This is a genomic window from Henriciella sp. (assembly GCF_029936995.1).
GTDB lineage: Bacteria > Pseudomonadota > Alphaproteobacteria > Caulobacterales > Hyphomonadaceae > Henriciella.
Window position 1 is genome coordinate 168,246 of the sequence record NZ_JAPYRE010000007.1, and the last position, 42,161, is coordinate 210,406.

Annotated in this window: 41 protein-coding genes (1 of these 41 only partly in view); 34 read left to right on the forward strand and 7 right to left on the reverse strand. The window is 57.3% G+C overall.

The window, feature by feature from the left end:
* A protein-coding gene (locus Q1K31_RS14915; protein WP_300381229.1) for a Fic family protein crosses the window boundary here: on the forward strand, positions 1–1,205 show its 3' portion. 340 nt of this gene lie to the left of the window's left edge; only the last 1,205 of its 1,545 coding nucleotides appear in the window; the start codon falls outside the window, past its left edge; the stop codon is at positions 1,203–1,205.
* A gap of 362 nt (positions 1,206–1,567) precedes the next feature.
* Here the strand turns inward: Q1K31_RS14915 and Q1K31_RS14920 are convergent, their stop codons facing one another.
* Entirely contained in the window at positions 1,568–1,876 is a 309-nt protein-coding gene (locus tag Q1K31_RS14920; RefSeq protein ID WP_300381232.1) for a helix-turn-helix domain-containing protein, read from the reverse strand.
* 146 nt (positions 1,877–2,022) lie between these two features.
* Here Q1K31_RS14920 and Q1K31_RS14925 point away from each other — a divergent pair, with 146 nt between their 5' ends.
* From Q1K31_RS14925 to Q1K31_RS15005, 17 genes are all read left to right on the forward strand, one after another.
* The gene (locus Q1K31_RS14925) at positions 2,023–2,886 is read left to right on the forward strand and encodes a pirin family protein (RefSeq protein ID WP_300381234.1); all 864 of its coding nucleotides are present in this window, start codon (positions 2,023–2,025) and stop codon (positions 2,884–2,886) included.
* 69 nt (positions 2,887–2,955) lie between these two features.
* On the forward strand, positions 2,956–3,828 hold the full coding sequence (locus Q1K31_RS14930; protein WP_300381237.1) for a pirin family protein: 873 nt from the start codon (positions 2,956–2,958) through the stop codon (positions 3,826–3,828).
* Between the two features lie 12 nt (positions 3,829–3,840).
* Entirely contained in the window at positions 3,841–4,164 is a 324-nt protein-coding gene (locus tag Q1K31_RS14935) for a GNAT family N-acetyltransferase (RefSeq protein ID WP_300381239.1), read from the forward strand.
* A gap of 9 nt (positions 4,165–4,173) precedes the next feature.
* Entirely contained in the window at positions 4,174–4,818 is a 645-nt protein-coding gene (locus Q1K31_RS14940; protein WP_300381242.1) for an isochorismatase family protein, read from the forward strand.
* Between the two features lie 40 nt (positions 4,819–4,858).
* Positions 4,859–6,061 carry a low temperature requirement protein A gene (locus Q1K31_RS14945; RefSeq protein ID WP_300381244.1) on the forward strand — a complete coding sequence of 401 codons (1,203 nt, stop codon included), beginning with the start codon at positions 4,859–4,861 and terminating at the stop codon, positions 6,059–6,061.
* Between the two features lie 16 nt (positions 6,062–6,077).
* Positions 6,078–7,040: an ion transporter gene (locus Q1K31_RS14950; RefSeq protein WP_300381246.1), complete on the forward strand. Its 963-nt coding sequence runs from the start codon at positions 6,078–6,080 to the stop codon at positions 7,038–7,040.
* An 11-nt stretch (positions 7,041–7,051) separates the two neighbouring features.
* Positions 7,052–7,609 carry an NADPH-dependent FMN reductase gene (locus Q1K31_RS14955; protein WP_367187593.1) on the forward strand — a complete coding sequence of 186 codons (558 nt, stop codon included), beginning with the start codon at positions 7,052–7,054 and terminating at the stop codon, positions 7,607–7,609.
* A gap of 18 nt (positions 7,610–7,627) precedes the next feature.
* Positions 7,628–8,584, forward strand: a complete 957-nt coding sequence (locus tag Q1K31_RS14960) for a DUF5996 family protein (protein ID WP_300381249.1) — start codon at positions 7,628–7,630, stop codon at positions 8,582–8,584.
* A gap of 266 nt (positions 8,585–8,850) precedes the next feature.
* Entirely contained in the window at positions 8,851–9,411 is a 561-nt protein-coding gene (locus Q1K31_RS14965; RefSeq protein ID WP_300381253.1) for a DUF305 domain-containing protein, read from the forward strand.
* A gap of 5 nt (positions 9,412–9,416) precedes the next feature.
* Positions 9,417–10,175, forward strand: coding sequence for a glutaredoxin (locus Q1K31_RS14970; protein ID WP_300381334.1), 759 nt, complete (start codon positions 9,417–9,419; stop codon positions 10,173–10,175).
* A 121-nt stretch (positions 10,176–10,296) separates the two neighbouring features.
* Positions 10,297–10,680 (forward strand): hypothetical protein, encoded by a 384-nt coding sequence (locus tag Q1K31_RS14975; RefSeq protein ID WP_300381256.1) that lies wholly within the window; start codon positions 10,297–10,299, stop codon positions 10,678–10,680.
* A gap of 59 nt (positions 10,681–10,739) precedes the next feature.
* Positions 10,740–12,587 (forward strand): copper resistance system multicopper oxidase, encoded by a 1,848-nt coding sequence (locus Q1K31_RS14980; RefSeq protein WP_300381259.1) that lies wholly within the window; start codon positions 10,740–10,742, stop codon positions 12,585–12,587.
* Entirely contained in the window at positions 12,584–13,387 is an 804-nt protein-coding gene (locus tag Q1K31_RS14985; RefSeq protein WP_290749255.1) for a copper resistance protein B, read from the forward strand. Before Q1K31_RS14980 ends, Q1K31_RS14985 begins: the two co-directional genes overlap by 4 nt.
* 9 nt (positions 13,388–13,396) lie before the next feature.
* Complete coding sequence (locus Q1K31_RS14990; protein WP_300381265.1) at positions 13,397–14,542, forward strand: DUF2231 domain-containing protein; 1,146 nt, start codon at positions 13,397–13,399, stop codon at positions 14,540–14,542.
* A gap of 3 nt (positions 14,543–14,545) precedes the next feature.
* Positions 14,546–15,613: an acyltransferase gene (locus Q1K31_RS14995; protein WP_290749251.1), complete on the forward strand. Its 1,068-nt coding sequence runs from the start codon at positions 14,546–14,548 to the stop codon at positions 15,611–15,613.
* Positions 15,614–15,797: 184 nt separating this feature from the next.
* On the forward strand, positions 15,798–18,020 hold the full coding sequence (locus Q1K31_RS15000) for a copper-translocating P-type ATPase (protein WP_300381268.1): 2,223 nt from the start codon (positions 15,798–15,800) through the stop codon (positions 18,018–18,020).
* Between the two features lie 163 nt (positions 18,021–18,183).
* On the forward strand, positions 18,184–18,534 hold the full coding sequence (locus tag Q1K31_RS15005; protein WP_300381270.1) for a DUF411 domain-containing protein: 351 nt from the start codon (positions 18,184–18,186) through the stop codon (positions 18,532–18,534).
* A gap of 143 nt (positions 18,535–18,677) precedes the next feature.
* Here the strand turns inward: Q1K31_RS15005 and Q1K31_RS15010 are convergent, their stop codons facing one another.
* The 5 genes from Q1K31_RS15010 to Q1K31_RS15030 form a co-directional block, all read right to left on the reverse strand.
* On the reverse strand, positions 18,678–18,902 hold the full coding sequence (locus tag Q1K31_RS15010; RefSeq protein WP_300381273.1) for a hypothetical protein: 225 nt from the start codon (positions 18,900–18,902) through the stop codon (positions 18,678–18,680).
* A 295-nt stretch (positions 18,903–19,197) separates the two neighbouring features.
* On the reverse strand, positions 19,198–20,556 hold the full coding sequence (locus Q1K31_RS15015) for a hypothetical protein (protein ID WP_300381275.1): 1,359 nt from the start codon (positions 20,554–20,556) through the stop codon (positions 19,198–19,200).
* Positions 20,553–22,067 (reverse strand): AMP-binding protein, encoded by a 1,515-nt coding sequence (locus tag Q1K31_RS15020; protein ID WP_300381278.1) that lies wholly within the window; start codon positions 22,065–22,067, stop codon positions 20,553–20,555. The genes Q1K31_RS15015 and Q1K31_RS15020 overlap by 4 nt, the downstream gene beginning before the upstream one ends.
* Complete coding sequence (locus Q1K31_RS15025) at positions 22,064–22,363, reverse strand: acyl carrier protein (protein WP_300381281.1); 300 nt, start codon at positions 22,361–22,363, stop codon at positions 22,064–22,066. Before Q1K31_RS15025 ends, Q1K31_RS15020 begins: the two co-directional genes overlap by 4 nt.
* 10 nt (positions 22,364–22,373) lie before the next feature.
* Positions 22,374–23,219, reverse strand: coding sequence for a hypothetical protein (locus tag Q1K31_RS15030; RefSeq protein ID WP_300381283.1), 846 nt, complete (start codon positions 23,217–23,219; stop codon positions 22,374–22,376).
* Between the two features lie 560 nt (positions 23,220–23,779).
* On the opposite strand from Q1K31_RS15030, the gene Q1K31_RS15035 reads away from it, so the two are divergent.
* From Q1K31_RS15035 to Q1K31_RS15110, 16 genes are all read left to right on the forward strand, one after another.
* A complete protein-coding gene (locus Q1K31_RS15035) occupies positions 23,780–24,310 on the forward strand; it encodes a hypothetical protein (RefSeq protein WP_300381285.1) in 531 nt (176 codons plus the stop codon).
* A gap of 64 nt (positions 24,311–24,374) precedes the next feature.
* The gene (locus tag Q1K31_RS15040) at positions 24,375–25,067 is read left to right on the forward strand and encodes a DUF4396 domain-containing protein (protein ID WP_300381288.1); all 693 of its coding nucleotides are present in this window, start codon (positions 24,375–24,377) and stop codon (positions 25,065–25,067) included.
* A 76-nt stretch (positions 25,068–25,143) separates the two neighbouring features.
* Positions 25,144–25,830: a MerR family DNA-binding protein gene (locus tag Q1K31_RS15045; RefSeq protein ID WP_300381291.1), complete on the forward strand. Its 687-nt coding sequence runs from the start codon at positions 25,144–25,146 to the stop codon at positions 25,828–25,830.
* The gene (locus Q1K31_RS15050) at positions 25,827–26,510 is read left to right on the forward strand and encodes a cytochrome c biogenesis protein CcdA (RefSeq protein WP_300381294.1); all 684 of its coding nucleotides are present in this window, start codon (positions 25,827–25,829) and stop codon (positions 26,508–26,510) included. Before Q1K31_RS15045 ends, Q1K31_RS15050 begins: the two co-directional genes overlap by 4 nt.
* Positions 26,511–26,523: 13 nt before the next feature.
* Complete coding sequence (locus Q1K31_RS15055; RefSeq protein WP_300381297.1) at positions 26,524–28,971, forward strand: cation-translocating P-type ATPase; 2,448 nt, start codon at positions 26,524–26,526, stop codon at positions 28,969–28,971.
* A gap of 165 nt (positions 28,972–29,136) precedes the next feature.
* Entirely contained in the window at positions 29,137–29,697 is a 561-nt protein-coding gene (locus Q1K31_RS15060) for a DUF305 domain-containing protein (protein ID WP_300381299.1), read from the forward strand.
* 55 nt (positions 29,698–29,752) lie between these two features.
* Positions 29,753–31,111 (forward strand): MBL fold metallo-hydrolase, encoded by a 1,359-nt coding sequence (locus Q1K31_RS15065; RefSeq protein WP_300381302.1) that lies wholly within the window; start codon positions 29,753–29,755, stop codon positions 31,109–31,111.
* 148 nt (positions 31,112–31,259) lie between these two features.
* Positions 31,260–31,535: a metal-sensitive transcriptional regulator gene (locus tag Q1K31_RS15070; RefSeq protein ID WP_300381305.1), complete on the forward strand. Its 276-nt coding sequence runs from the start codon at positions 31,260–31,262 to the stop codon at positions 31,533–31,535.
* A 58-nt stretch (positions 31,536–31,593) separates the two neighbouring features.
* On the forward strand, positions 31,594–32,007 hold the full coding sequence (locus tag Q1K31_RS15075) for a hypothetical protein (protein ID WP_300381308.1): 414 nt from the start codon (positions 31,594–31,596) through the stop codon (positions 32,005–32,007).
* A gap of 73 nt (positions 32,008–32,080) precedes the next feature.
* A complete protein-coding gene (locus Q1K31_RS15080) occupies positions 32,081–33,298 on the forward strand; it encodes a TolC family protein (RefSeq protein WP_290749238.1) in 1,218 nt (405 codons plus the stop codon).
* The gene (locus Q1K31_RS15085; RefSeq protein ID WP_300381311.1) at positions 33,295–35,139 is read left to right on the forward strand and encodes an efflux RND transporter periplasmic adaptor subunit; all 1,845 of its coding nucleotides are present in this window, start codon (positions 33,295–33,297) and stop codon (positions 35,137–35,139) included. Before Q1K31_RS15080 ends, Q1K31_RS15085 begins: the two co-directional genes overlap by 4 nt.
* A 9-nt stretch (positions 35,140–35,148) precedes the next feature.
* Positions 35,149–38,364: a CusA/CzcA family heavy metal efflux RND transporter gene (locus tag Q1K31_RS15090; protein ID WP_300381314.1), complete on the forward strand. Its 3,216-nt coding sequence runs from the start codon at positions 35,149–35,151 to the stop codon at positions 38,362–38,364.
* Positions 38,361–38,576, forward strand: a complete 216-nt coding sequence (locus Q1K31_RS15095) for a hypothetical protein (protein WP_290749230.1) — start codon at positions 38,361–38,363, stop codon at positions 38,574–38,576. The genes Q1K31_RS15090 and Q1K31_RS15095 overlap by 4 nt, the downstream gene beginning before the upstream one ends.
* Before the next feature lie 94 nt (positions 38,577–38,670).
* Positions 38,671–39,159, forward strand: a complete 489-nt coding sequence (locus tag Q1K31_RS15100; RefSeq protein WP_300381316.1) for a copper-binding protein — start codon at positions 38,671–38,673, stop codon at positions 39,157–39,159.
* A gap of 115 nt (positions 39,160–39,274) precedes the next feature.
* Positions 39,275–39,718, forward strand: coding sequence for a copper-binding protein (locus Q1K31_RS15105; protein WP_300381318.1), 444 nt, complete (start codon positions 39,275–39,277; stop codon positions 39,716–39,718).
* Between the two features lie 49 nt (positions 39,719–39,767).
* Positions 39,768–40,523, forward strand: a complete 756-nt coding sequence (locus Q1K31_RS15110) for a class I SAM-dependent methyltransferase (RefSeq protein WP_290749222.1) — start codon at positions 39,768–39,770, stop codon at positions 40,521–40,523.
* Positions 40,524–40,659: 136 nt separating this feature from the next.
* Here the strand turns inward: Q1K31_RS15110 and merA are convergent, their stop codons facing one another.
* Entirely contained in the window at positions 40,660–42,111 is a 1,452-nt protein-coding gene (gene merA / locus Q1K31_RS15115) for a mercury(II) reductase (RefSeq protein ID WP_300381322.1), read from the reverse strand.
* Positions 42,112–42,161 lie beyond the last annotated feature (50 nt).

Genomic DNA, 42,161 nt, shown 5'->3' on the forward strand with positions numbered 1-42,161 from the left:
ACATGCGCCGGATCTGGTTTCTCTTCGAGTGGTTGACCGGAGAATTGCTCGATCTCGAGGATGCGCGATCCGTGGGCGCCTATGCGAACATTGTCGATACCAATCAGCAATATGCAGCCGAGCCCAGGATGTCGACCCGGCAACGGGTTCGCAACAACCTGCCGGGTGATCGCGATTTTTGCCCTCTGGTGAAACGAACACGCGCGATCGATGCGTTCATGTCCATGAAGCTGGACGAAAAGGCCAACGAGATAACAGGAACTATCTCAAACAGTGTTCTGGCCCGTGCCGCAGCCTTTCTGCTCCTGAAGGATTCCAGATCGAGCTACGCCATTGAAGGCGAAGCCCCGTCGCACGACCGGATCCAGCGATGGGGCAAGGCCATAGGCCAGGCTGGCCAGAACCCACTTGATCCCGAAGAACTGCTACGCCTGCAACGGATCGTTATGGGCGAGGCACGCTTTATCCAGCTGGGCTTTCGAAACGAAGGCGGATTTGTTGGCGACCATGAACCCCAGACAAGGATGCCGTTGCCAGTTCATATCAGCGCGCGTCACCAGGATCTGGACAGTCTCATTCGCGGGTTGGTAAATTTCAATACACGCCATGCCGAGGGTATCGACCCCGTCCTGGTAGCGGCAGTCCTCGCGTTTGGCTTCGTCTATATCCACCCCTTCGCGGACGGAAACGGCCGTATCCACCGCTATCTTATCCATCATGTGCTCGCCGCCCGCGGGTTCAGTCCGCCGGGAATGGGGTTTCCCATTTCCAGCGTCATCTACGACCGGATTGATGACTATAGACGTGTACTGGAGAGCTATTCGGAGCGGCTTCTACCGGTCATCAAATGGCGTCCGACCGAGAAACAGAATGTCGAAGTCCTGAACGATACGACAGATTTCTATCGCTATTTCGACGCAACGCCGCATGTCGAATTCCTGTTCGAGTGTGTCGAGCGCACCATTAAGCAGGATCTTCCTGAAGAAGTTGCTTTCCTTGAGCGCTACGACCGCTTCAAAGCAGGCGTCCAGGCCGAAATCGAGATGCCGGATTCGACGGTCGATCTTCTTTTCAACTTCCTGCGCCAGAATGGCGGCCAGCTCTCGAAGCGCGCGAGAGAGGGGGAGTTTTCAGCACTCCGGCCACAGGAATGTAAGCATGTGGAAATGCTCTATGAAGAGGCGTTTTCGGCGGGTCAAAAGTAATCAGTCTCAGATGCGTCTGCCATTCAACTGGAGCCCCAACAACCAGGGCGAAAGCGGACACTCTCAAAGCATCACTGGATTTCTTTACCCCACATTGCAGTAATTTGGAATCCTCTGCGAAAGTTCACTGCAATGCCTTTACCACAAGGCTAATTCTTACCGATCAGGAAGAATCACAGCGCTTCCAAGATAATTCGTCCATTCTCTTCCCGTTCGGTAAGAGAACCCTAAACGAGCCATACGACCCTTGGTGCATGATCGAAGTATGTAAAACCTTGGACGTCCTGTTTTCGGCGCGAACTGTCAATACGCAGAGAACCGTTCACGTTATCGGTCTTACATCGCGAAGCTAGAACGCGGGCTCAGTCGTAGACCTCGGCCCAGACTTCCATGGCATCGAACACCGGTTTGAGCGCGATACCTTTCGGCGTCAGACTGTAATCGACGCGCGGAGGAATCTCACCATAGTCCTTACGCACGAGCAGGCCCTCGGCTTCCATGTCCCGGAGCGTCTTTGCCAGCGTCCTGTGTGTAATCTTGCCCAGCTTGCGCTGAAGCTGATTGAACCGGTGCGTATCCTGCAACAGCCAGTAGATGATCATTGGCCGCCATTTCCCGGTCATAAAATCGAGCGTGACTTCGGCAGGACAATGCTCTGGACCGTCGGCCATTCCAGTTCTCCTTCAGGCAGGACGTCCGCCATGAACGTATGGTATCCTCGCGGATCGTACTTGCGGAATATGCCATATAGGCGCCACCTGTCAGCCAACGCAACCAACCGGCTGAACAATCAGGCGGCGTAATCAAGGAGCAGACCATGACAAAAGAACTTGTCGATATCATTCGGGCAGATCAAAGCCACTGGGTCGGCGATGGTTTCCGCGTTCGATCGCTCTTCAATTACGATGGCGATACGGACGCTATCAGTCCATTTCTCCTCTTTGACTATGGCGATCCAAACTATTTCGCTCCGAATGAAGGCTCGCCCCGCGGTGTCGGACAGCATCCCCACCGTGGATTCGAGACGGTCACAATTGTTTATGACGGAGAAGTCAGCCACCGCGATTCTCATGGTGGTGGCGGAACGATCGGGCCGGGCGATGTCCAGTGGATGACAGCCGGGCGTGGCATCATCCATGAAGAATATCATTCGAAAGCCTATTCCGGGTCCGGCGGACCCTTCCGGATGCTCCAACTCTGGGTGAACCTGCCCGCAAAGCACAAGATGGACCCGCCAAACTATCAGGCAATCCTGAATGCGGATATTCCCGTCATCGAATTTGAAGGTGGCAGGGCACGCATCATCGCCGGCGAATTCCAGAATACGGCTGGTGCGGCCTCGACATACACACCGATAAACATCTGGGACGTTCGTGCCAGCAAGGGAAGTGACATATCGCTGGACCTGCCTGAGGGGCACAACTCGATGATTACCGTGCTTTCGGGGCAGGTCGAAATTGACGGCCAGCGCATCGAGCCCGCCGAAATTGCCCGTCTCTCTGTTGCCGGGACGGGAGTGACAGTTTCTGCGCGTTCCGACGCCATGCTTCTCGTCCTGACGGGAGAGCCGATAGATGAACCGGTCGTCGGACATGGCCCGTTCGTGATGAACTCGGTGGACGAAATTCAACAGGCCTTTGAGGACTTCCGTTCAGGCCGGTTCGGAATGATTACCGCTTGAAGTCATGCCTACCCTGAGCGACGCTCCGGGTGGGTAATCTCTGGCGGCTGCAAACATGTGGAGCACATTATGACGATAGAGCTTGTCATAGATAAACGTAGCCGGGACCTGGGGGGCGGATTCGAAGTCGGCCGCGTTCTGCCCTTTGCGAAACGCAGGATGGTTGGCCCTTTCATCTTTTTCGACCAGATGGGGCCACTTTTCCTGAAGGCGGGCGTGCCACGTGAGCTTGACGTGCGCCCGCATCCCCACATCGGTCTGTCAACTGTGACCTATCTCTACGAAGGGGCAATGACTCACAGGGACAGTATGGGTGTGCATCAGGAAATTCGCCCTGGAGAAGTCAACTGGATGGTCGCCGGACGGGGGGTCACGCATAGCGAACGTTTCGAGTATGCGCGTAAACATGGCGCCGACATGTTTGGGATACAGGCCTGGGTCGCCCTGCCGGAAGACAAGGAGGAGGTCGAGCCGGCCTTTTACCACCATTCCGGGGAGGATCTGCCCATCTTCTCGGAAGACGGTGTAGAGGGCCGTCTGATTGCCGGGTCGCTCGAAGGCGTGACGGCTGGTGTCCAGACACATTCTCCCATGTTCTACGCGCATTGGACCATGGCTGCCGGGGGGCGTCGAAGTCTGCCGGCTGAGCATAAAGAACGGGCTATATATGTCTCTTCAGGGGCAGTAGAGATTGACGGCGAAACACTTGCAGCCGGCGCCATGGCGGTTCTGGCTGCTGGAAACCCGGTGACCATTTCGGCTCGTGAGCCCTCTGTTGTCATGGTGCTCGGCGGCGAGCCGATCGGGGAACGTCACCTGTTCTGGAATTTCGTCTCGTCTTCAAAGGAGCGGCTGGAGCAGGCCAAGGAAGACTGGCGACAGCAGCGGATGAAGCTTCCTGATGGCGACGATCAGGAGTTTGCCCCGCTTCCAGATGGCTAAAGGAGCCTGAACATGTCAAAAATTACGGTCAGCCTTGAAGAACAAGGTGCCCAGCACGGACGGTATGTTGCGCGCATTGACGGTATCGATGCCGAAGCGGAGCTCACCTTCACCCATCGCGGTGACAATCTGATAAGTGCCGATCATACTGAGGCCCCGGAAGCCTTGAAGGGGACGGGCGCGGCCGCCGCGCTCGTCGACTTCATGATTGCCGATGCCAGGGAGAATGGCTTCAAGATCATTCCTCTCTGTCCCTATGTTCGCGCGCGCTACGAAAAGCATAGTGAATGGCGCGATGTGATGACGGTCGAGCCGGGCGCAAAGCCCAGGATATAGGAGGTGACCATGCCAAAAACTGAACCGGAGCCGATCCGCGCGCCGAAAACGGATCATCTGCTTGCGCCTGAGAACTGTGCACTGGTCCTGATCGATTATCAGCCGGAACAGTATCGCACGGTCATGTCATCCTCTCATGAGGAAATCGATCTGAACGTCATAGCCCTCTGCAAGCTTGCTACAGCCTATGATGTTCCGCTCATCGTCTCGACAGTCGGCGTCGACATGGGGGTCAATGAGGGGACCGCCAAACAGATCATGGCGGAACTCGAGGGCGTTCAGGAGATCGACCGCACGGGTGTGAATGCCTGGGAGGACAAGGATTTCCGCGAAGCCGTTGAGGCGACCGGCCGCAAGAAAATCGTGATGGCGGGATTGTGGACAGAAGTATGTCTCACCTTTCCAACGCTCGACATGCTTGCTGAAGGTTATGAGGTTTATCCTGTGGCCGACGCGGTTGGCGGAATTTCTGCTGTTTCCCACGACCGGGCATTCGATCGGATGATCCAGGCTGGCGCGCAACCGGTGACAGCGATTTCCTTTGGATCAGAACTCATGCGCAACTGGGCCAGACCCGCATCGGACCAGTTCAGAAGCGTCCTGCAATGGTATTTTCCGAAGCGCTTCGAACTGATGAAGGACGGCAAAATATAGAGCAGCCGCATTCACGCGTTTGCACGAGGGGGAACGCCATATGTCGCACGAAGGCGCAAAATCACTCTGGACGAAGCCAAAGCATCACTTCGAGGCAGGTGAACGTAGCGACCATGTGCACTGGGTCGAGCTGTTCTACGATCTGATCCACGTCGCCACGATCTTCATTCTTGGAAACTATCTTTCCCATCACCTTGATATTCAGGGTGTGCTCACATTTGCTGGTGTCTTCATAGCGCTGTGGTTCGCATGGGCCGATCTGAGCGCCTATAATTCCCTCTACATCAGTACCGATGCGTGGCATCGCGTCGTAATGGCTGTCCTCATTTGTACAGTCATGATCATGGGCGCGGCGATCCCCGCCATTACGGGCAATGGCTGGCCTTATTTTGCGTTGGCCTTCGCAGTAAACCGTGCCTTGCTGGCTCTGCTTTATTACCGTGTCCAGCATATTGGAGAAGACGCGTCGGCCCTGCCGCGGGAAATGGGAAGAAACTTCCTGGTGCTGGCGGCGGTGTTCACGCTTTCCGCCTTCCTGCCAAAGCCGGCTGCGTTCTGGGTCTTCGCGATCGGCGTGATTTCAATCCAGTTGCTATATGCTCTCCCTCTTGTCGGTCTGTTGAGATTTGAGCGTTTCGTGCCGCGACTTGGTCATCTCGCAGAACGTTTTGCGCTGCTCACACTGATCGTCCTTGGCGAGGGCTTTTTCAAACTCGTTGTCACCCTGTCGGAAAAGGGCGTCTACAAGGTAACGCCGGATATCCTGATCAATTTCATAATCGGCGGACTATCGATTTTTGCAGCCTGCTGGGTCTATTTCGAAACCGTCGGCAACAGCCACCCAAGGAATGAGCGAACCCCAACCCTGGTTATCTGGTGGCTGGCGCACCTTCTCCTTATGCTGTGCGGGGTCATGATCGGGGTCGCCGTCGCGGGCGAGGTGAAGATCGGCTTCATGGACCCGTTTCCGGTGGATTACGGGGCCGTCGGCTGTATCGGTCTGGCTGGTTATATAGGTGCCGTCTGGATCATTCAGTCTGTCACAGAGCCATCCGACATCCACCAGTACGCCACGCCACTGCTCCATGCTTTCGGTATCGCGCTCAGCATCGCCACATTCTTCATTGTGCCATACGTTCCCTCGATTGTCGGCAATATGCTTTGGGGGACAGCGCTGTTCAGTCAGATTCTGATCCCGCTGCTTCGCGCAAGACTGGCGCACAAACCCGTGCAAGCGCTGTAGGCGCAGGGAGGCTGACATGAGCCTGCGAGCGAACGCCTACCGATTGCTGGAAAGTACCGAGCAGAGTGGGCCTCTGTCGCGCTATCTTGACATCGCACTGATCGTTCTGATTGCCCTGAATGTTGTCGTCGTCGCAATCGAGACCGTTCCCGGGATCTATGAAGCCAACAAGGTCGCTTTCATAATCTTCGACACCTTCTCGGTTGGTGTCTTCACTGTTGAGTATGTCGGGCGTGTGTGGGTCAGTCGCGAAGACCTGCGCTACCAGGGCAGATGGGGACGGCTACGCTACATGCTGACCCCGATGGCTGTTGTCGATTTTCTCGCGATCGCGCCCTTCTACCTGGCTCACTTTATCGGCGTAGATCTTCGCTTCCTGCGCGCCGTGCGGATGTTGCGAGTATTCAAACTGACGCGCTACTCCAGCGCGATGAACCTCCTTCTGATTGTCTTGAAGGAAGAGGCAAGCACGCTGCTTGCTGGGTTCTTCATCCTGTTCATCATGCTCATCCTGGCCGCCAGCGGTGCCTATATTGTCGAGCACAATGTGCAGCCGGAAGCTTTCGGATCGATACCGGAATCCATGTGGTGGGCATTGGTGACCCTGACGACCGTTGGCTATGGTGATGTAACGCCAATTACCCCGCTGGGCCGTATGTTTGGCGGCCTTGTCACAGTTATCGGGATAGGCGTGGCGGCGCTTCCGGCCGGTATCATCGCCTCGGGCCTGGCAGATCATGTTCGCCGCCGGCGAGACGACATGAAATCCTTTTACCGGCGCGCATTCGCCGATGGCGAACTGGACGAGTATGAGAGACTGGAGATAGAACTTCAGAGAAAACGGCTTGGCGTGTCCCGGGAGGTTGCTGAACAGATCCGCGAGGAAATTGAACGTGAAGCTCCTCAGACACGGGCATGCACATGCCCGCGGTGCGGACATGAGTTCCTTCCAGAACAAGAGGCGTCGAGCACAATTTAAAGGAAAGCCAGATGATCCGGATAATGGGACTCTCAGGGAGCCTCAGGGAAGGTTCTCTCAACAGTGCTCTACTGCGGTCCGCGCAGGAGTTGATGCCTGCCGAAGCTGTTCTGGAAAAAGGCTCCATATCGGGCATCCCGCTGTATAATGGGGATGACGAGGCAACGGACGGGATACCGCCAGCCGTTCAGGACCTGAAGCAAAAGATAAGCGCTGCGGATGGACTCATACTTTTCACACCGGAGTACAACAATTCCATCCCCGGTGTCTTCAAGAATGCAATCGACTGGGCGAGCCGGCCATCAGCAGATATCCTAGGCGTATTCGGCGGCAAACCGGTTGCTCTTGCGGGAGCGTCCCCGGGTGGGTTTGGAACAATGCTTGCGCAGGATGCCTGGCTGAGCGTTCTGCGGACGCTGGGCACCCGGCCCTGGTTCGAAGGTCGATTGATGGTTTCGCGGGCTGCCGATGTCTTCGGCGAGACCGGCGAACTAACAGATGAAAAAACACTGGAGCGCCTGCGGCGATTTCTTCTGGGCTTCACCAGGTTTGTACAATCGCAACGCTGACGGAAAAGGAAAGCTGAAATGGCGGGAAAAATCTCCGAGGCGAATGACTGGCCAGTCCTGCCTTATGCCGAGTGGGCAGACACTTGTGCAGCGCTTCATCTGTGGACGCAGATTGTTGGCAAGTACCGGCTCGCCCATACGCCGTGGATCAACCACGCCTGGCACGCAACCTATTATGTCACGCCACGGGGCATCACGACCGGTCCGGTACCGGACGGTAATAACTCGATCACGCTGACTTTCGACCTGAAGGAACATCGCCTTGTCGGTGAGAGTGCGGACCGTACCGAACATTTCGATCTTGAGGATATGAGTGTTGCGGATTTCCTGACCAGGACGACCAGCCTGGTTGAAACATTGGGAGGCCACATGGACATACATGGCGCGCCCAACGAAATCCCGGACGCCAGACCCTTTAGCCAGGATGATGTTGTGCGCCCTTACAACAGAGGCGCTGTCGGGCGATACCACCGGGCGTTGCTGTTGATCAGCCAGGTGTTCGAGAAGTTCCGGACCGGCTTTCTTGGCAAGGTCTCGCCTGTGCATCTGTTCTGGGGATCATTCGATCTTGCGGTCACGCGCTTTTCTGGCCAAGAGGCTCCATTACACCCAGGTGGCGTTCCAGCATTGCCCGACGAAATCACACAAGAGGCTTACAGCCATGAAGTGTCTTCTGCTGGGTTCTGGCCAGGCGGAGGTGATGTCGATGAACCTATGTTCTATTCCTACGCCTATCCGGTCCCGCCTGACTTTTCAGATCATGCGGTCACGCCAGCGTCCGCCTACTTTGAACCATCGCTTGGAGAATTTGTGCTGCCATATGAGGCAATAAGGAAAAGCGCATCTCCCGAGAGTGATCTCCTGTCCTTTCTTCAGTCAACCTATGCCGTGACGGCCGATTTGCTGAACTGGGACAGGGAAACCCTGGAATGCGATTTCGGCATGCCGCGAATTCCTCGCAAAGTAAACGTCTGAACGCGTGACGGAATGAGCGTTCTCGCAACCGTGCAATACCGCGTCCCCCATCGATGACGGTCTGCGACGAACGTGAATGGCTGTCCGTTTTTGTCAGACCGAGAGCTCGCAGCTCTGATCCGATAGACAATTCCTGAACGCGGACGCGTGGTTACGAAAAGGCCATGCAAACTACGTTGCCTTTCTTCATATCACATCCCGGAACCAGTCCGGGTTTCCTCCGTTGGTGATCTTATACCCCCCATAGGTATCGAGGAAATAACACGATGAAGATGAAAACCAGCTATTGGCGGTTTGCCGCGATGATTGCGACCTCAGCGGCCATAATGCTCGGGCTGATGTATCTGAACACCTATGCCTGGGAGCATGTCCGCTGGAGTGAGACGCGCTTCTACATGGCCTTCATCATGGGTGCGGCCATGGCCGTCGTGATGCTGAGCTTCATGCTGAACATGTATAGGAACCGGCGGGTCAATCTTGGCATCTATGCCGGCGCGGCGGTCGTTTTCGTGCTGGCCCTCTGGCTCGTTCGCAGCCAGGCCACAGTGGAGGACCGCTCCTACATGGAGGCCATGATCCCGCACCATTCGATCGCCATCATGACCAGTGAACGCGCCAATATTGACGATGTTCGCGTGAGAGAACTCGCTGATGAAATCATCACCGCGCAGCGCCGTGAGATCAAGGAAATGGAATGGCTGATCTCCGACATCGCCGCGAACGGTCCGGCAGCAACCGAAAGCGAGGCAGCCACCCGCCCCGTGCCTGATTTCGAGGGCCAGCTGGATCCCGTACAGCCCGCCGGAAGCAATGTTGGAGAGGAGTAAGCATGATGTCCCAGGCAAGCAGCGAGAAGGCCATTCTCTATCGCATGGTCATGGACGAGCACCTTTGCCCTTTCGGGCTCAAATCCAAATGGCTTCTGAAGCGCAAGGGTTTCGAGGTTGAAGACCACCACCTTGAAACCCGTCAGGAAACAGACGCCTTTCAGCGCGAACACAATGTCAACACGACACCACAAACCTTCATCAATGGCGAGCGCGTGGGCGGCTATGAGGAACTTCGGGAACGCTTTACCGACTACCGGAAGAATGCGGACGAAACGACTTACACGCCTGTTCTCGTCATATTCGGGGTCAGTGCGTTGATGGCGCTAATGGTTGCATGGGGCACGCTGGGTACTCTTATCACCATCCGGACCATCGAGTGGTTTGCCGCATTCGCCATGACTTTACTGGCGGTCCAGAAGCTTCAGGATATCGAAAGCTTCTCGACCATGTTCCTGAACTACGATCTCCTGGCCCAGAAACAGGTTTCATATGGATACGTCTATCCAGTTGGCGAAGCGACTGCCGGCGTATTGATGATCGCAGGCGGGATATTGGGCCTGATCGGTGCCCCCATCGCCCTCTTGATCGGCACTGTGGGCGCCATTTCGGTTTTCAAGGCCGTCTATATCGACAAGCGGGAGCTCAAATGCGCCTGTGTCGGTGGCAATTCGAACGTCCCGCTAGGTTTCATCTCACTTTCGGAAAACCTTGTCATGATGGCCATGGGACTCTGGATGCCAATCAAGGCGCTGATCGGCTAGCGCGTTCCTGAACCGGTCCATAAGCCTGATGTGACACCGGCTCCAGGAATGTCGGGCACTCCATTTTCTGCCGACAAAAGTGTTGCTTGAAAAACACCCCCATGGGGTATATGGTTCGCGTATGAACGTGTTTGCCGCAACGCTCGTAACGATACTCTTCACCTTATCGCAGGTGATCTGCGGCTGCCCTCATCTCAGTTCGACATTTTCCGATCCGGCGGAAGGCGTTTCCCCTTATTCTCACCAGGTCCATACGAACGACCGTGAAGCGCCATGCGAGAAAGATCGCCGTCACTGCAATCAGCACGCCGCCGCTGTCGCGCAACCTGAAGCAGCCGCCAAGACGATATCGCCTGGCGAGAGCAAACCGGTTTTCCTGCCCTTAACGTCACGCCTCATGCCGGCATTCTGGTCTCGCAGCATTGCAATCGCCATACGATATGGTGGCAGACCGGTGCTGAAGTTTCAAACTCCTGTTACGCTAAAAACCCGTCTTCTGAACTGAGTTCGCGCCGCGCCGCGCAAGCGGCCCGACGCATTCCAACTCAAATCACGGAGATCGACGTGCTCAACAGACGACATGTATTACAGGCGGGGCTTGGTGCTGGCGCTGCCTACGGGGCTACCAGCCTCCTGCCCGCTTGGGCGAGATCAGCGAGCCGCGGAAATCTCGGAATTCCCTCGCTCGCCGGCACCGAATTCGACCTGGATATATCGAGATTCCCGGTGCGCGTAGGCGGAAAGGCGGGCCTGGCGACCGGCATAAACGGCACGCTGCCGGCTCCCCTGCTCCGGTTCCGGGAGGGTGACGATATCACGCTGAACGTCACCAACAGGCTGGATGAAGACACTTCGATTCATTGGCATGGACTGTTGGTGCCATTTCACATGGACGGTGTTCCAGGAGTCAGTTTTCCGGGAATCAAGCCCGGCGAGACGTTCAGTTACAAATTCAGGATTCCGCAGAATGGCACCTACTGGTACCATTCTCACTCCGGTCTACAGGAACAGCTCGGACATTATGGTCCGATCGTGATTGATCCAAAAGATGCCGATCCTGTCGCGTATGACAGGGAGTATGTTCTCGTTCTGAGCGATTGGAGTTTTACCAGCCCTCACAGGCTGTACGGCAAGCTGAAGAAAAATGCCGAAAGCCTGAACTTCAATCAACCGACCCTCACCGAACCGACAGGTCTTGGTGGTATGTGGGGACAGATGCGCATGAGCCCGCGTGATCTCGCTGACGTCACAGGGGCAACCTATACCTATCTGATCAATGGCCAGTCGACAGAAGACAATTTCAACATGGTCTTCCGACCAGGCGAGAAAGTTCGCCTCAGGATTGTCAATGCCGCGGCCATGACCCTGTTCAATGTCAGGATACCGGGACTGCCCATGACCGTGGTTCAGTCTGATGGGCTGAACATACAGCCTGTCGAGACCGATGAGTTTCAGATGGGCGTGGCTGAAACCTACGATATCATCGTGGAGCCCACCGAAGAACGCGCCTATGCATTTGTGGCAGAGTCCATCGATCGTTCAGGCCAGGCTGTTGCTACGCTGGGCCCGCGTCCGGGAATGCGGGCAGAAGAACCCGAGATGCGGGCGGTTCCAATGCTCACAATGCGGGACATGGGTATGGATCACAGCATGATGGGCGGCATGTCCGGTATGGACGATGGCAATGTGTCAGGCATGGATCATGATGCCAGTGAGGACATGACGTCCGGCACCAAAGACCATAGCGGCATGAGCGGTCACGAGATGGGCAACATGGCCATGAAGCCGGACCCGCACGGACCATCCGTCCAGCCCGCCAGAAAGCTTGAGGCCGACATTCAGCGCGGCCCAGGGGTGGCCAATGTCGCGGCCATGCCAATGAGCCGGCTGGACGAACCGGGGATTGGTCTTGATGACGTTCCTCACCGCACGCTCACATACAGCCAGTTGCGTGCACTTGAGATGAACGAGGACCACAGACCGCCCGGGCGGGAGATCGTCGTTCATCTGACCTCGAACATGGAACGTTATATGTGGTCCTTCGATGGCGTGAAGTTTTCCGAGGTAACCGAATCCATCAAATTCTATGAAGGTGAACGGGTTCGCCTGACCCTGATCAATGACACCATGATGCCGCACCCGATCCACCTGCACGGCATGTTCTTCGATCTCGTCAATGGCGGCGGCCATCATCTTCCCCGCAAGCATACGGTGATCGTGAAACCGGCAGACAAGGTCAGTGTCGACATCTCCGCGGAGCATGTCGGCGACTGGGCATTTCACTGCCACCTTCTATACCACATGCACGCTGGCATGATGCAGGTCGTGAGCGTGATCCCGGAAGCTCCGGCTGACACCGGGACCGCGTCCATGGATCATGAGAACATGAATCACGGGGAGGTACACTCATGACTTTCCGTTCGACAGGCCTGACCCTGCTCACCGCGTTTTCCTTTATTGGCTCTGGAACAGCCCTCGCACAAGACGCACCACAAACGGCGCCCTGGAATCAGGCTGAAGCCATCTATGGCGAAGAAGCCATGACCGAGGCTCGCAAGGACATTCAGGCGGAAGGCGGTGCTCAACCGGCTTTCATGATCATGGCCGACAGGCTCGAAGTCCAGTTTGCAGACGATGAGGACACGCTGCTCTGGGATGGTCAGGGCTGGTATGGCGGCGACATCAACAAGTTCTGGGTTAAAACAGAAGGCGATGTATCCCTTGATGCCGGCAAGATAGAGGACGCGGAGGTTCAGGCGCTCTGGTCGCGTGCAATTACCCGTTACTTCGACCTTCAGGCGGGTCTGCGTCAGGACCTTGAACCGGAAGGGCGAACCCATGCGGTCCTTGGCCTTCAGGGGCTCGCGCCCTACTGGTTCGAAGTCGATGGTGCCGCCTTCCTCAGTACGGACGGTGACCTGACGGCCAGGGGCGAAGCGGAGTATGACCTGCACCTGACGCAACGCCTCGTGCTGCAGCCTCGGGCGGAGATAGAATTCTCCGCACAGGACATCCCTGAACGCGAACTTGGGACGGGTCTGACCGGCCTCAATGCCGGTGTGCGGCTCCGTTACGATATTCGCCGCGAATTCGGTCCCTATATCGGCGTCGAATGGCAAAGTGCTTTTGGCGGGACCCGCGACATGATTGAAGCCGCAGGCGGCGAGGCAAACCAGGCGGTTTTCCTTATCGGCCTCCGGACCTGGTACTAGGAGGCCATTATGGAAAACCTGATCGAACCGAACATCCACCCTATCCTGGTACATTTTACCTATGCCCTGGGTGTCTCGGCAGCCCTTGCCTATATCGGCACACTTTTCCTGCCTGCAGGGCGTATGCGTGACAATCTCCGCCCGGCAGCAGATTGGATGCTGGCACTGGCGTCCGTCGCGGTCATTGCAACCATCGCTGCAGGCTTTCAGGCTTACTATAGCGTCGCGCATGACGGCCCCTCGCATGAAGCGATGACAACCCACCGGAACTGGGCTGTCCCAAGCGGTCTTGCCCTGCTCGCACTCGCAGCCTGGCGCTGGGTCCGCAGGGCCTCGGCTCCGGGCACCCTCTTCACGTTTGCGGCGGTGATCGTTGCCGGACTCCTCACGGTCACCGCCTGGTGGGGCGGAACCATTGTCTACAAATATGGTCTTGGTGTGCAGAGCCTGCCGGAAGCGAGCGGCCCGGGTCACGATCACGATCATGGTGGCGGATCTGAATCTGGCCAGGGCCACGATAATGCTGACGGACATCATGGCAGCGCGACTTCGTCGCCTGAAGAACCAGAGCCTGCTGAAGCCGGCACGCCTGATTCAAAGCCTGCCGGGCATGACAATTCGGACGGGCATCATGGTTCTGCTGGCAATTCCAGTTCGGCGGACGATCAGGACACCCATGCCGGTCCCGACACACCAACAGGTGTTCCTGCCGGACATGACAACTCTGATGGCCACCATGATCCCTTGCCCGCCTCTGCTGACGAGCGAGCAATTCTCGACATAATCAATGCCGTCGAGACAGGCTGGGAAAACGGAAACGGCGAACCTTTCCGCACTCATTTCCAGGACTGGGACGGAGCAAGGTATTTCGAATCCGGTGGCGGGAATACCGGCCTCGATGATCTCGTTGAAAATCATGTCGAACCGGAAAAGGACGCGATACCGGATCTCGACCTGGGCTTCTCAAATATTCATATCCACTTCGAGGGCGACAATTTCGCTTGGGCTGTGGCAGATACGACCGTCACGGGCACCCTTGCATCCAGCGGAGAAAGGCTCGACCGGACGGGCAAGCAGACCATGCTTTTCCGTAAGATCGGCACTGCCTGGAATGTCGTTCACACGCATTCATCCTCAAGAGCGTCGCGGCGGTAGACCGTGGCCCCGGAAAACGATGCCGGAGCGGGTCCTCAACAGGATCCGCTTTTCGGTACGAACCATTTCACACTGTTGCGATGGTTCCTGGCAGGCGCTGTGCTTGTTGGCCATGCATGGATGATTCCGACAGGGTATGAACCCACACGCATACATGACTGGACCTTCAGCTATCTGGCGGTGAACGGCTTCTTCATCCTCTCCGGATTGCTGATTGCCAAGAGTCTGGCGACCCGGAACGAACTCGCCAGCTACGCCCGATCACGGTTATTGAGAATATATCCTGCCTTCATCCTGCTGATAATCGCGCTTCTGTTGGTTTTTGGACCGCTCTTCGGGAGGCCTCGCGGGATCGCGTATCTCGGCCAGGCAGAGCCCTGGGCCTATGTCACACGCACCCTTCTTATGGGCGATCCACTGACAAGCCCCGGCGGGGTTTTCCATGCTTCACCCGAGCCGGTCTTCAATGGGGCGCTCTGGACCATACGCTATGAAGTCCTGGCCTATCTGCTCGCCGCAATCGGATTCATGCTGGGGGCACTGAAAAGACCTGGGACAACAGTGGCGCTGCTTGTCGCTTCGCAGCTTGCCTATCTTGCCATCCAGCATCCACCGTTGGCCGACCTGTTACCGTCGGGTGTCATTTCCCTGTTCCGGTTCACGACCGCTTTCCTGATCGGCATGGTGCTCTGGCACTTTCCAAAGCTGCGGCAACCGGGTCCTGTTGGCATGTTTCTGGCGCTGGCTGCGTTTCTCCTGTTCGGCTGGAGCGCGGTTGGCGAATTGCTCGCCAATCTTCTTCTTGCTGCGTGTCTCATGCAATTTGGGCTGGTTGCACGTCCTTCATACCGCTTCGCAAGGATGCCCGATTATTCTTATGGCATCTATATCTGGCACTATCCGGTCCTGCAAAGCGTCCTGATGTCCAACCGGGATATGCCTCCAGCACTCCTCCTCGCGATCTCGACACCACTTGTGCTGTTATGCGCTGGCACCTCCTGGCACCTGGTGGAGAAACCAGCCCTGAAACTCAAACGCTGGCGGCGCAGATCGGGCAGGCTGTCAGACTAGCATGCGAAGACGGCGGCCCACCGCTCCATAGTTCGAACAGGGGCGAAAATTCTGTTCGGAGTTGCATTGCACATACCCCGTAGGGGTATTATATCCAGCGTTTCGGATTGATCATATCGGCTGATCAATAAACGGTCTGAAGATCAAAACCGTCTGTCTCCATCCCTGCCGAAAGGTCAGAGCCATGAGCAACAACGAGCAACCTCATCATGACCATGCCTGTCATCATCATGACAATGCGGTAGCTGAGAAACCTGACGACGCCTATGACAATGTCCCTGCCGATTATGCTGGCAAGATCTGGACCTGCCCGATGCATCCGCAGGTTCGCGAAATGTCGAACACAGGATGTCCGATCTGCGGCATGGCACTCGAACCGGAAACAGTAACCGCCGAACAGGATACGAGCGAACTCGATGACATGACACGGCGCTTCTGGGTTGCCCTGACGCTATCGGTGCCGCTGCTTGCCTTTGTCATGGGGGAGATGATTCCCGGTAGTCCACTCAGAAGCTGGGTCGACCCATCCTGGGGTGTCTGGCTTCAGGCCGGTCTGGCGACACCGGTCGTTCTCTGGTCCGGCGCGCCCTTCTTTGCCCGTGGATGGGACTCGGTGAAACGCCGTAGCCTCAATATGTTCACCCTGATCGCCATGGGGGTCGGGGTCGCCTACCTGTACTCGCTGGTCGCGAGCGTCGCACCTGGTATTTTCCCTGATTCCTTCAGAGGGCATGGCGGTACGGTCGCGGTCTACTACGAGGCCGCCGCGGTGATCGTCACACTCATCCTTCTCGGACAGGTGCTCGAACTACGCGCCCGCCATGCCACTTCTGGCGCAATCCGGGCGCTCCTCGAACTCACTCCACCGACCGCCCGCCGGATCGCCGGGGACGGCAGTGACGAGGAAGTCGACCTTGCCGAAGTCAGGGCTGGCGATCACCTGCGCGTTCGCCCAGGCGAAAAAATCCCGGTCGACGGTGAAGTGATCGAGGGACGATCCCCGGTCGACGAATCCATGGTCACCGGGGAGCCGGTCCCCGTGGAGAAAACTGAAGGCGAGCGAGTCACTGGCGGGACGGTCAATGGTACCGGATCACTGGTCATGAAGGCCACACATGTCGGCGCGGAAACGCTCCTGTCGCAGATCGTCCAGATGGTCGCGGCCGCCCAGCGTTCGCGCGCGCCAATTCAGCGCCTCGTCGATATTGTGTCCTCGGTTTTCGTGCCAACCGTGATCGCCATATCGATCATCACCTTCATCATCTGGGCCATATTTGGACCGGATCCGGCCATGGCCTTCGCCATCGTGAACGCCGTCGCAGTCCTGATCATCGCTTGCCCCTGTGCGCTCGGTCTCGCGACACCCATGTCGATCATGGTCGGAACCGGCAAGGGTGCCTCGAACGGCATCCTGATCAAGAACGCCGAAGCACTGGAGACGTTCGAAAAGGTCGATACCATCATCGTTGACAAGACAGGGACGCTGACCCTGGGACATCCTGAACTTGTGCGCATCCAGCCCGCAGATGGGTTGGAGGAGACAGCGCTGCTCGGGCTGGTTGCCGCTGTTGAACGCTCGAGCGAGCATCCGCTGGCCGAAGCCATCGTCCGCGGGGCGGAGACGCACAGCGCACCAGACCAGACGGCCCGGAACTTTCAGTCCGTCACCGGTGAAGGCGCACAGGCCGAAGTCGACGGCAAGCGTGTGGCCATCGGTAACCGCAAGATGATGGAGCGTATCGGGGCCTGGTCCGGTGATCTCGGCGCGGACGCGGACAAGTACCGGTCGGAAGGACAGACGGTGATGTTCGTCGCCGTCGATGGCAAACCTGCCGGACTCGTCGCCGTGGCCGACCCGGTCAAGGAAACCACGCCTGAAGCCATCAAGCGTCTTCACGCCGAGGGCCTTAAGATCGTCATGCTCACCGGCGACAGCGAAAATACGGCCCGCGCCGTGGCCGCAAAGGTCGGCATTGACGAAGTCCATGCCGACGTCTCGCCGGAAGACAAGCACCGCATCGTGTCAGATCTCCAGAAGGGTGGCGCGCGTGTCGCCATGTGCGGGGACGGCATCAATGATGCCCCCGCCCTCGCCCAGGCCGATGTCGGCATTGCCATGGGCACCGGCACCGACGTTGCCATGGAGAGCGCAGGTGTGACCCTGGTCAAAGGCGACCTGATTGGCGTCGCGAGAGCACGTGAACTCAGCCATGCGACAATGCGCAATATCCGCCAGAACCTCTTCTTTGCCTTCATCTACAATTCACTCGGTGTGCCGGTTGCGGCGGGTATCCTCTACCCCTTCTCCGGTCTGTTGCTCAGCCCCATGATCGCAGCGGCCGCAATGAGCCTCAGCTCGGTTTCCGTGATTGCGAATGCGCTGCGGCTTCGAGGCCTGAAACTCTGAGTGAAAGGAAAGGTGTTGTGAGACAAATCTTTTTCGCAAGTGCCAGCGAAGTCCTGCTCATCATGGCTTTTATGGCGAGTTGGGTGTTCTTCTTGGCCCCATCACAGGCCAATGCTCAGACTGATACTGTTTACCCCCCTGGTGCGGCGGCTGCACGGCATGGGTGAATTATCTTCGGGACAATGGTTTCCACATCGTCGTGAGGAAACATGAAGAGCTAACACCAACCCGTACCCATCTCAGCGTCCCCGACGAACTGATGAGTTGCCATACCGGCGAAGTCTGCGGCTATATTGTCGAGGGCCATGTCCCCGCAAAGGAAATTAACCGCCTGCTGAGCGAGCGACCGAACGCTAGCGGGCTTTCGATTCCCGGCACGCCGTTGGGCTCCCCAGGCATGGAAACTTCTTATCCGCCCGATCTCTATAACGTGTTGCTGTTCTCCGACAAAGGCACACGGTCATACGCCATTTATGTCGGCACCAGCCCTGTGACTGAGCCGGACGGCTCATGAATTCCTCAGCCAGAACAGCAAAGGCTCACTGACAGGCGCCGGCGCAGTCGCATGCGCACAGGTGTCATAACCGGCACCGAAGCCCTATTGAAGGCCTTTTCAATGATCATCAATGAAAGCCTGGTGGCCCGCACATTGACCACTTACACCTTGCAGCTGTTTGACATCGAGGTGGGCTTCTTGTGCCTCTGCTCGCCAGAGGGCTCATCATCGCTGCCTTTGCCATAAATATCGCTGGCCACAGTATGATCGGAAGCATGTCCATGGTTCCCGCCATCCTGAAGATAGGCGGGATACTCGTCTTTGTGCTTGTGGCTTTGTGGGCGGTCGGTTTCAGCTTCCAGCCCGCTGAAAGCGGGTTCGCCCATTCCGGCTCCTCTGGCGGAGATTCTGGCCGGTGTTGCGCTTGCCATCCTTGCCTATAGAGGTTTCACGACCATAATGAATAGCGGCAAAGAAGTGCAAAATCCGAAGCGAAACGTCGGGCGCTCGATCGTGGCCTTACTGACTGTCAGCACGTTCATCGATTTTCGCCTGTCCAACCGTTCTCCCGGATCATCCCAACGATCTGTTCTTCGGACAATCGTTGTTTACGTATATGTCATCCTCTATGTGTCGAGGAGTCTGAAGATTCATGGCCGGAATTTCAGGGGATGGATCAAGTTATGGTAACGGCGAAATCGGCTGTTCGAAAGTCCCTCTCGGGCGAATCAGACGAACGTCTGTGCCATCGACCAAAACCTCTGCCGGCATTGGGTGGCTCAAAAATCCTACTGGACTTGAGCTTAACCCATATGCCCCTGACTGCAGAATTGCGATCATATCTCCCACTTGCGGGCTGGGAAGCACCGTTTTGCGACCGTAAGTATCCAGTGGAGTACACAAAGGTCCGACAATTTTTTGCTCCGTATCGCAAACTTCATTCAGTCGATTTGCGACAATGACGGGATAGTCTCTTTTGATGACTTGACCGAGGTTTCCTGACGCAGCGAGATGATGATGCATACCACCATCCGTAACCGTAAAATTCTCGCCCCGCGAGGCCTTCACTGTAGTCACACGAGTAGCAAAAAGACCTGACGGTCCCGCCAGAAAGCGCCCCGGCTCAATGACAAGCTTTAGCGATTTTAAGTAGGGATCTTCACGCATCCTCTCGAGCAGAACACGTGCTCCTGATGCGAGCGATCGCAGATCCAACGGCTGATCGTTTCGAAAGTACGGAATACCAAGACCGCCACCTAAGTCCAGGGTCTCGATCGGCACGCCCCCCTCGAGCAGGCGTCGAGCCAATGAAACTCCATAGTTCCACTGATCGAGAAGTGTTTCAACTTTTAGAATCTGCGTTCCTGAGAATATATGGAGGCCTTTGAGAGAAAGAAATCTGGCGCTGCCAAATTGGCTAATCGCTTCATCCAGTATCGATTCATCAAAGCCAAACGGCGTAGCACCGCCGCCCATACGCATCGCACCGCCCTGAACGCTAATGTCAGGGTTAACGCGGGCAGAAACCGCCACCTCCTTTTTCAATCTGCGAGATATTCTGTCTAATCGCGCAATCTCGTCAAATGACTCAACATGAATTTCACCGACGCCACGCTCGATGACATAGCAAAGCTCTTCGTCCGTTTTTCCGGGCCCTGCGAACAATATTCTATCCGTAGATACTCCCGCTCGCACGGCACGAATGTATTCGCCAGCAGACGCTATCTCCAGTCCCGAACCTTCGTCACAGAAAACTTCGAGCACAGCTGGATTTGGATTGGCTTTAACCGAAAAATACACGTCAAACTCATGCCCGATATGGTCCCGCAAAAGCTTTAGCTGCTGTCGCATCGTTTTGGCGCTGTAGACATATAACGGACTTCCAAATTGCGTCATCAAATCCGGCAGAGGGCATCCCTCAATACATAGAACACCACCTTCAACGCCCCAGTGCTCTGCGATCAAGCGCCGCTCAAGGGATGAATCTGGATGCGAACCTCTTGAAGTCTGAGCCTGAATTTTTGAGGACCTCCGGCTCATTTCCGCTCCTCGACGAGTTGTTTTATATTGACTTTCCCGTTCGGTGTTTGTGGTAACTTGTCGATCACCTCGATCTGCCTCGGGATCATATAAGGTGGCAAAACGTTGGAGAGCTGGCTCAATATTGCCCGAGTCTCGACCGGCTCGTCTGAAGTTGCAGTCGCTACGGCGTGCACCCTTTGCCCAAGAACACTGTCAGGTAGTCCAAAAACGCAAACGCTAGAAAACGCGCCCGTCATCATCAGAGCGTCTTCAACCTCAGTCGGGCTAAGGCGGTATCCTGATGTCTTGATCATGGAGTCGTTACGCCCCACAAAATATAGGTAGCCCTCCTCGTCGATACGCACGCGGTCGCCTGAGTAGCAAACCATATCGACCCCTGTATTAGGGGACTTCAACGGATTAGGCTTAATTACTTTTGCCGTAGCTTCGGGGCAGCGCCAGTAGCCCATCGACACAGTCGGTCCGCGATGGATCAGGATACCCGTTTCTCCTGGCTGAGCCAGTTCACCATCGTCGCGTAGCACCATCACCTCACACTCTGGAATAGCTTTCCCGATGGATCCCGGCTTTGAATCAATTTCGTTCGGTGACAAAAACGTCGATCTGAAGGCTTCTGTAAGCCCGTACATCAAAAAAATCTCAGTTTCCGGCAACCTCTCCCGCAGTCTGTCCAAGGTCAATTGCGGCACCGCCCCCCCACTATTAGTGAGAAATCTCAAACCCGGCAGTGGTTCCCGTTTCAATGAAGGTGCACTAGCGATTAGTAACGACCAAACAGTCGGCACTCCGGCCAAGCCAGTGATGTCAAACTCCCGGATCGCTCGCACAATATCCTCTCCAACGCGAAACGGGACTAAAACAATGCTAGCATTATTCGCAACGCTGGTTAGAAGCTGATTAAGGCCGTAGTCGAAGCTAAAGGACAAGACTGAGGCGAGACGGTCAGTGGGACCTATTCTCAGATAGCTGGACACAATTCGCGTACCCGCCAAAAGGTTTCGATGTGAGAGCATTACCCCCTTCGGAAGGCCTGTCGAGCCAGAGGTGTACAGGATTGCAGCCAAGTCTTCGCCGATCCGAACATCCACAGGCGCGGTGCTCCCTGCATCCAAATCCAGCTCGTCGACAAAAATAACTTCGCAGGTTTCAGCATCTACGACACTTGGTGAGAATGAATGAAATTTGTCTCTGGTGGTCAACAGAAAGCGCGCTTCACAATCCGTGAGAATATGAGCAACTTGCGGCCCTTTAAGCAGCGAATTCACCGGAACCACGACACCTTGAGCCACGCTTACGCCGAATATTGACCAGCACTCAGCTAGCACTTTTGGCAGGAAAACAACGCACCTATCGCCCGGCTTCAGCCCGCGTTTGAAAAGCTCAGCTGCAAGCGCGTTCGATCGCTTCCTAAATAGTCCATAGGATACCACTTCATTCTTTGCCAGGAGAGCGGCCTTATTTACGTCTTGCTCCTGCAGAAGAAGGTGGTGCAATAGATAGGTTTTCATCTCGATTGCTTCGATATGACGAGCTTGGAAAGTGAACGGAGTGTTTCCAAATTCTCTGGCAGGAAGTCTTCGTCCTCCATCTCAATATCAAATGTCTCTTCCAGAAAGCTCACGAGTTCGATCATGCCAAGGGAATCGATAAGACCCTCGTCCAGAAGCGGCGTCGCCTCATCAAAGGAAGTCTCGGCAAATGCCGGAAATCGCTCTAGAATAAAGAGCCCGATCTTCTCGCTTGCCTGCCTAGCTGCTACATCTGCACCGCTTTCTACTGTAGCTTTTACCTGCTTCTCGATCATTGTTCCCTCGCTAGATACCCAATACAGGGATTTCTGAATATAATTGGTTAATTTGACATGCCTGCCATTGACCTTTCACAAAAGCAGAAGCCTCTCCCCAATCAAAAAAAGAAGCGGGGGACTCCATGGAAACCGGAACAGTTGTTTCCAGAACCAAAATACCTCGCCTTAAGAGCTGTCGGGATATTCCGGGCAAATTGGCCGCAATCAGAGCTACGTCGGGACAGTAAATTATCTCTGCAGATTTCACAGCGCGTTTGCGTGTTTTGGGCCGCAGGACGATTGGGGAGACGGCAGACCGCGTTTGAATGCCTAAAACAATACAACCGAGCTTGGAGTGATCGTCTAACGCACGCATGAGCCTTGGGTCACTTGAAACGTGAGGCATCGTTTCTGCCTTTTGAAGTGCCGGAGCACCTTTTTTAAGCGCTTGAACAGGTGTCCAATAACCGAGCTGGCGGAGGCAATATTCAGTGTAGCCGAGCCCCCTCAACATCTGTTGCACTGGCTTGTTCGGGGTAAAGTCGGTGAAGGTTTTGGTTTCATCATTGCTAAGTCGTTTGAGAATAATGGGGGCAAATGCGCGGTATTTCTTCCTCACGTACCAGGATGAAAAGTTGATCTGTTGGTGGGAGCTCCACATTTCGGGTGCTCTGAAAGTAAGGAGGACGCCCTGCGCCTTACCGTCCTCGTCACAGGTGAGAATTCCCACTGGACCTGCGAAAGGGTCTCCAACAACTTTAGACCACCTCTGTAGTCCGGCATTCCAGAAGTCAGCATTGCGCTCGGGGAAACCTTCGCACAACAGGGAAACGGCTTCTTCCCAATTTCTCTTTGAAACTTCATGATACTGCATCGGCGAAGCATACCTCCAGTCATTGCCAGAAGAACCCAGATTGATCCATAATAGCTGGACACTTTATCCTTTTGGGCACAAATATATCGCCATTACGTTAATTTATAAAAACGCCGCGATTTCCGCCGAACAGTGATGTGTTGCTAAGTGGTTTCAGGGAGCAGAGCAGACGGCGGGCGTATTGAAAACGAGTTCATCGATATCAAAGCCTTAGCCCTGCAAACACATCGCTGGGAATTCCGGACCAAAGCAACGACACCAGCGTCGCACGCCAGCCCCTGCAATAGTCAGTTAACAACACGACTTCCGGGTTATCTCTGGCCAGAACATTCAGTAGAACTTACCGGAAAACCCTTTCATTGCATGTCGTCCTTACAGCGGCGCTTATGCCACTTGACTCCGTACCGTGGTACGGAGCTTAGGGTGCATCCTGAAATCAGAAAGACAGGCCGTGCGAAGGCCTCATCGCGACAAGGACGCAACAATTTTCAATACCGCGTCAACGGTAAGCGAAACTTCACCGGGCCGGCCGGGTCAGCAAGCTTCAGGAGAGGCAAGACATGAAAATGAGATTATCGAGCTCGAAATTAATGAAAAGCATGGTGGTTCCGCTGTGTGGATTTCTACTCTCACAGACCGCAACTGCCGAACCCAATAATGATACGGGGCAAGAATCCGTTGCCGATATCCTGGCGGCTGCCCCCGAAAGCGTCGCACGCCAGGCGACCGTCATATCGCGGGATGGAAAGGTACTCAGAAAGGGTGAGGGCGAATGGGTCTGCAGAATAGCGGGGCCGAGCGGCAATGACCCTGTTTGCACCGACTCGGAATTCCGGGCCTACCTGGACGCACGCACCAAAGGGAAACTACCAACAATCGAGCGTATCGGCCTTGCCTACATGCTTCAGGGAATGAGCTGGGATGGCATGTATATCCCCCCGCACGGCATGCTTATCGTTCCGGACAACGCCTACTTTCAGGGTTTTCCCACTGTCCCGTCCGGTGGGACACCCTGGGTCATGATGGCGGAAACCCCATACGCCCATCTGGTCGTACCGATGGGCGAGGGACTACCACATAAAACCCAGTGACGCCCTCAGGCCAATCGAGATCCTCATCTCCTCCACCGGGAGTCAGGACTGAAAGGATAAACTGATGACCATTCCCCTATGGCTAACGATAACTGCCTGGTCTGTCACAGGCATAGGTCTGTTCTGCGCGGCTATTATTCTCATTGACACCTATCTTGGCGGACACCGTCAGCCCATGAAAAGCTGGGAAGCGATATGGCCCATTACCGCTGTTTATGCGGGTCCGCTCGCACTGTTTGCCTACTACAAATGGGGGCGACCCGTCACAAAACACTGGCAGCAACGCAACGGTTCACCCCGTGAGCTAACCCTTGATGAAACAGCAGCCAGGGAAACTATTCCCGGGGGTGCTGCCTCATTTATTGGTCACCTCATCGCCGTCCCCATCGTTGTGGTCACAGGCATTACAATTGCCGGAAAAGGGGTATGGCCAATGATATTGCTGATCGCGGCTGTCGCGTTGCCAATACTCATAATCTTCGAGTACCGGGCGCTGACTCTGGCCGGGCAAATTCGTTCCACAGGCCGACGCTGGTGGGTTGCTACAAGACTTTCGACATTAGCCATCATCGCTTTCGATACCGGTATGGGTGCGACCATGTTGCTTGTCGCATTCGTACTTGGCTATCCACCGACCACGATCGCATTCTGGTTTGTGATGTGGGGCGGGCTCCTGCTGGGGTTTGCAACTGCCTTCCCCATGGTTCGCTGGCTCCTCGGGGCCGGTATAACGGCACCTGCAGAGACATCCACGTGAACCGAGCAGGAGTATGCCTGACAACTGGCGAGAGGCTAGCGACGGCGAACGACAGCAGGCGCGGTTCGGGGGATATATGATGAAACCTTTCACTATCGGCCAGGCAGCGAAAGCAGCAGATGTCAATGTGGAGACTGTGCGGTTCTACGAACGAAAGGGTCTGATCACCCAGCCTCTCAAACCCGAGAACGGCGCAATGCGCGAATATGACGACGAGACGGTCAGCCAGATCCGATTCATCAGGCAGGCACAGGAGATCGGCTTTTCATTGCGCGAAATCTCTGAGCTTCTTTCACTCCGCGCCGATCCAGGCGCCGACTGCTCCGATGTGCGTAGCCGTGCCATTGAAAAAAGAGCCGACGTGGAAGCGAAGCTCGGAAAGCTCATGCGTATGCGAACCGCGCTCGATGGAATGATCGCCAGCTGTCCCGGTGCTGGCAATGTAGAATGCTGTACGATCCTCGACGCGATGCAAGAGGAGCCGCCCCCCAGCGGCTCTGAGCAAATGACATCAGAGACACCATCAGAGAAGGCTCCGGATGAGATGAAGACGACCCTGTTCACAATCAACGGCATGCATTGCGATGGCTGTGCTCACACGATCGAGGCCCTGCTGTCTCGCGTAGATGGTGTACGCAAGGTCGAGATCTCCTTTGAAAACCGGCGCGCACGTGTTCTTCATGACCAGACATCAGCCACGACAGACGAATTGATCACAGTCATCTCCAAAGGGGGCTTTACCGCAAAGCCAGATGAGAAATGATCGAATCCAGCCTTACAGGCCTCGTCGTCATTCCAGCCGGCCTCGGCCTGATCGGATTTGTCGAACCGTGCTCCATCGGTTCAAGTCTCGTGTTTCTGAAATACCTTGAAGGCAAGAGTGCCGTTGAGAAGATCTTTGAGACAGCGCTGTTTGCCATAACACGTGCGGTCTTTATCGGGCTTCTGGGCATTCTTGCTGTGATCCTGGGAACCGTATTCCTTGAGCTGCAGCAAAGCGCGTGGCTTCTGCTGGGCGCCGTTTATGCAGGATTGGGCCTCATGCTGATGACTGGCCATGCACGCACATTGATGGTCTCGATCGGACCAAGCCTCAAAAAATTAAGTGGTGCACGAGGCTCTGCCGGGCTTGGCCTTCTGTTCGGGCTCAATATCCCAGCCTGTGCAGCGCCATTACTCTTCGCACTGCTGGCGGGCACAGCCGCCTCTGAGGAAGCAGGTGCACTGGCTGGCTTCCTGCCACTTGCCGTCTTCGGTTTCGCACTCTCGCTTCCGCTGATTGTCATCGTGCTGATCCCTGGCACAAGGGGGCTTCTAGACCGCCTTGCCACCGTCTCCGGACGTTACCCCGCAGTCGCAGGTCTTGTCCTTATTCTGCTCGGGGCATGGTCAATCGGTTTCGGTCTGTTGTTTTCAATGGACCCGGGAACCGCCACAGTATGAAAGGACCGCAATCATGACCACCGCTATCCAGAAGCTATCTGCGCCGTGGAGTGAAGAACCTGCGGAAAATCCGGGCCGCGCCCGCATCCGCGCCCGCATCGGCGGACTTCACTGTTCGCTCTGTACAGGCACAGTCGAGAAAGCTCTAGGCCGCCGCAAGGGCGTCGACAAAGTCTCGGTGAGTCTCACCCACGAACAGGCTCTGGTCGAATACGATCCACAGATTGCCGAACCAGGAGATCTTCTCCAGACACTCAAGGATATCGGGTATTCCATTCATGACCCCAACAAACTGCGCCCCTTCGAGGAAGAGGAACGTGAACTCGTCACCGAAGGTCGCCGGTTTCTCACCGCCACTGTATTCAGTCTCCTGTCCATCGCGCTGATTACAGAACCCGCTAGTGCCTTCTCGTGGCTTCTGCCAGTCTTGGCGACCGCCAGTCTCGTCGGTTTCGTTTTCCTGGTTTTGCGGTCACGTGGATTGTGGTGGGCAATAAGTGGCAGCGCGAGCCTTGGCGTCGTCACCTTGGGACTCCTCAGCCTGAAGAGCGCGGGGGCACTGGGCGGCACCACACCATGGATCGTCGGTGGGCTGGCTGCTACGCTGATCTTCGGCATCGCCCGACACATCCTGGTAATGTCGGTGCAGGCCATTCGCCGAGGCATCCTGAACCAGCACGTCCTTCTCGAAGCGGGGGCATTTGCCGGACTGGCGGGAGGCGTGATCGGACTTTTTCTCAATAGCCCGGGCTACCCGACTGCACCGTTTTTCGCCGTAACGGTTATGGTGGCGACCTATCACATCTTTTCTGAATGGCTTTCACTTATCGTGAAGACACGCTCCTCCCAGGCGGTCAAGCGTCTGCTCGACCTCCAGCCGGAGACCGCTCGTGTCAGGCGTGCTGGTCGCGACATAGACATGCCGATCGACGAGGTCGTTGAAGGGGACCTTGTGCGTATCCGTCCAGGCGAACGACTACCGCTGGATGGCGAAGTCGTCGAGGGTCGCTCCGCTGTAGACCAGTCCCTCGTTACGGGTGAACCGATGCCTGTCGAGCGGGGAATTGGCGACCAGGTCATCGGCGGCACGGTTAACGGCAACGGCACTCTTCTGGTGCGGGTGACAGCTGTCGGCAAGGAAAGCTTCCTTCATCGTGTCGTGCGTGAAGTGGAGGACGCACGTGCACTGAAGCCTGGGCTGCTTCACCTGGTCGACCGCGTTCTCAGCGTATATACGCCTTCGGTACTCACTATATCCGTTCTCTCCTTCTTAGGCTGGGCGCTGTTGCCTCAATTACTCGGGTTTGAGGCAGACCTTCAACGCGCCGTATTTGCGGGGCTCAGCGTACTTGTGATGGGCTATCCTTGCGCCGTCGGTATATCGGCCCCGCTCTCGATCGTCCGCGGCGCTGGCGTGGCAGCGGAGAAGGGAATCCTGATGCGCACCGGCGAGGCCTTTCAAGGCTATCGACTCGTTCGTCAGATCGCTTTCGACAAAACGGGCACGCTAACTGAAGGTCACCCGCGCGTCCATGAAGTCGAAGCGTTAAACGGGGACAGAGATGCACTGCTGACGCTCGCAGCTGCTGCGGAGGCCGCTTCAGAACACCCCCTTGGCGAAGCCATCGTCGAAGCAGCTTTCGAAGCAGGCCTGACTCCACCAGACACCGACGATTTTCAGGCGACCCCTGGAAAAGGCGTTATCGCGCGCATCGACGAGCAAGATATTCTGGTTGGCAGCCCGCGTTTCCTGGCAGAACACAATATCGACCTGAAACCTATAGATGACCGGATCAGCACCCTTGAGGGTATGGGACGCACGGTCATAACTGTCGCGCGCGATGGCCGTCTGGAGGGGTTTCTGTCATTTGGAGACGCACTCCGTGATGGTGCAGCTGAAACGATCGAAAAGCTACGCACAAGCGGCATACGAACCATCCTCATAACCGGGGACAATACTCTTACAGCCTCGCGTGTGGCCGGCGAGCTTGGCCTCGATGAGGTACATGCTGGCGTTCTGCCCGGAGAGAAAGCCTCCCTAATCCGTGATCTCCAGGAGCGTGGGCGTACAGCCATGGTCGGCGACGGCATCAACGACGCCCCGGCGCTCATGCAAGCCGATGTCGGCGTCGCCATGGGATCTGGGACGGACATCGCCATAGATGCCGCCGACATTATTATACTCAACAACCAGATATCCAACGTTTCTGAAGCCAGGGAAATCAGCCGTACCGGCTATCGCAAAATGCTTCAGAATGTTTCTCTGGCATTTCTGTTCAACGGGATAGGAGTCCCGGTTGCCGCGACAGGATTACTGTATCCTGTCTGGGCGATGATTGCCATGGCCGCCAGCGTGACCGCGATCTTCATCAATTCCCTTCGCGGTCAGCCGCACCTGTTCTTCAACGCAATCCTGAGTGTCGGCCAGCCAGAGCACCAATCAGGGAAACTCAAGGCCTGAAGTCCGCATCATTATTTCGGGTACACCTTCCTTTCAGGTCGCTTGAGATTTTACTCCAGCTTCATGTTTCCGGATCGTCTTCAATTCAGAAATTATCGGAACCCCCTGCGTATATCCTCCGTTAGTGGCTAAAATACCCCATGCCAGTATAAGGAGGACCTGAGAATGGAAATGAAAACCAGCTATTGGCGGTTTGCCGCGATGATTGCGACCTCAGCGGCCATAATGCTCGGGCTGATGTATCTGAACACCTATGCCTGGGACCATGTCCGCTGGAGCGAGACGCGCTTCTACATGGCCTTTATCATGGGTGCGGCCATGGCTGTCGTCATGCTGAGCTTCATGCTGAACATGTACAGGAATGGGCGGGTCAATCTTGGCATCTATGTCGGCGCGGCGGTCGTTTTCGTGTTGGCCCTCTGGCTCGTTCGCAGCCAGGCCACGGTGGAAGACCGCTCCTACATGGAGGCCATGATCCCGCACCATTCCATCGCCATCATGACCAGTGAACGCGCCAATATTGACGATGTTCGCGTGAGAAAACTCGCTGATGAAATCATCACCGCGCAGCGCCGTGAGATCAAGGAAATGGAATGGCTGATCTCCGATATCGCCGCGAACGGTCCGGCAGCAACCGAAAGCGAGGCCGCCACCCGCCCCGTGCCTGATTTCGAGGGCCAACTGGATCCCGTACAGCCCGCCGGAAGCAATGTTGGAGAGGACTAGTGCACTCGGTCTCCCCAGCCGGGAAAGTCCGAGTTTTACATAGGAGCCAAGCAGTATGCGACTCGAAAAGATCAAGACACCAGGCCTTTCCCACCTCTCCTACTTTCTGAGCGCCGGTGGCGAAGCTGCCATCATCGACCCGCGACGGGATATTGATGTCTACCTGGAGCTTGCCCGCAATGATGGCGCCGTCATCAAGCACGTTTTCGAGACCCACAGGAATGAGGACCTGCTCTCAGGCGCCCCTGTCCTGAGGACAGAAACCGGTGCACAGGTCTGGCACGGGCCCAACCCTGAAAAACCGATCCAGTACGCAGCTGAGACGCGGGAGGGTGACACGTTCGAGATCGGTGGCGCCTTGCTGAAGGTGCTCGAAACACCCGGACACACCGATGACAGCCTGTCCTATGCGCTTTATGACAAAAGCTTCGACGAGGCGCCCGTGGGCGTATTCACGGGCGACGCGCTATTTATCGGTGATGTCGGTCGGACGGACTTCTATCCCGAGCGGAGACGTGAAGTCGCCGGCCTGCTCTATGACAGTCTTGCAAAGCTTACAGCGCTCGGGGATCAGTGCCTGGTCTATCCGGCACACGGGGCCGGCTCGATCTGCGGTTCCGGCATGGCCGACCGGGAGTTCTCGTCGATCGGCCATGAGAAGCTTAACAATCCACGCCTGCAGATCGAGGACCGGGAAGCTTTCATCGACGCCAAGGTTGCCGAGAACCATTATATTCCACCCTACTTCCGGCGCATGGAAGAGGGGAACATGGAAGGCACCGGGGCCGCACCATCGGACCCGCAGCCCTCCTCCCCGGCCATGCTGCTCGATCCGGGCGATGCGATCTGCCTCGATGTTCGCGGTATTTTCGACTTTGCCGGGGGGCACCGCACGGGTTCGCTCTGCATCCCGCACGGCATGCTCGCCGCCTTTGCTGGCTGGTTGCTGCCAAGCGACAAACCCGTGCTTCTGGTCGCCCGCAACGCGGACCAGGCAGTCGATGCTGCTACGACGCTTCAGCGGATCGGCTTCGACAATGTGAGCGGATTTGTCAGCGGCACAATGCCCCTGGCGGTCAAGAATGGTCCGCTCGAAATGCTGGATTTCGTGGACACTGAAACGGTCGCCTCGCGCGTGGACACCCCCCCGGCTGGCTGGACCCTGCTCGATGTGCGCACGATCGACGAGTACGAAAGCGGCCACATCATGAACAGCCGCCATGCCTATGTTGGCAAACTGCCCGATGCGGCCGACGATCTCGATCCGGGCCAGCCCGTCACCGTCATGTGCGGGACCGGCGCTCGCGCCACCATCGCAGCCTCCCAGCTCATGCGGAGCGGTTTCTCCAGGGTCGATGTCTATATCGGTTCAATGAAAGCATGGACTGCCGCGGGAAAACCGACCTGTTCATAAATCCATTGAAGCGCTTGGCTTCGGGACTTCCCCCTAATTTGTCCTGGAGCCTTGCGTTTTCCCGGGCCCGGGACGCGATACCGCTGCAATCAGGGTTGGATCGAACACGTTTCTTTTCCATATAATACCCTGACAGGGGTATTTGACGATGAAATCAGACACAAGAGACGCCGCCATTCGACGACTGTCCCGGATTGAGGGTCAGGTTCGCGGTGTATCGAAAATGGTCTCCGACGACCGCTACTGTATCGACGTCATCCGCCAGGTGCAGGCCATCAAGGCCGCACTGGCCGGACTGGAGCACACGATACTTGATGACCACATCGCCACCTGCGTCGACGAAGCTTTGACAGGCAGCGATGTGACCGAGCGGCGCGACAAGGTCGAGGAACTGGTTGCGGTTCTGGGCGGACGCAAGAAGTAACAGTATACCCCTCTGGGGTATTGACTTGCTGAGGCGCCTGGCGTATAGATGATCTCACATGCAACTCATGATGCGCCTTCTGATAATTGTGGCGGCCGTACTGGTGACGGCCCAACCCGTCATGGCGTGCCCCTTGATGCTGGAGTCGGCACAACAGGCTTCTGTAAGCCAACATGCCGAACATCCCTGCACGGAAATGATTGCAGGACAGCGCATCCAGGTGCCGTCCGACAGCCCGCTTCAATCTGACTGCCCGGTGGGCAATGATTGCGGCCCGATGCTGATCCAGGCGCAGGTGGACGCTAACCCGACAGCGACCGCAGCAGAGCCCGCCCAGGTGTTCGCCGCTGTTCTTGCCGATCCACCGGTCGCCTTCCGCCCGGAAAGGACGGTTTTCAAGACCGGCCCGCCTCCGGCGCCCGATCTTCCTCTCTTTACGCCCGTTAGCCTGAAACAGCGTCTCCTGAATTGAGAGCGATGATTTCTGGTGGCCTGAAAGCCACCCGGACCATCGTTTCAGACAATTCAGGAAGACCCGTTTCATCATGTCAAAAATGTCCAGGAGCCTGCTGGCGACCGCGCTTGTCTCGGTTGTGCTGGCAAAAGGCGCCCACGCCCAGAGTTTCCAGGATCTGGAATCCCGTCTCAGGGGCCACCCCAGCCTAACAGCCCTTGGCTATGAAGCCGAAGCCGGCCGTGAAAGAGCTATCGCGGCCACAGCCCTGCCGGATCCGGTAATTTCGGTCGGCATCAACAATTTCCCGATCTTCAGTCCGTCATTCGACAGCTACCTGCCGACCAACAAGGCGGTCGGCATCCGACAACAGTTTCCAAACCTCGCGGGCCGTGAAGCCCGCGCCGGTGAGGCCCGTGCGATGTCGGCACAGACCGAGGCGGTTCGCGATGCCCGATACGCGGCATTGCGCGCTGAACTGATCGTCCTTCTCGCTGACAAGAGAAGAATAGCCAGACAGAGAACCCTCGCCGAAGCGCGAGATGCCAAATATGACGAGCTTGTCGACATTGTCGAAGCAGAAATCGATGCGGGCCGTCCGGCCGTCTACCGCCTTGCCGAAATTGAAGGCGAACGGGCAGAAGTGTCCCGGACGCTTGTCGATCTTGATCGGCAGGAAGCCGAGACCGATGCACAGCTCGGTGATCTCGTTGGTCTTGTGCCGTCGTCCACCCGTGTTCCACCGCTGGCTGAGAGAGACTGGTCAGGCGCGGCCCTTGAGTTTCACACCGTGCGTGTTGCCGATGCGGCGGTCCGGGTTACCGATTACGGTGTCAGTGAGGCCCGCTCGGCATGGCAGCCGGAATGGGGCGCCGAGGTCACCTACCAGCAACGCGATGAAGGTGCGATGTTCGCCGGTGATGACTGGGTCTCCGGCAAGGTGACATTTACGGTCCCGCTCTGGGCTGAAAAGAAACAGGCTCCGAAACTCCGGGCCGCCAGGGCTGAACGGTCGGCCGCCGAACAGCGTTACCAGGCCGCCGCGCGAAATGCAGCGGCGCAATATGCGTCCAGAGATGCGATTATCAGGTCAGCCGCTTCCAGTATCGAAGTCCTGCAAGGCAAGATCTCCGCTGTAGAAGACGAGGTCCAGGCCCAGCTGATCACCTATGAATCCGGTGTTGGCGGCTATGCGCCGATCATCGATGGCGAGATCGCCATTCTGAAACTCCGTGCGGAAATCGAAGCTGAAAAGGCCCGCAAGGCCGCTGCGACCGCGCGCCTCAACGCGCTCCTGGTGACACAATGAGAAAGACATTCCTGATAATGGGTACCGCATCGGCTGCCCTCTTGCTTGCCGCGTGCGGGGCACCGGGTGGCTCGCAAGGCGGCCAGGGTGAAAAGCCGAACGCCTCCAGCGAGACGCAGCAATACACCTGCCCCATGCACCCCCACTATATCTCGACCGATCCGGACGGCACCTGCCCGATCTGCGGCATGGACCTGGTGCCTGCCGACAAGACGCAGGAACCGGCCAGCTCAAAAGGGGAAGTCCTTTACTACAAGCATCCCATGGGCAAGCCGGACACGTCGCCCGTTCCGAAAAAGGATTCCATGGGCATGGATTATATCCCGGTCTATGCCGATGACACCGGCTCGGGCGTGGCGGTCTCGCCGGAAATGATCCAGACCATGGGGATCAGGACCGCGCCGGCCGAGACCAGGGATTTCAGCCGGGCACTGCGAGCCTTCGGCACAGTCGAGACCAATGAACGGCTGGAGAATGTTACCGTATCGCGGCTCGAAGGCTGGATCGAGGATCTGGCGGTCAATGCCGAGGGCGACGCGGTACGCCCTGGCAGCCTCCTCTACCGGGTCTACAGTCCGGACCTCATCGCCGCGCAGAAGGATTATCTGAACTCGTTCAGGATCGGCAACGAAGCGCGTATCGCGTCGGTCCGCCAGCGCCTGCGCTCTCTTGGCATGCAGAATGCGGCCATCGACCAGCTGACCGAAACACGCCAGGTCATTGAGCGTGTCCCGGTCTATGCGGAAGCTGGCGGCACGGTTGCCGAGCTCCAGGTTCGCAATGGTGACTATGTCAAACCCGGTACGCCGATCTTACGCCTGCAATCCTATGCTGGCGTCTGGGTCATTGCCTCTGTGCCCGAGAGCGATTTGCCGCTGGTCGATACAGGGATGCCGGTAAAGCTTGACTTTCCAAGCGCGCCCGATGCCCCCGGCAAGGGCCGGGTCGACTATATCTATCCGACAATCGACCCGAAAACCCGCACGGCCGATGTCCGGATCGAAGTTGACAATGCATCAGGCTATCTTCGCCCGGGCGCCTATGCAGACATAAGCCTGAATATCGGTGGCCGTCCGCGGCTTTCGGTTCCAAGTGAAGCCATTCTGCTTGGTGGTGAGGGCGCCCGTGTCGTCATCGCCGAAGGCAATGGCCGCTTCTCCGGACGCGCTGTACGCACCGGGGTTTCCGCCAATGGCCGAACAGAAATCCTGTCGGGCCTGGAAAGCGGCGAAGTGGTCGTCGCCAGCGGCCAGTTCCTGCTCGACAGCGAAGCGAACCTGAAAGAAGGCCTTTCCAAGCTGGAGGCTCCGGAAGCAGGCCCGGCTGGCCCGGAAACAACGCTCTCCGATATACCGGTGGATAGCGAAGCCCTGGCTAAAATCGATCACTTTACCGACATGGCGCTCTATTTCCACGAGGCGCTGACGGATGGGTATGACATCGATCCGCTGTTCGTGGACCCGGCCCTCGCCCTGGCACCTGTGCTGAGGGACCGTTACGCGAACACGAAACTGGCGCCGGTCATGGATGCTTCGCAAACCGCTCTGGCCGCCGCACAGGACGCCACTGACCGCGAAGACCTTGCCACGCAACTCTCAGACCTCGTCGGGGCCCTGACGCCCTGGCTGCTCGAAGGCATGCCACAGCATTACCGCGATGCCGGCCTGGTGCTCTACCGGGACACCGCAACGGATCGGTACTGGCTGCAGGAGGATGGCGCACCAGCCAATCCTTACAGCGCAGATGAAGCAGAGCGGATCGACTGGCCGGATCCGATGGCTGGCATGTCGATGACGACCGAAGACGGCGAGACTGGCACTGACCAGGCTACTGAGCAGTAGAGGACGGACATGACTGAGCATAATTCAAGAGACCTCGCCGGGCACGACCCCTCGAAATCATGGGTAGCCAAACTCATTTCATGGTCTGTCTATAATCAACTCATTGTCCTGATGCTGGCCACCGCGCTAGCCGTGACGGGCTGGATGGCCATCCAGCGAACGCCGCTGGATGCGGTGCCGGACCTGACGGATACACAGGTCATCATTCGCACCGATTTTCCGGGCCAGAGCCCGCAGATCGTCGAGGACCTCGTCACCTATCCGCTATCGACAAATCTTCTCGGTCTGCCGAGGACGAAGGATGTGCGCGGCTCATCCATGTTCGGCACCAGCTTTGTCTATGTCATCTTCGAAGATGATGTCGACATGTACTGGGCCCGTTCACGCGTCCTTGAAGCCCTGTCCCGGCTGGGGTCCGAACTGCCGGAAGGCGCCGTACCGCAGATCGGACCAGATGCGACCGGCGTTGGCTGGGTCTATCAGTATGCCCTGGTCGACAAGACCGGCAATACCGATCTCGCCGAGCTGCGTTCACTCCAGGACTGGTTCCTGAAACTCGAACTGGCCGGTGTGGAAGGGGTCTCTGAAGTCGCTTCGGTCGGCGGTTTTGTCCGGGAATACCAGGTTCTCCTCGATCCCAATCGCCTGCGAAGTTACGACCTGTCGATCACCCGTGTCCGTGATGCGGTCCGCGCAGCCTCAAGTGAAGTCGGTGGCCGCGTGCTCGAACAGGGTGAAACGGAATATGTCATCCGCTCATCAGGCTATGTCGATGACAAGCTTGATCTCGAACAGGTCGTGGTCAAGGCGGAGGATGGCACCCCCGTCCAGCTGAGCGATGTCGCCCGGATTGTCGAAGGCCCGGCCCTCCGGCGCGGCATTGTCGAACTCAATGGCGAAGGGGAAACCGTGTCCGGCATCGTAGTGATGCGCGATGGCGAGAACGCGCTTTCGGTGATCGAACGTGTAAAGGAGAAACTTCATAGTCTCCAGCGCGGGCTGCCGGACGGCGTCGAGATTGTCACTGTGTATGACCGCGCCCCCCTCATCGAGGGTTCGGTCGATTATCTGAAAGACAAGCTGATCGAGGAAGGGATCGCGGTCGCGGTCGTCATCCTGATCTTCCTCCTGCATGTGCGGTCGTCGCTGGTTGCCATCATCACCTTGCCGCTTGGTGTGCTCGGCGCGTTCCTGATCATGTCCTGGCAGGGTGTCACCGCGAACATCATGTCGCTTGGCGGGATCGCCATCGCGATCGGTGCCATGGTCGACGCCTCGATTGTGCTTGTCGAGAATGCCAGCCGGAAACTGGCGGATCTGGGACCGAAACCCGATCCGAGAGTGCGCCGCCAGGCGCTGGTCGAGTCCGCGCAGGAAGTCGGCCCCGGCATATTCTTTTCACTCCTGATCATCACGGTCTCCTTCCTGCCGGTCTTTGCCCTGACCGGTCAGAGCTTCAGGCTCTTCAGTCCGCTTGCCTATACCAAGACCTATGCGATGGCCTTCGCCGCCATCCTGTCGGTGACACTTGTCCCGGTCCTGATGCTGCATCTCATGCGGGGGCGCTTTCGCCGCGAGGAAGCCAATCCGCTGAACGCCTTCTTCGTCTGGGCCTACAAGCCGCTGCTCCATCTTGCCCTGAGGTTCAAATGGATCACGATCGCCCTTGCGCTCGCGCTGACGGCCAGCGTCATCGTGCCCGTCCAGAGGATCGGTTCGGAATTCATGCCGGCCCTTTATGAAGGCGAGCTCCTCTACATGCCGACCACCCTGCCCGGCGTGTCATCGACCAAGATGCGGGAGATTCTTGGCCAGACGAACCGCGTCATCAAGACGGTGCCGGAAGTCGAGCGTGTCTTCGGCAAGGCCGGGCGCGCCGATACGGCAACCGATCCGGCACCGCTCACCATGATCGAGACATGGATCAAGCTGAAACCAAAGGAGGACTGGCGGCCGGGCGTGACCGTCGAGGACATCACCGATGAGCTCGATGCCAAGCTGCAAATGCCCGGCCTCGTGAACTCATGGGGCTATCCGATCAAAATCCGTATGGACATGGTCTCGACCGGTGTGCGTACACCCATCGGCATCAAGGTCACCGGAGACGATCTGACAGAGATCGAAACCATTGCCCGGGACATTGAAGCGGCCGTTTCTGACGTACCCGGAACGCGCTCGGCCTTCGCCGACAGGGTCATGGGCGGCAAGTATCTAGAGATCACGCCGGACCGGGGCGAACTGGCCCGGCGGAATATCGACATGGCAGCCTTCCAGTCCGTGGTCCAGACAGCCTTGGGCGGCATGACACTCTCCCAGTCTGTCGAGGGCCGGGAACGCTATGACATCATCCTGCGCTATGACCGGCCATTTCGTGAGAGCGCCGGAGACCTGGAAGAGATCCTCGTGCCGGCCCCTTCCGGCGCCCACATCCCTCTCAGCGAACTGGCGGACATCTCCTATACGGAAGGCCCACCAATGATCCGTTCGGAGAATGCCCGGCTGACCGGATGGGTTTTCGTCGATATCGCAGACCGGGATATGGGCAGCTATGTTGCAGACGCCAGACAGGTTATTGCCGACACAGTGGACCTGCCTGCCGGTTATGCGGTGGAGTTCTCCGGCCAGTATGAACAGATGCAGGAAGCCAATGCGCGGCTGAAAATTGCCATTCCAGCCGCGATTGCCCTCATCTTCCTGCTTCTGATGCTGCATTTCGGTCGGCTCGACCGGACGCTGATCATCATGGCCAGCCTGCCATTCGGCCTGGTCGGCGGAATGTGGGCCGTCTGGCTGGCAGGCTACAATCTGTCCGTTGCCGTGGCCGTCGGCTTTATCGCGCTTGGCGGCATTGCTGTCGAGACGGCCGTCGTGATGCTGCTCTATATCGACGCGGAAGTCCGCAAGGCGGACCCTTCTGACAGGACCCAGCTTTTCGCCGCCGTCAGCAAGGGCGCGGCCATGCGCGTCAGGCCCAAGCTGATGACGGTCACAACCATCTTTGCCGGTCTTGCGCCGATCTTCCTGACCGACGGCCTCGGGTCGGACGTCATGCGCCGGATTGCCCTGCCCATGCTTGGCGGCATGGCCTCAACCCTCATCCTCTCCCTGATCGTGATCCCGGCCATCTACTACATCCGGGTCGGGCTGCAGATTCCATCAGATTTACCCCAGGCCGAACCGGATAACCGGTCCAGCTCATCCACCCCCGAAGGAGAAAGACAATGACCAGACACCTACTCAAAATACCGCTTTTGATTCCACTGCTGCTGAGTGGCGCCATGCTGCCGGCGGGCGCACAGGATCGTTCACCAGACAGAATGATGATGGACGGCGGCATGATGGGCTGCGGCCTGTTCGGCATGATTTTCATGCTGCTTGCTGTGCTCGTCCTCGTCCTCGGGATCGCTGCCCTCATCAAATATCTGAGGTCGAAATAACAGCCCCGCATCCATCCACCCTATCCCCCCGTCCGGGCGCGCATCGGGGGCATCTTCTGAAAGCCGCGCCAGACAACCCACAAAGGAAGAAACGATGAAAACCCTCGTCAAAAAGACAACCGTCACAGGCGCGATCCTCGGAATGGCCCTGATCGGCCCGGCGCTCGCCCAGGAAGCCGGCATGAAAATGGACAAGATGAACCACAAGGACATGTCCGGCATGAGCTGCTGCGGCGACATGGCGCCCGGCTTTGGCGTCGTCAACAGCGTCGATCTCGATGCCCGAACCGTCAATATTTCACACGATCCGATCAAGAAGATCGGCTGGGGTGAAATGACCATGGATTTCGACGTCGGAAAAATGGTCGCGCTCGATAAATTCGAGAAAGGTGACAATGTTCATTTCATGCTCAAGGAAGACCAGAGCGAAAACTATGATATCGCCATGATGATGCCGATCGGCGGCGATCCGGATGCTTTCAAGCAATCCATGATGTCGATGATGAAAGGTGGCGACATGATGGGCTGCGACGGAATGGACGGAAACGGGTCCATGTCCGGCATGTCGGGCAAGGACCATTAGGACGCCGGTCACTAGCCGATCATCTGTCTCGATCGGAACAATTGTAAATCCAGGTTCCGGCCGCGCTCAGCGGCCGGATGCCTGCGTCTCCCGATTTGTTCACCAGGAACTCCCTATGATTCATAGAGTTCTGATTACCGCCCTGTTGTTAGGTGCCGTTACCCTGACAGCCTGCAGCGACCCCGAAAGCCCAACGCCGGCAGCATCCGGCCCTGCGGACCAGACCAGGCCTGAACCGCTCGAACAGGCAGATGAAGCTATGCCCGGCGATACCGGGCGGGCCATGGGCACGATCACATCCCTTGATCGCGACGACGGCCGGGTCACCATCGACCATGGCCCCTTCGAAGGCATCGCCATGGGCGCGATGACCATGAGTTTCGCTTTAATGGGCGACGCTGAGCTGACGGACCTCTCTGAAGGCGATGACGTGGTCTTCCGGGTCAAACGGGGCCGGGACGGTTCTCACCGCATCATGGAAATCTGCAGCATTTACGCGAATGGCCCCGGCTGCCCGGATCTTGAAACGCTTCATCGGGACATCCCTCCAGGTCCGTAAGGCGGCATGCTCCGACACCGTTCTCTGACGCGCAACAGGAATGACGACAATGACAAGAACAAAAATAGCACAGACCCTGAAAGAGGATGGTTTGTCCGGCGTGGTCCGCCGCGTCCATGCCGGCCTGATTTTCAGATATCATGAGACATTCAACTCAAGGTTCGACACGACACATGCGATCGACACAAGAACCTCCGTCGCGCTCGAAACGCTTGATTTCGAGCATCAACACAAAGCGCACGCAATCGACTATGAACCGACCCCTATAAAGCTTGTCGAAGCTCTGCTTAAACCCAGTCGTGCGCGTGCCAGCTCGACGACATTTCTGGATCTGGGCTGTGGCAAGGGACGCGTTCTGATCAAGGCGGCGGAACTTGGATTCGATCGCCTGATCGGCGTGGAATTTGCTGGCGAAATCGCTGAAGCTGCCCGCTATAACCTCGGACAGGTTTTCAGATCATCTCCCGGGATTTCATGGACGATCATCAGTCAGGATGCGGCCACCTACAGTCCGCCCGAAAGTGACCTGATCGTTTTTCTGTATAATCCTTTCACCCAGCCCGTCATGGAAGGGGTCGTAAACTGGATAGAAGCCCATATTGATCGCGGCTATCGCGTCGAAATCATCTACTACAATTCACAGTGCCGATCCTTGTTTGATGACTGCAACCGGTTGAAAGTGACACCGTTTCCATGGCTCGTGAAACTCCAGCTGCGCTTCCTGAGCTGGCACGCTGCCGTGAAATATCTTTCCGTCGCAGGCGATAGGGATGAATCATATCGAGGAACGGGGCGACAAGTCTGATTGATCCGCCTCCCCGGAAACCCCCGGACCTGCCTCTGTGCCGAACCTCGAGTGAACGGGTCGCCCGGACATCCATGACAGGGACGTCACCTGATCTGGCAGGACTGGCGAGACCTCCTTGTGTTTAAAATTGGTCTCAGCCTGCGCAGCACGAAAGTTTCGCCACGTCCTTGTCGAAAGTCTGCGCCGCCAGCTTTAGCCCTTCAACAGTTGTCAGGTATGGGAAGATCGTCTCGCCAAGCGCCTTGGTTGTCATACCGAACTTCAACGCCATGGCGAGCGTCTGGATCGTGTCAGACCCTTCGGGTGCCGCGATCTGGCCGCCCAGCAGGCGGTCGGTCTTCGCATCCGCGACCAGCTTGATGACGCCGCGGGTATCGCGGGCGGCGGCGGCGCGTGCCACGTGGTCCAGCGTCAGCACGCTGGTCTTGACGTCATGACCGGCTGCCTTCGCCTGCACCTCGGAGAGGCCGACGCCGGCGACCTGCGGATCGGTGAACACGACCCAGGGCATGGCAGCATTGTCATAGCGCAAAGCCTCAAGACCAAGCGCATTATTGACCGCCACCTTGGCCCCATAAGCCGCCATGTAGACGAACTGATCGCGATCGGTGACATCGCCCGCCGCCCAGACGCCCGGCCGCGTCGTGGCCATGTCGGCGCCGACCTTGATCGACCCGCGCGCATCGGTCTCGATGCCGAACTCGCGCAAGCCGAGGTCTTCGGAATTGGCCACCCGGCCTGTGGTCGCCACCAGCCGCTCTGCGGTTAGGGTTTCGGGCGTTCCACCCCGTTCGATCGTCAGCGTGACGCCGCCATCGCCCTGCACCACCGAGCGGTAGGCCAGGTCAGTCTCGACCGCGATGCCCTCCGCTTTCAGCGCTTCGGTCAACACCTCGCCCACTTCCGGTTCAACGCCGGATAAAAGACGCGAACGCGTGACCAGTGTAACCTTGACGCCCAGCCGCGACGCCATCTGCGCCAGTTCGCAGCCAATATAGCCTCCGCCCAGGACCATGATGCTTTCGGGCTGATCGGGCAGGCTGAGAAGGTCCCAGGAATCGAGCGCCTCCACGGTCTCGATCCCGTCAATTTCCGGCAAGAAAGGGCGCGAGCCGGTGGCGATCAGAACCTTCGGTGCAGCGATGATCCGCCCGCCGACTTCGATGCCGCCTTCGACCAGGCGTGCGGCACCTTCCTCGATATAGGTGACATTCTCATAGGAAGGCAGCAGGTCGATGTATTTTTTCTGGCGCATCTCGTCGACCAGATCGGCCGTGCCCTTGACGACCGCTGACCAGTCCACGCTGTGCGCACAGGGCTCGATGCCCGGAAACCGTGCTGCCAATGTGCCAGCATGCACCGCTTCGCCGGCCCGTATCATCGCCTTGGACGGCACGCAGCCGACATTGACGCAGGTACCGCCGATGGTGCCATGCCCAACCATGGCCACGCGGCTGCCGGCCTCGGCCGCGCTAATCGAAGCCGAAAACCCGGCCGAGCCAGCACCTACGACAATGATGTCATAGCTGTCGCCGCTGCTTTCATTGGCGGAGCAGCAATCGCCTGTCATTACGGTTTGATCCATTGTTTCTTCCTTGGCTTAAGATTCGGTCTCGCAACGCGGCCTCGATCAAA

Excerpts from the sequence above, each read along its gene's own strand:
- Q1K31_RS14920 (WP_300381232.1), bottom strand. The coding sequence starts at position 1,876 with ATGGCCGACGGTCCAGAGCATTGTCCTGCCGAAGTCACGCTCGATTTT.
- Q1K31_RS14925 (WP_300381234.1), top strand. The coding sequence starts at position 2,023 with ATGACAAAAGAACTTGTCGATATCATTCGGGCAGATCAAAGCCACTGG.
- Q1K31_RS14930 (WP_300381237.1), top strand. The coding sequence starts at position 2,956 with ATGACGATAGAGCTTGTCATAGATAAACGTAGCCGGGACCTGGGGGGC.
- Q1K31_RS14935 (WP_300381239.1), top strand. The coding sequence starts at position 3,841 with ATGTCAAAAATTACGGTCAGCCTTGAAGAACAAGGTGCCCAGCACGGA.
- Q1K31_RS14940 (WP_300381242.1), top strand. The coding sequence starts at position 4,174 with ATGCCAAAAACTGAACCGGAGCCGATCCGCGCGCCGAAAACGGATCAT.
- Q1K31_RS14945 (WP_300381244.1), top strand. The coding sequence starts at position 4,859 with ATGTCGCACGAAGGCGCAAAATCACTCTGGACGAAGCCAAAGCATCAC.
- Q1K31_RS14950 (WP_300381246.1), top strand. The coding sequence starts at position 6,078 with ATGAGCCTGCGAGCGAACGCCTACCGATTGCTGGAAAGTACCGAGCAG.
- Q1K31_RS14955 (WP_367187593.1), top strand. The coding sequence starts at position 7,052 with ATGATCCGGATAATGGGACTCTCAGGGAGCCTCAGGGAAGGTTCTCTC.
- Q1K31_RS14960 (WP_300381249.1), top strand. The coding sequence starts at position 7,628 with ATGGCGGGAAAAATCTCCGAGGCGAATGACTGGCCAGTCCTGCCTTAT.
- Q1K31_RS14965 (WP_300381253.1), top strand. The coding sequence starts at position 8,851 with ATGAAGATGAAAACCAGCTATTGGCGGTTTGCCGCGATGATTGCGACC.
- Q1K31_RS14970 (WP_300381334.1), top strand. The coding sequence starts at position 9,417 with ATGTCCCAGGCAAGCAGCGAGAAGGCCATTCTCTATCGCATGGTCATG.
- Q1K31_RS14975 (WP_300381256.1), top strand. The coding sequence starts at position 10,297 with ATGAACGTGTTTGCCGCAACGCTCGTAACGATACTCTTCACCTTATCG.
- Q1K31_RS14985 (WP_290749255.1), top strand. The coding sequence starts at position 12,584 with ATGACTTTCCGTTCGACAGGCCTGACCCTGCTCACCGCGTTTTCCTTT.
- Q1K31_RS14990 (WP_300381265.1), top strand. The coding sequence starts at position 13,397 with ATGGAAAACCTGATCGAACCGAACATCCACCCTATCCTGGTACATTTT.
- Q1K31_RS15000 (WP_300381268.1), top strand. The coding sequence starts at position 15,798 with ATGAGCAACAACGAGCAACCTCATCATGACCATGCCTGTCATCATCAT.
- Q1K31_RS15010 (WP_300381273.1), bottom strand. The coding sequence starts at position 18,902 with ATGGGCGAACCCGCTTTCAGCGGGCTGGAAGCTGAAACCGACCGCCCA.
- Q1K31_RS15015 (WP_300381275.1), bottom strand. The coding sequence starts at position 20,556 with ATGAGCCGGAGGTCCTCAAAAATTCAGGCTCAGACTTCAAGAGGTTCG.
- Q1K31_RS15020 (WP_300381278.1), bottom strand. The coding sequence starts at position 22,067 with ATGAAAACCTATCTATTGCACCACCTTCTTCTGCAGGAGCAAGACGTA.
- Q1K31_RS15025 (WP_300381281.1), bottom strand. The coding sequence starts at position 22,363 with ATGATCGAGAAGCAGGTAAAAGCTACAGTAGAAAGCGGTGCAGATGTA.
- Q1K31_RS15030 (WP_300381283.1), bottom strand. The coding sequence starts at position 23,219 with ATGCAGTATCATGAAGTTTCAAAGAGAAATTGGGAAGAAGCCGTTTCC.
- Q1K31_RS15035 (WP_300381285.1), top strand. The coding sequence starts at position 23,780 with ATGAAAATGAGATTATCGAGCTCGAAATTAATGAAAAGCATGGTGGTT.
- Q1K31_RS15040 (WP_300381288.1), top strand. The coding sequence starts at position 24,375 with ATGACCATTCCCCTATGGCTAACGATAACTGCCTGGTCTGTCACAGGC.
- Q1K31_RS15045 (WP_300381291.1), top strand. The coding sequence starts at position 25,144 with ATGATGAAACCTTTCACTATCGGCCAGGCAGCGAAAGCAGCAGATGTC.
- Q1K31_RS15050 (WP_300381294.1), top strand. The coding sequence starts at position 25,827 with ATGATCGAATCCAGCCTTACAGGCCTCGTCGTCATTCCAGCCGGCCTC.
- Q1K31_RS15055 (WP_300381297.1), top strand. The coding sequence starts at position 26,524 with ATGACCACCGCTATCCAGAAGCTATCTGCGCCGTGGAGTGAAGAACCT.
- Q1K31_RS15060 (WP_300381299.1), top strand. The coding sequence starts at position 29,137 with ATGGAAATGAAAACCAGCTATTGGCGGTTTGCCGCGATGATTGCGACC.
- Q1K31_RS15065 (WP_300381302.1), top strand. The coding sequence starts at position 29,753 with ATGCGACTCGAAAAGATCAAGACACCAGGCCTTTCCCACCTCTCCTAC.
- Q1K31_RS15070 (WP_300381305.1), top strand. The coding sequence starts at position 31,260 with ATGAAATCAGACACAAGAGACGCCGCCATTCGACGACTGTCCCGGATT.
- Q1K31_RS15075 (WP_300381308.1), top strand. The coding sequence starts at position 31,594 with ATGCAACTCATGATGCGCCTTCTGATAATTGTGGCGGCCGTACTGGTG.
- Q1K31_RS15080 (WP_290749238.1), top strand. The coding sequence starts at position 32,081 with ATGTCAAAAATGTCCAGGAGCCTGCTGGCGACCGCGCTTGTCTCGGTT.
- Q1K31_RS15085 (WP_300381311.1), top strand. The coding sequence starts at position 33,295 with ATGAGAAAGACATTCCTGATAATGGGTACCGCATCGGCTGCCCTCTTG.
- Q1K31_RS15090 (WP_300381314.1), top strand. The coding sequence starts at position 35,149 with ATGACTGAGCATAATTCAAGAGACCTCGCCGGGCACGACCCCTCGAAA.
- Q1K31_RS15095 (WP_290749230.1), top strand. The coding sequence starts at position 38,361 with ATGACCAGACACCTACTCAAAATACCGCTTTTGATTCCACTGCTGCTG.
- Q1K31_RS15100 (WP_300381316.1), top strand. The coding sequence starts at position 38,671 with ATGAAAACCCTCGTCAAAAAGACAACCGTCACAGGCGCGATCCTCGGA.
- Q1K31_RS15105 (WP_300381318.1), top strand. The coding sequence starts at position 39,275 with ATGATTCATAGAGTTCTGATTACCGCCCTGTTGTTAGGTGCCGTTACC.
- Q1K31_RS15110 (WP_290749222.1), top strand. The coding sequence starts at position 39,768 with ATGACAAGAACAAAAATAGCACAGACCCTGAAAGAGGATGGTTTGTCC.
- merA (WP_300381322.1), bottom strand. The coding sequence starts at position 42,111 with ATGGATCAAACCGTAATGACAGGCGATTGCTGCTCCGCCAATGAAAGC.